This window comes from Nonomuraea insulae (assembly GCF_042656245.1).
Genome location: NZ_JBHSPA010000013.1, coordinates 57,270 through 114,940 on the forward strand (window position 1 = coordinate 57,270; position 57,671 = coordinate 114,940).

Below are 57,671 nucleotides of genomic sequence, written 5' to 3' on the forward strand. Positions count from 1 at the left end.
CACCGCCGGCAGGCCGGACAAGCCCCTCACCAAACGGTGGACAAGCGATGACAACACGTCGCGATGGTCGCCGTCTTGATCGTGCAGCAAATCCCAGTTCAGAGCACGAAACCGTGTTTCCGAGCGGACACGGCTCCGCTGATCGAGGACGTCGCGGTCGACCTGCTCATCGAGCAGTCCACTCGAAATGCGTATCTATCCAACTTCCAAAAGTTGAACCCCGAAAGGGACGTAGCCGTACCAGGCCAGAGAGAACCGAAAGGGTAATCATGAATATGCGCACCCTCGTTGTCCCCGGCCTCACCGTGGCCGCCGCACTGATCGCCATGTCACTCACCCCGATCTCCGCGCAGGCCAGTACCCCCATCTACCTGGCCGCGTCACTCAAGGGCGCGAACGAGGTGCCCGCTCAGGGGATGAAGGTCGGTGACGTGGATGGCAGCGCGCTCGCTGTGTTCCGGGTCCATGGTCACCGGGTGGACTACGCCGTCCGTTGGCAGAAGGTCGCCGCGCCCAGCGGGTTCCACATCCATCGGGGCCGTGCGGGCGAGAACGGCGACGTCAGGGTCCCGTTCTTCGGCGCGGCGGTGCCCGCCACGCTCCACGCCGTCAAGGGCACGGTCCTGGTCAAGGACCTCAACCTGCTCGGCCGGATCGTCAGCAACCCCGGCAACTGGTATGCCAACCTGCACAACGCGGAGTTCGGCGGCGGCGCCGTACGGGCTCAGCTGCACCGGGTCCGCCCGGTGGAACTGGAGTCGGTGCTGGCGCACGGGTTCGGCACCACGCTGACCACACAGGCCGACGGGCGACAGGAGGTGCCAGCGCCCGGCATGAAGGTCGGCGACCACAACGGGCGCGCAGGGTGGCTGGTGCAGCCGGAGGGCAACCGGGTCTGGTTCGCCGCCTCGTGGAAGGGGATCGGAGCGCCGGTCGGCGCGCACATCCACCGCGCTGTGAAGGGCAAGAACGGGCCGGTGGTCGTGCCCTTCTTCGCCGCCGAAAAGGGCCTGCCGGCCAGCATCAACGGCGTCGCCGGCAGCGCGACCACCTCTGCCGCGCTGGCCAGCCGCATCTGGAACAACCCGAAGAACTGGTACGTGAACCTGCACACCGCCCAGTTCCCTGGCGGTGCGGTACGCGGCCAGCTCTACAGGGGCGACTGGTAAGACGCCTGCCAGGCTCGGACCACGCGCCGTGCGAGCTCATGCTCGCACGGCGGGTGAGCCTCGTAGGGGCAACTCCGCACCTGGCGAAGACTCCGTCCATGCAGGTTGAGCGGCATGTGAGTATTCGTGGAGAACGCCGCCAAGCCGGTCTCGCCGACGCACATTGAGGTTGGCCAATCCGGCTGGATCGGCGATGGATCCGGGACAGCGTGTAGTGGAGCCGCCTGGGCCAGGCTTTGATGGGCTCCGTGCCAATCGGCCACTCGACCCAGGGATGCAGCAGCCTCACCAGCCGAGAACGCAACGGCCTTGGGGACAGGCAGGTGACGCGGCACCCCATCAACACCAACCAACCCGCGTACCGAACAAAAGATCAGATAGAGCAACCGCAGCGCCATGAACAACGATCATGCCCGCCAGAACGGGAACACCAAACCCCCAGGTCAACCCCAACGGCCGAGTTTCGGGCACCCACACGCTCAGTTTCCAGGGAGCGCGTGTGACTGGCGCCGTGCGCGGTGCCGCAGACCGCCCACGCTTGCCGGGATCGCCATGATGACGGCGGCCAGCGCGAGGAATCGCTCTGCGCATACCTACCTGCTGGCCCGGTGATGCTGCGCACAGCGCAGCATCACCGGCGGTGGCAGGCTTGATGTCAAGCGAGGCAGGTTCCAGGCTCGCGGGCATCGAGAGATCAATCCAGGCCGGCCACCGTCCGGGGCGCTCCGGCCCAGGCCGTTGACACATCCGCCCGTCCATATCCATACAGCCGCGAAAGACTGGGTATCCGTATGCGTTCCGATGTCACGTTGCGGCGGCTCGATGAGAGCCTGTTGCAGGATCTGCTCGATGCCGCAATCGCCGACGCGGATCCGCTTGAGGTGATGCCGCCGGTCGAGGGACCCGAGGGGTGGACGGCCATCCGGCGGGAGGCGTTCGTACGCTTCCACCGATCGAGGTCGCTGTCGGCCAACCCCGTGGGGATCACCTACGCCATCCTCGTGACCGACAAAGTGGTCGGAGCCGCCCGGCTCTTTCCCCTGACGGACGCGGCTGCCGGGCACACGGTCGAAACCGGCATCTGGATCGGACGCACACACCGCGCCAGCGGAGTCGGCAGTGCCGTTGTCCGGCAGCTCCTCGACCTCGCCCGCGCCGACGGCGCCCAGCATCTGCTCGCGAGCACCACCGCCGGCAACAGGGCCGCTCAGCGACTACTCACCACACTGGGTGCCGACCTCACACACGACGGCGACGCGGTCACGGCGCGACTGAACCTCCTTGACACCACGTAGCGGTCGAGAGGCGATACCGCAGGTCCCCACGTAAGATCTCGATGTCGAACCCGGCGGATCCCGCGAGCCAGGCTGGAAGCAGGCGGCTGAGCCCCCTCCACAGGCGCGTTAAGCCGCTGGAACCCTGTCAAAGAGCACTGCCCGTCACAGCTGGGCTGCCCCAGAGCCTCGTCCGCGCGCGTAAGGCCTGTCCAGAAAGTCTGGCTCCCCTCCCTTCCAGGGGAACGAGCACGAAGAGTGCCCCGGCCCCTCGCAGTCCCAAGGGGGCCGGGGGCACTCGGGATCCTCAAGCAGGCTGTGACGGCACGATGATGCAGATGGTGCACGAACTGCCCGGCACCACCTTCTCCAACCCGGCCGAGTGCGTCAGCTACGACAGCCAGGCCACGGCGATGCTGACCGTCACCGAGCTGAACAGGTGGCTGGCCCTGGCGGTGGCCGCCTACCACGGCCAGGTGCACGGCACTCTGGGCCAGACCCCGGCCGGACGGTGGGGCCGAAGGGCTCGCGGCCGGCGGCCGCCCCGCGACGATGACCAGCGAGCACCCCGCAACATGGCCGCCCTGCGCAACCTCGCCATCGGAGCTCTGCGCCTGACCGGCGCGACCAACCCCGCCCAAGCCGTCCGACACCTCTCCCGAGACGCCGTTGGCCCTCCTCGGCCTCCCATGATCAAGAGCCACTCAACCGACTTTGCCAGGGCCCTGGCCTGGGGTTGGTCAGTGCGGTCGCGTCACTCCCCGGTCGTGACCGAGATGGTGGCGTCGACGATGCGGTGGTCGGAGCAGGGCTTGTCGCGGTTGCCGCCGCAGACGTGCCCGATGGGGTGGGCATCCGCGCGGTAACCGGTCAGCCGGTCGGCGGGGACGAAGATCAGATCGACCTTTCCCGACTGGCCGCAGGCCCCCAGCTTGTTGCTCTCGGTGGTCTGCTCGCCCCAGCCGGGGCACACGGCCTCGCGATCGTCGAGCTCGTGGTAGCGGCCGGCGTTGCCTTGATTGGCGTCGGTGTCAACCGAGGCGTCGTACCAGGTGTTCAGCAGCGGTGAGTCCGGCTGCACGTTGAAGTCGCCCGCGATGATCGGGACGTCTCCCTGGGAACGGTATGCCTCCAGGACACTGTGCACGTGGCCGAGCTGGGCGGCCTTGTAGGCGGCGACGGTTGTCAGGTGGGTGGTGCAGAACCTGGTCGTGGGCTGCGCCGCGACGGGTGCGCAGAGGAGTTTGCGCTGCTTGTCCGACCCGTCGTAGGGCAGGGCCTGCCGTAGCGTGTCGCCCAGCGCGAAGCGGCTGAAGATCGCAATGCCGATGCCGTACCCGGCGCAGTAACCGGGATCGCCCGCCGCCGTCATCGGCTCGTAGCGGGCGAAGTTCGCGGGATTCTGCGGCCAGCCCATGCTCTGCAGGGCATCGATCACGGCGTCGTACTGGTTGCGGCAGATCTCGTTGATCGACACGAAGTCCGGCTGGCGATAGCTGATCGAGCCGGCTATCGCCTGGATGATGCCGTTCGTCGTCGAGCCCAGGTGCTGTTGATGCCCGGCCATGTTCCAGTGCCAGATCTTGTACGTCGCGGTCGCGGAGGAGGCCGCGGACGCGGGACCCGTCGGCAGGGCGGCGGTGGTGACGATGAGGACCGCCACCGCCGCCACCGTCAACAACCGGCGCACGAAATCCGGCACACTTGAGATCCGCATGAGAGCCGTCCCCTTCTCCGTGATCAGCTATCAGCGATCCTGTCCAAAGGGCGGTTCCGGTGCCAGGCATAATCGGACAGAGATCCGCTGCGGACCTCGGCCAGAGGCGATGTGAAGCGCCTGGTTCCCGTCAACGCTCTCACCGCCGCCCTTCTCGACATCTGGCTCGCACACCGCGGCCGCAGTCCCGGGCCGTTGTTTCCCCCTCAAGATCTTCGACTGAGCGCGTCTGGGCCAGGGCCAAGCGATAAAGTAGCGGCAGATCTCGGCAAGATGCCCTACGTTCGTACGGTTCCGATCGCACGGGGAAGCCGGGACTTCGCGGGTCACGGGCGGCGGATGCGGTAGCGCAGGTGCGTGACGTGCTGCGTGAGTTGCTCGACCTGCGGCGTGGTCAACCGGCGGACCAGGTCGAGTTCGATGTGCTCGGCCGGCAGGTCGTCGAACAGCCGGCGTCCCTGCCCGAGCAGGACCGGTACGACGTGTAGTTCCAGCTCGTCGAGCTGCCCTGCCCGCAGCAGCGCCTGCGCCGCCCCGGCACCGTGCACCATCACCTCGCCGTCCCCGGCCGCCGCGCGGGCCTGTGCGGCGCACTCGCGGACGTCGGTGACATAGCGGACGCTGCCCGGCGGCGGGTCCTCCGGGACGTCGTGGGTCAGAACGAAGACGGGGACACCGTCGTGATGGTCGCCCTGCCAGCGGTCGGCGTGCTCATAGGTGCGGCGGCCGGAGATGACGGCGCGGGTGGCCAGCACCTCGGTGTACACCTGTCCGCTGGGTCCCGGGGCGTTACGCCGGTCGAGCCAGTTGAAAAGCCGGAACCCGCCGATTCCCATCGGGGTGTCCTGGCTGTCCTGCGGCCCGGTGACGTAACCGTCAAGGGACATGGTCATGTACAGCCGGATGAGCGCCATCGTCTCAGCCCCCCGTCCTGACGCGGTAGCGCAGGTGCGTCACGCCCGGCCCGTCCGCGGCACGGAGCAGTTCGAGCTCGACGTGGTCGGGCGGCATGTCCCCGAAGAGCGGTTCACCCTGTCCGATCAGGACCGGGACCAGGTGAATCTGCAGCTCGTCGAGGACGCCGGCGGCAAGTGCCAGCTGAGCGGTGCGGGCTCCGTGGACCAGTACGTCCTTGTCGCCGGCCACGTCCTTGGCCATGTTCATCGCGGCCGTTACGTCGCTCACATAGGTGACCCCGGGCCATTGCAGCTCAGGATCGGGCTGATGGCGGCTCAGGACGAAGATCGGCACGCCATCGTGGTGGTCGCCGCCCCAGCCGCCGGCGAACTCGAACGTCCGCCGGCCGACGACGACCGCCCCGGTGGCCATGACCTCGTCCATGACCTCACGGTTCACGCCCGCCAGATGGCCGAGGTCTCTCCTGTGATCGGCGTCGGCATCCGGCAGAACCCACTCATGCAGCCGATGCCCTTTGTCGCCGAGCCCGTTGCCCGGCGCCGCGTTCGGCCCGGCGATGAACCCGTCCACCGACATCGACATGTACAACACGGTCTTACTCACGTCTCTGGTCCTTTCACTACGTCCAGCGGGGGTGCCACGATAGTCATCGCGGGTCCGATTCGGTGGTCGTGAACTCGATCTCGATGGTGATCTCGATGGTGTCGGCGACCACGACGTTGCCGGCGCCGAAGCCGAGCTGGATGTCGACGCCGAACGCGGCGCGGCTGATGGTGGTGGTCGCCGAGAACCCGGTTCGCTCCGCGCCGGACGGATCGTCGACGACACCGAGGAACTCGGCCTCCATCTCGACGGCCCTGGTGACGCCGTGCAGGGTCAACTCGCCCACCAGGATGAAGGTCTCGCCGTCGAAGCCGCGGACCTCGGTCGAGGTGAACTCGATCTGCGGGTACTTCTCCACGTCCAGGAAATCGGCCGACCGGATGTGCTGGTCGCGCTGTTCGTTGCCGGTGTGCACCGAGGCGGGGTCGATGAGGGCGGTCACCCGGCCACCACCCTCGCCGACGCTCAGCGCCGCCGAGACGAGCGCGAACTCCCCCCTGACCTTGCCGAGGCCCATGTGGCGGACCTTGAACGAGATGTCGGAATGAACGGGATCGCCGACCCAGGTGCCGGCGGCGAGGGTCCTATCGAAGGTGATCATGGCGTAGGGCTCCCCTTGTGCGGCCCGGCCTGCCCGGGCGATCTCCGATGAAGCCCACCTTGTCGCCGTGGCCGCCCCGGTGAACAGATACAGATGTCACCGCGCAGGCGATGAGTTCTGCCAGCAGGTCGGCGCCGTCGCGGTGGATCAGGACCTGAGTGGTGGTCGCGCGGGCATGGCGCAGTACGTTCGCACGATGCGGAACTCACCCGTTCAGGGGCCGGGACGCAGTGGGTGCGGGGACGTGCGACTGCTCGCGAGCGAGGAGCGCGCCGAGGGCGGCGAGGAGGGGAAGGCCGGCGACGACGGCCGCGATCGCCGGCCAGGGGGTCTCGAACGGCACCCGTACCGGTTCCTCATACGTGGTAGGCGCCGTCAGGGGCCACAGCAGCAACATCCCGGCGGGACAACCGGCGACCGCGCCAAGGACCGTTCCGCACAAGGCGCTCAGACCCGCGCGGCAGGCGCAGAACCAACGGAAGGCCGCGGCCGATCCGGTACCGGCCCGCCTCAGAATCCGGGCCTGGCGCGCGTTCGCGGCCTTGCCGAAGCCGGCGGCCAGCGCGCACGCGAGGGCGAGCAGGAGCGCCGCCGCCACGACGGGCAGCCACCCGGTCGAAGCCTCGAAGCCCCGCTCAACGTAAGTCTCCGCGAGCGCGTCGTCGAGCCGGTTGTCGAGGCGCTCCTGCTCCTGCACCGTGACGCGGCGGAGAGCGGGGTCGACGATCAGCTCCTCCGGTTGGAGCCGGTAGCCGAGGTCCCGGACGATCTTCGAGGGCACGAAGACCGTCTCCATGTGCGGATCGGCGGTCCTGGCGATGACCGCCCGGACGATCTTGGTCGTCGCCATCTCGTCGTTCTCGTTGATCTCGTAGAAGAGCTCGACCGAGTCGACCTTCACGTCGGCTGACGTGATCACCACGGCCGTGCCCTCGTCGTACGGCGTCGACTGATCGCCTGTGAGGTAGCGCAGCAGCTTCTCATCTCCGATGGCCTGATCCCAGTAGAGGGCCTCCTCCGGTAGCTCGACGTTCTCCGCCCTCGCGCTGAAGCGCCAAGATTCGCGTGAAGGGCGCTCGCTCTGGGCGATCGGCACCCCGGGTAATTCCCGCTCGATCGCCGCTCGTACGGTGCCCGCGTCCGCCGCCGGGAATCGGTCCGCGTACAGGGTGCCGGGCACGACCAATAGGGCGCCCGGCCGGGCACGGGGAGCGTATCCAGCTCTGCTCTGCGTCGTTTCGCCGACCGCGATGACCGTCAGCGCGATGCCGAAAGCCGTCGCCATCATCGCCAGCGTGATCGCGAGGGCCGCACGACCGCGACGGTGGCCCAGATCGCGGACCGCCAGGCGGAAGGGCAGCGGCGTCCGTTCCGCGTACGGGCCGGAGATCTGCAGCAGCCACGGAGGCAGCGGGCCAAGACCGGCGACAAGCAAACCCGCGCCGATGAGAGTGATCAACAGCATCCCAAGGTACGCGATGGCGCCGTAGCGCGAATCCGCACGCCCCAGCCACGCCCCGAGCCCCATCAGCCAGACGCCGGCGAACGACACGAACAGTCCCACGACGACGAATCGCCGGCTCATGAACTCGTGGCGGTTGGGTTGCGCGGAGAGCACCGCGGCGAGGATGGCCCCGGACGCGGGAACGCCCGCGAACGGAACGAAGACCATGGCCCTGAATGCGTAGTGCGCAAGATCGAAAGGCATGGCGGAATAGTAGTGAGCCGCAACGGCCGCGCGTGCGCGCTGTTGACGTACACGCACCCGCCACACTCGCCCCACTACGACGCTGACACGCCGCTCTGCACGGTCTGGTCACGCGTGGCAGAGCCCGTCATCATCGACGCGGCCTCGCAGAGAGGGCCAGGCAGCACATCCCTGGCAAGACATCCACCGGTTGACCGTCCCGCATCGTCAAACACGTTGAGCCGCCGGCGGGCTTGGACCGCTCAGCTCGGTACGCTCAGAACAAGCCCGTCTGCACCCCCGTCGGCATGACCGGTCGCTTGGCCGCGAACCCGCGCGAGGCGATCCAGGTCGTGCAGACGGCGCCAGTGACCGGCGCGCGCCCCGTCGGCCAGCAGACGCTCGAAGACCTGCGCCGTCGCCTCCACGATCAAGACCGGCAAGAACGCGGGCAACGCCCCCTCGGTCGCCCCGGGCATTCGCCGGGGCGACCGAGGAGGGCCAGCATGATGAGGCGGATACCACCGACCCACGGCGCCCGGATCACTCAACCGGGCAGCAGCGCTGATCCTCCTTCGCGAAGCGTGCCGTCACCGTCAGGTCCGCGCTCACCGTCAGTCTGAGTTCGGCCACACCGTTCTGTGCGGTGCCGTTCACCGTCCAGCCGGTGAAGCGGTAGCCGGCCGTCGGCCGCGTGGTGAACGTGACCGCGCTGCCCTTCTCGTACTTCCCCGGCTCGGTCTCGTAGCCGCCGATGGACACAGTGCCGCCCTCCGCCGGTTCGGCTGTGGCACGGACCGAATGCTGGGCCATGCTGATCGCCATGACGTTGATCAGCCGTGCCGGGCCGCGCAGTGTGGCGCCGTTGTAGCGCATCACGTTGACCACGGTGACCATCGCCGTCTCGCCCGCGTCGACGGTGTAGCCGTTGCCGAGGTTGTCCGTGCCGAGGTTGAACGCCGTGACCTCGCCGGAGGCGACGGCGAGCCCGTCGTGGAAGCCGTACCCGAACACGTTGAACAGGGTCAGGCCGCGGGCTCCGTCGACCGTGACGATCCGCGCCTGCATGCGCATCGGGTCGTCGATCACCTGCGCGAAGATGTCCTTCTCCTGCGCCCAGTCCGGCAGGGCGTAGCCGACGCGGGTCACGGCGTTGCCGTTGGACAGGACGCCCTCGATCCGGCCGCCCCGGCTCGTGCCGACCGTGATGCCGTGGCTGAAGTACGCGCCGGCGAGCTTGCGGACGGTGAAGCCGTCGTTGGGGTGGCCGGCCAGGTCGATGGCGTTCCACGCGTTGGGTAGGCCGACGTCCATCACGTACGTGCCGGTTCCGTCGCCACGGATCGTGTACGGGTAAGGCTTCAGCCCACCCTCCGCGGCGGGGTTGTTCTCGGGGTAGAAGGCGCGCAGTCCGCGTACGCCCGCCCGGTCGCCGTCGAGGGTGATGAGGGCGGTGGCGGTGTCGGGGGCGGCCGTGCCACGGCCCTCGTACGCCCAGAGGACCGTGCCCGCGCTGGCGCCGAGCAGGTCCCGGTTGGCCACGGCGGACGCACCGCGCAGCTCCACACCCTTGGGAACGGTGAGGTGGCCGTCGATCCGGTACCAGCCGGCGGGCAGGTAGACGATGCCGCCGCCGTCCCGGCTCGCCCGGTCGAGCACCCGCTGGACGGCGGCGGTCGCGTCCCGACGGGGCACGATGCCGTTGGTGCGCGGCGCCTGGTCGGCGACGTACAGCGCGGCGCGGGCGGGCCGGGGCAGTGGCTTGGGTTCGTAGCGTGGCGCCTTACCGGACAGCCGGTGGACGGTGCCCTCGACGGCTCCCTTCAGTTCGGTGTCGGTGACCTTGACGTATGCCTGCGACTTGTTCCTTACCGCGGCCTGGCTGCCTTCGAGGGTGCTGGAGGCGAACGACATCCCCCAGCGAGAGTCGAAGTCCTCCGTCTCGAGCGCCACATCGGTGCGGCGGACGTCCGCCTCGATGAAGGCGCCGGTGAACTGGGCGCGCTGGCCGGGCACGATGTGGATGCCGGTGCGGTAGTCGGCCAGGCTGATCCGGAAGAACTGGTCCCACTCCAGGTCACCCAGGACCAGTCCGGTGCCGTTCGCGCGGGTCCAGGCGTCCAGCGCGGCGCGCTGCGGCGGACGGTAGGCGGCGGGCGCGCCGGCCCAGTAGGCGTTGGAGAGCGTGATGTTCTCCCAGGTGCCGACGTCGGCTCCGTTGTAGGCACGGATGCCCTCGGCCAGCACGGTGCCCTTGATGCCGCGCAGCGTCGCCGACTCGTGGACCTGGCCCGAGCCCGCGCTCTCGCCGCGGTCGTTGCGGTAGGTGCTGATGCCGACGCCGCGATAGGAGTTGAGCATGGTGACGTCGGAGATCGTCGTCATCATGTAGTTCTCGTTGCCGATCCAGGCGCGGCCGGGGATCTGGAAGGTGTGGTTGTACCGCACCGGGTCGGTCGCGCTCTGCCGCGGGTAGTACGTGGTGAGCCCGATGACGCCGGCGCTGCCGCCGACGCGGATCAGCGCCGGCCCGTCGTCGCCGGACGGCAGGTCCGCCGAGATGACGGTGCCGTAGCCGCCCTTGCCGTGATCGGGGTCACGGCGGTCGCCGCGCAGGGTGCAGAAGGAGCGGACCTCCAGGGTGTCGGTCACCCGGTAGGTGCCCGCGGGCAGCCAGACCGTGCCGCCGCCGGCGTCGTAACAGTCGTACAGCGCTCGCTGGATCGCCTTGGTGGCGTCCTTGCGGCCCGTCCGGTCGGCGCCGTAGTCGCGGATGTCGAAGTCGGCCACCACCGGGGACTCGGTCGGATACTCCGTCTTCACCAGTTTGGGCTCGCCCTGTACGGCACGCTCGTCGCGTACCTCGAAGGAACCGACGGCGAACTGCTTGGCGCCCTCCGCGTAGCCGGTGAGCGAGAGCCGCACATAGCGCGCGGTCACCGTCTCGAAGCGGGTGCGCATCGGCTTGTTGTCGCCGCCGCCCGCCTGCGCGACGGTCGTGAAGTGCGCGCCGTCGCGGGAGACCTGGACGGCGTAGCGGGAGGCGTAGCGCGAGACCCAGTGGACGCGCACGTCGTTGACGGCCTTCGCCTGGCCGAGGTCGGCCTGCAGCCACTCGCCCTCGCCGCTCTCAGCGCTGGCCCAGATGGTCGCGGTGTCGCCGTCCGCGGCCAGCGCCGCGTCGTCGGGGGCGCTGCTGGCGGTGAGCTTGGCGCCGCGGGCGAGGTCGGTGACCACGGCGGTGGCGAGGAAGTCCCGCAGCGTGTCGTTCAGGCCGTGCAGAGCCTGCCGCAGTTGCTCCTCGGTGGCGTTCTCGTCCGCCGCCACCTGCTTGGCCGCGGCGACGGCCGCGGTCAGCCCGTCCTTGGCGCCGGCCGGGTACTGGCCGTCGCGGGTGCCCTCGCGGGCCGCGAACAGCTTCAGCGAGGCCGTGTCGATGAGGTTCTCCAGCCCCTGCGCGGGCTTGAGCTCGGTGGGGGCAAGCGCGACGCGTACGGCGGCGACCTTCAGCTCTGTGGCGCCCGCGTTGTGGATGCGGAAGTCGGAGCCGTTGGAGCGGTTGGTGAGGATCGCGTCGGACAGGGCGAAGGTGTAGGTCTTCCAGGTCCCCGTGTCGCCGAAGGAGACGACCTCGGAGTTCTTGAACTTCTGCGGGATCTCGGTGCCCGGCGAGTCGTAGTGCAGGCCGAACGTGCCGTTGCCCTCGTCCAGGTAGTCGACGCTGACGAACACCGTGTCGGTGGTGTCGTAGGCGTAGGTGTCGGCGACGTTCATGTAGAAGAAGTTGACGCCGGGCGGAGAGGCGCCGCGGTTCGTCTGCCAGTAGCCGCGGCCGTCCTTCTCACCGGTGACCAGGCCGGTGGAGGAGTCGCCGAAGCGCGGGGTGATGCCGGCGCTCTCCGGGGCGGCGCCGAGGGTGACGGAGGCGCCGGCCGAGCCGACGCGGATCGAGGCGACGGTGATGCTCCGCGCCGCGCCGCCGCTGCGACCGGACAGGCGCAGCACGTCGGCACCTCCGGTGAGGACGGCGTCGGTCAGCGCGAAAGCGCCGGTCTTCCAGGTGCCGGTGCCGGTGTAGGCCAGGGCGGAGTCCGTGCCGTCCGCGCCCTGGCGCAGGGTCAGCTCGCCCTCGCCGGTGTCGCGGTAGGTGACGCTGACCACCAGGTCGTCGGCGGGCAGCTGCCGCACGTACTCGTCGTCGAGGTCGAAGCTGAGGTAGGAGGTGCCCGCGGCGGGGTCGCTCTCCCAGTACGGTCTGCCGTCCACCTCGCCGGTGCGCAGGCCCGCCGGGTCCGCCCCGGCGGCGGCGCGTACACCCAGGGTTCTGGAGGTGGGGCCGAGGTCGGCGCCGACGCCGCTCGGGTACATCACCGGCTCTGGACCGGCCGCGGCGGCGATCGATCCGGGCGCCCAGAGTGTCACCGCGGCCAGCGCGGCCGACAGCACGACGACGGCGCGACGGGCTCGGCGCTGTGAGGGCGGATGGGGTAACACTGGCAACCTCCTGGTCTCGGGGCGTCAGGGCCCTGACGCGGGTCACACGGGGACGGCGGTGCCTGCTTGTCCGCGGCACGCCGGGGGTGGGTCAGGTGCGCCAGCTGCGGTTGGGGCGGAAGCCCAGCAGCTTCGCGCAGGCCGTGCTGTCGACCAGCGAGGTGTGGCCGGTGAGCTCGGTGTGCACCGAGACCCCGGGCAGGTGGCGGTCGAGCAGCTCCATCGTGGGCAGTGGCGCCGAGGTGTCCGGCGCGGCGACGTTGACCACGTGGCTGCCGCTCAGCTCGGCGGTCAGCGCGTGCCGTACCGCCGTCGCGGCGTCGCGGGTGTCCAGCCAGGCCCACAGGTCGTTGCGGTGCGCCTCGGGGTTCGCCGCGACCGCGGCCAGCTGCGCCTTCAGCCGGGTGTCGGTACCGGTGAACGGCAGGCGGAGCGAGACGACATCCGTACCCCAGCGCCGGTGGGTGGCGTGCGCGATCTCCTCCAGCACCAGCTTCGACAGCCCGTACGGGTCCTCCACCAGGATGGGGTGCTCCTCGTCCAGCGGCAGATAGCGAGGCTGGTGTGGATGAGGCGCCCAGGCCAGGCCCACGGCGGCCAGGCTGGAGGCGGCGACGACGCGCCGCACCCCGGCCCGGCCCGCCTCGTCCAGCACCCGGTGCGCGGTCAGGCAGTTGGTGGCGAACAGTTGGCTCGGGTCGTCCGACACGGGGTGCGGGATGGCGCCCAGATGGACGACGGCGTCGGCGCCGGCCATCGCGGAGCGCACCAGCTCCGGGTCTCGCAGATCGCCGACGTGCACCCTGTCGATATGGGGGGCTTCGACCGGCTCCACGTCGGTGGCGGTGATCACATGGTCGTGTTCGGCCAGTTCCCGGATCACGTACCGGGCGATATGACCGGCGGCTCCGGTGACGAGTACCCGCATCAGCCCTTCACCGCGCCCATCAGGCCGTTGACGAAGTAGCGCTGCAGGAAGAGGAGAAGCAGGATCACCGGGATGACCACGATGAGCGCGCCCGCCATCAGGTTGTTGTACTGCGGGACGTTCTCCGCCGCGAGCGTCTGCAGGCCGAGCGGCAGCGTGTAGGTCTCCGGGTCGTTGAGCGAGACGCGGGTGAGCAGGTACTCGTTCCACGTCGGGATCACCGTCAGCAACGCGACCGTGATCAGCGCGGGCTTGGCCAGCGGCAGATAGATGACGGTGAAGATCCGGAACTCCGAGGCGCCGTCGACGCGTGCGGACTCCCGCAGCTCGGCGGGGACGGCTCTGAACGCCGCGGTCATCAGCAGGATGGACAACGGTGCGCCCCCGTTGACGAAGGGCAGCACCAGACCCCAGTGAGTGCCGAGCAGGCCGAGCTGGTGCTCAAGGATCACGATCGGGAGCATCACGGTGACGCCGGGGACGAACAGCAGCGCCATGAACAGCCGTGACAGCGCGACGCGGCCCTTGAACCGCAGGACGGCGAAGGCGTAGCCGGCGGCGGCGTAGACCGCCAGCGTCAGCACCACCGTGTAGACGGTGACCAGCACACTGTTGAGGAAGTAGTCGAAGAAGTGGAGCTTGTTCCAGGTGCCGATGAGCGTGTCGAGGGTCGGGCTCTCGGGTATGAGGTTCCCGCCCCTGACCACTTCGATCTGGTTCTTGAAAGCGGCCGAGACCATCCACAGGAACGGGTACAGGCTGACCACCGCGTAGCCGATCAGCAGCAGGAGGACGATCGCGCGGGCGACGATCCGTCCCGCCACACGGGTGTCGGCGCTGCGGGGGGCCGCCAGGTCTGCGGCGGTCATACACGGCTCCTCAGGACTCGCAGGTTGATCAGGGCGAGCACGATCGCCACCGCGAACAGGATCCAGCCCAGGGCGCTGGCCAGGCCCAGGGTGGGGTTGAGGTTCTCCAGGAAGGCCAGCCGGTAGGCCTCGAGGCCCAGGACGTTGGTGTGGTCGGCGGGTCCGCCGTTGGTTATCACCAGGAAGGTCTGGAAGCCGTGCAGCGACTCGCGCACGTTGAGCAGCACGTTGATGCCGGTCAGCGGCATCAGCAGGGGCCAGATGACGGACAGGTTCGTGCGCCACCAGCCGGCGCCGTCGAGCTGCGCGGCCTCCAGCACGCTGGGGTTGATGCTCTGCAGTCCGGTCAGGTACAGCAGCATGGCGACCGGGACGTTGCCCCAGACGATGACGACGATGAGGGTGGCGAGCGCCGTGTCGGGATTGCCGAGCCAGCCCTGCGGTTCCTGCAGTGAGCCGAGCCCCAGCACCCCGAGCAGGAAGTTGATGGCGCCCTCCGGCTGCAGGATGTACCGCCAGGCGAAGTACACGGCGATGCCACTGGTCACGTACGGCACGAAGTAGATCGAGCGCAGCACGCCCTGCAGCCGCTTGACCTGGTTGAGCAGGACGGCCAGGGGGAACGACACGGCGACGGTGAGCAGCGGCACGAAGATCATCACCCAGAGGGTGTTGAGCGCCGCGGCATGCACCGGGGGCGCGAACACCGGGTCGCGCCAGAGCAGGTCGGCGTAGTTGGCGAGGCCGACCCACTTCCAGTTCGGGGTGAAGCCGTTCCACTGTGCGAAGCTGAGCACGAAGCCGTACCCGATGGTGTAGACGCCCATCACGGCGAAGAGGATCACCGCGGGGGCGACGAACAGATAGCCGGAGACGGCCTCGGTGCGGAAACGCCGACGGCGGGGCGGGGCCTCTGACGGGGTCCGGCGGCTCCCGCCGCCGGACCTGGCGGCTCCCGGCACCGCGGGACGGTGCGCGGTGGTCACTGGGATGTCGCCCAGAAGCTGTCGTTGAGCTCGGTGAGCTTCTGCGCGGTCTGCTCCGGCGTCGCCTTCTTCAGGGGGGTCATGTCGACGAGGATCGATCCGGCCTTGTCCTGCTGGTAGCCCGGCGGGAAGAACTCCCGGCGGCTCGGGTCGTACGTGTCCTCGGGCGTGCCCTTGAAGCTGTCGAGCAGCGAGGCGAGGGTGGGGCCGACGATCGAGGAGACCTCAGAACCCAGCTCCGTGGCGGGCAGATCGGTGGCCGCCTTGGAGAACTTCGCGGCGACCTCGGGCTGGGCGAGGTACTCCATCCACTTCTTGGCGTTCTCAGGCTGCTCGGACGTGGCCGAGAGGACGAGACTGGTCAGCGCCAGCGGACCCAGAGCCGGGTCGGGCACCGGACCCGACGCGTCTCCCGGCATGCCGAACGCGTAGACGTCGTCGGGCTTCATGCCGTTCTGTTCCAGGAAGGCCAGCGTGAAGGTGCCGCCCACCAGCCAGGCGGCCTTGCCCTGGGCGAATGCCTGGTCGGCCTCGTCGATGCCGAGGGTCTGGGTGCCGGGCATCCAGTACGGGGTGACCTGGTCGTAGGCCTGGAGCACCTTGACGCCGTTCGGGGAGGACCAGTTGGTGGCCTTGTCCTTGCCGAACAGGGCCTCATAGCCGCTCCGCCCGAGCATGGAGTAGGCCAGCGGCTGGGCGAGCCAGGTGATGCCGGTGTCCGGCACCTTCAGGCCGAGTGACAGGCCGCCGTTCTTGTTGTCCTTGGCATGCGTGGTCTTCAGCGCCTCGACGAACTCGGCCCAGGTGCCCGGGGGCTTGGTGATCCCGGCGTCGGAGAGCATCTTCTTGTTGGCGTAGACGATGCCGAAGGTGCCGATGGTGAACGGGACGCTGTGCCGGGCACCCTGCTTCACGCCGTGCATCTTGCTGCCCTCGTCCTGGGACTCCTTGAACTTCGCGGCGGTGACGTAGCCCGACTCCCGCACGGTGGCGGAGTAGCGCGCCAGCCAGGCGTCGTTCACCACCTTCGTGAGCTCGGCGGCGATCCCGCTGGCGCCGAAGCCCAGGTCCTCACCGTCGGAGTGGGTCTCCATCACGTCCGGCAGGTCGCCGGTCTTGGCCGAGCTCTGGATCTTGGTCACGAAGGCGTCGTCGGGCGTGTACGCCTCGACCTTGACCTTGATCCCGCTCGACTTCTCGAAGTCCGCCGCGGCGGTCTGAAGCCCGGCGAGATGGGACTGCTTGAAGGTCCACATCTCGACGGCGCCCGGGCTTCCTGAATCGTCGGAACCGCCGCCGCACGCGGTCAGGGCCGACAGGGACAGTGTGGTTGCGACGGCCACCGCCGCCAGTCTTGCGGTCCCGGAATGACGTATGCGCATCGGCATTACCTCGCTATGCTTCATTCAGGTAGACGAATATCGTTTGGTTACCTGAACATAGAGACGTAGTGATATAAGCGTCAAGAAGGCGACGAGAATCGGCTCTGGACGAGCGCCAATCAGCGCCGGCACGGAAGCGGAGGAACCGGTGGAATCGGTGACAGCAGAGGCACGCGAGCGCAAGCCCGAGGAGGTCAAGTCGGCAGCTCGGGTCCTCGAGGTCCTCGAACTGCTGGGCGCGGGTGGAGCCAGACTCTCGCTCGCCGAGCTGGCGAGCGCCATGCGGGTGCCGAAGAGCAGCCTGCACGCCGTCCTGCGCACCATGGAGGGGCGCGGCTGGGTGGACGCCGACGCGGCGGGCACCCGCTACAGCCTGGGCCTGAAAGCGCTGATGACCGGCACGGCCTATCTGGAGGGCGACGACGTCGTGAGCCTGGCGGGCCCGGTGCTGGACGCGCTGGCGGAGGAGACGGGCGAGGCGGTGCACCTGACCCGGCTGTCCGGCCCGGACGTGGTCTACCTCGCCAAGCGCGAGTCGCGGCACGCGTTGCGCATGTACTCGGCCGTGGGCCATCGGGTGCCCGCGCACGCCATCGCACCGGGCAAGGCGATGCTCGCGCAGTACGAGCCGGGCGAGGTCGACCGGCGGCTCGGGTGGCCGCTGGAGAAGCTCACCCCGGACACCGTCGTCGAACCCGCGCAGCTGGCCGCCCAACTGGCGGAGGTGCGGCTGCGAGGCTGGGCCCTGGACGACGGCGAGAACTCGCCCGGGGTGCGCTGCGTGGCGGTGGCCCTGGGCGCCGGACACGACGGCGGCGACGCCGTGAGCTGCTCGGCTCCCGGCAGCCGGATGGACGCCCGGCGCACCGAGGAGATCGCGCTCGCGGTGACCGAGGCGGCGCACTCGCTGCGCACCTTGCTCAAGCGGCTCGGCCAGCACTGAAGGCGATGTCCGCCGGCCGTTTGACAGGACCGGCGGGACTCCATACGTTCCGATATCCGTACACCATACGCTTATCTGTACGCAGGAGCTTTCATGTCATCAAACCCTGCCGTCACCCCGCCGCTCCTCGCCCCGGCCCCCTGGGTCGAGGAGCGTGGTGCGAAGATCCGCATCACGGCCGTCCGGACCTTCCTCACCGCGCCGCACGGCTGCCCGCACCTGATCGTGCGGGTCGAGACGAACGAGCCAGGACTGTACGGCCTCGGCTGCGCGAGCGACCCCCAGCGTACGCTCGCGGTGCGAACCGTGCTGGAGGAGTACCTGGGGCCGATGCTCGTCGGCCGTGACCCCGACGACATCGAGGACATCCACCGGCTGCTGCTGAACAGCGGATACTGGCGCGGCGGCTCCATCGAGTCCAACGCGCTCGGCGGTGTCGACGTGGCGCTGTGGGATCTGAAGGCCAAGCGCCTGGGCGCCCCGCTCCACTCGCTCTTCGGCGGCCGGGTGCGCCGCCGGGCCGCCGCGTACACGCATGTCGACGGCGCCGACGCGGCGGAGATCGCGGAACAGGTGGCCGCCGCCAGGGAGCGCGGTTTTCGCCATGTCCGGGTGCAGGTCGCCGTGCCCGGCGCCGACACCTACGGCGCCGCGCGCGGCGGCTCGATCGATGCCGCCGCGGCGCGTGAGCGCCGGGTGCCGTGGGACTCGGCCGCCTATCTGCGGACCGTGCCGAAGGCGCTGGCACGGGTGCGCGAGCTGGTCGGCGACGAGGTGGAGTTGCTGCACGACGTGCACGAGAGGCTCGATCCGCGGCAGGCCAGGGAATTCCTGCGCCGAGTCGAGGATACGGCGCTGTACTTCGTCGAGGACCTGCTCGCTCCCGAAGACGCGGCGCATTTCGCCCGGCTGCACGCCGCCTCTCCCGTGCCGCTGGCCGTGGGCGAGCTGTTCCACGACCCGAAGCAGTTCCTCGCCCTGCTCGACGGCCCCGACATCGACTTCGCCCGGCTGCGCATCCCGACCCTCGGCGGTCTCACCCCAGCCCGCAAGCTCGCCGCTCTGTGCGAGCTGCGCGGCGTGCGGCTCGCCCCGCACGGGCCGGCGGATGTCAGCCCCGTGGCCCAGGCCGCGACCCTCGCGATGACGATAGGCAGCCACGCCTTCGGGGTCCAGGAGGCGGCCGCCTTCAAGCCCGCGGTGCTGGAGGTCTTCCCCGGGACGATCGTTCCGGTCGACGGCGGCCTGGCGCCGCGCGAGAAGCCCGGCCACGGGGTGGACTTCGACGAGATCGCCGCCCGCCGCTACCCGGTGCCGGAGCCGCTGGAGCACGACCGGTGGGCGCTGCTGCGCGCCGTCGACGGCAGCGTCCATCGTCCGTAATGCCGCCGATATCGTCAGGGAATTATCTGACGCAATGGCGGAAGATTGTAAACTAATTTCCCTGACCGTTTACCTGGTTATTTGCCGAGGCGCAGGTAAAGGGAAGTCGATCTGGCCTTGACTTAATAACACACTTGGTTTTACATGGCCGACATCAGGTGGACAGGAAGGCCTAAACCCATGCATGCTCACCAGCAGGTCGGCGAGGAGCGCATAGCCAAGTTCCTCAAAGAGCGGCTGCGTTCCGCGCTGTACCCCCACCGTGTGCCCATGGACATCGTGGCCTGGACCGCGCCGGGCGAGCCGGTGGCGGCGTCGACGGCTTTGAAGGCCGACTTTCACCCGTTCACGATCGGCGGAGAATGGGGCGCGCCGTGGTCCACCACCTGGTTCCGGTTCACGACGGAGATTCCGCGGCGCTGGGCGGGCCGCCGGGTCGAGGCGATTTTCGACCTCGGCTTCGATCTCACCCGCGGGCCCGGCGGTCAGGCTGAGGGGTTCGTCCATGACGAGCGGGGCAAGCCGCTGCAGGGTCTGCACCCGTACAACCGCACTCTGTTGCTGAATCGGTGCGCTGCTGGAGGTGAACCGGTCCATCTGCTCGTGGAAGCCGCGGGGAATCCCCCCATTGTGGGCAGCGCGGGCGTCAATACCCAGTTCGGCGACCCCGTGACCGCCGGAAGCGCGCCCCTGTACCAGCTCCGCCGCGCCGACATCGTTGTCCGGGACGAGGACGTCTGGCACCTGATCCACGACGTGGAGGTGCTTTATGAGCTGATGCTGGCCTTGCCCGAGTCGCTGCCGCGCCGGCACGAGATCCGGGTCGCACTGGAGCGCGCCGTCGACGCCGTCGACCCGTACGAGGTGCCGGCCACCGCGGCTCGCGCCCGCGAGGTCCTCGCGCCTGTCCTGGCCCGACGCGCCCACGAGTCGGCGCACACCGCCGTCGCGGTGGGCCACGCGCATATCGACTCCGCCTGGTTGTGGCCGCTTCGCGAGACCGTGCGCAAGTGCGCCCGTACCTTCTCCAACATGGTCACGATGGCCGAGGAGTACCCGGAACTGGTCTTCGCCTGCTCTTCGGCCCAGCAGTACGCCTGGATCAAGGAGCACCAGCCGGAGGTCTTCGACCGGGTCCGCAAGGCCGTCGCCGCCGGCAACTGGGTGCCCGTGGGCGGCATGTGGGTGGAGGCCGACGGCAACCTTCCCGGCGGTGAGGCACTGGCCCGCCAACTCGTCATGGGCCGCCGCTTCTTCCGTGACGAGCTCGGCGTGCAGACCGACGGCGTGTGGCTGCCCGACTCCTTCGGATACACCGCGGCCTATCCGCAGATCGCGACGCTCGCCGGGGCCGAGTGGTTCCTCACCCAGAAGCTGTCATGGAACGAGACCAACCGGCTGCCGCACCACACGTTCTTCTGGGAGGGCATCGACGGTACCCGGATCTTCACGCACTTCCCGCCCGTCGACACCTACAACGCCGAGCTGACGGGCGCCGAGCTGGCCCATGCGGTCGCCAACTACGCCGACAAGGGCGGCGGGACCCGCTCCCTGGTTCCCTTCGGCCACGGCGACGGCGGCGGCGGCCCCACCGCCGGGATGATGGAGAAGGCACGGCGGCTGGCCGACCTGGAGGGCTCGCCGCGCGTTAAGATCATGGAGCCGTCGGCATTCTTCCAGCAGGCCCGCGAGGAGTACCAGGACACGGCCCCGGTCTGGCGGGGCGAGCTGTACCTGGAGACACACCGTGGCGTCTACGCCAGCCAGGCCCGCACCAAGCGCGGTAACCGGCGCAGCGAGGCGCTGCTGCGCGAGGCCGAGCTGTGGGCGGCGACCGCCGCCGTGCGGGAAAGCGCTTCATACCCTTACGGGGAACTGACCGAGATCTGGGAGCAGGTGCTGCTGCACCAGTTCCACGACATCCTGCCCGGCTCCTCCATCGCCTGGGTGCACCAGGAGGCCGAGCAGACCTACGCCCGCGTCCACCGCCGGCTGGAGCGCCTGATCGAGCGCGCCACCGGTGCGCGCGGCGACGGCGACGCGCCGACCGTGCTCAACGCCGCGCCGCACGACCGCCGCGAGGTCGTGATCCTCGACGACCGCCCCGCCACCACCGAATGTCAACACCTCGCGGACGACCGCTGGGCGGTTCTCGCCGAGGCTCCCGCTCTCGGCCGCGGTCCGGCCGACCTGCCGCTGGGCGACACCGCCGCGGTCACGGCCGTCGAGGACGACGGTTTCGTCCTCGACAACGGCCTGATCCGGATTCGCATCGACGGGGACGGGCTCGTACGCTCCGCCGTCGACCTCGCCTCCGGCAGGGACGCGATCGCACCCGGCGGGGCGGGCAATCTGCTGCAGCTGCATCCCGACGACCCGGTGCGCTGGAGCGCCTGGAACATCGACCCGACCTACCGCAGCGTCCACCGCGACCTCACCGAGGCGCTCTCGGTCGAACTGCTCGATCGGGGCCCGCTGCGGGCGAGCGTACGCGTCACCCGCTCCACCGGCCGCTCCACCATCGTGCAGGACCTGCTCCTCACGGCCGGCAGTCACGCCCTCGTCGTCGACTCCGACATCGACTGGCGGGAGCGCGACATGCTGCTGAAGGCCGCGTGGCCGCTGGACGTGCACGCGGAGAGCGCCCGCGCCGAGATCCAGTACGGCCACGTCGAGCGCCCCACGCACGAGAACACCAGCTGGGACGCGGCCCGTTTCGAGCTGTGGGCGCACCGTTGGATCCACGTCGGCGAGCACCGGTGGGGCGTGGCGCTGGCCACGGACTCCACCTACGGCCACGACATCAGCCGCAGCACCCGCGCGGCCGGAGGCACCACGACCACCGTGCGGCTGTCGCTGCTGCGCTCCCCGCACAGCCCCGACCCGTACGCCGACCGCGGCGGGCACCGCTTCCGGTATGCGCTGCGCCCCGGCGCGGATGTCGGCGCGGCGATCGAGGCCGGCTACGAACTGAACCTGCCGCTGCGTCCCGCCCCCGGCGCGGAGGAAACCGGCCGGCCACTGCTGACGGTGGACAACCCGGACGTGGTGGTGGAGGCCGTCAAGCTCGCCGACGACCAGTCGGGAGATGTGATCGTCCGTCTCTACGAATCCCGCGGCGGGCAGGCCCGGACCACGCTCACCGCGCACTTCCCGGTGACTCACGTACGGGAGACGGACCTGCTGGAGGACCCGTTCCCGAGTTCGCACGCCCGCGGGGGCAGGAGCCGTCCCCTCCCCGAGCACATCGACGATGGCGGCGAGGTGCCCCTGTCACTGCGTCCCTTCGAGATCGTCACGCTGCGCCTCACCCGTCCGCTGCGGGACGCCGATGTCTGAGATCCAGCCGGCCGACGAGGCCGCGCTCCGCAAGTGGGCCGCCCAGGGCGGGCAGCTCGCCCTGCGCGCCCGGATCGTCCTGCTCGCCTCCCGTGGGATGCGTGACGCCGACATCGCCCGGCAACTCGGTGTCTCCCGTCAGACCGTCGGCACCTGGCGGCACCGCTGGACGGAGTCCGGCATGGACGGGCTGGGGGTCCAGGCCAGGCCCGGCCGTCCCGTGACCGTCGACGAGGCCGATGTCATCGCGCGCATGCTCCTCGGCCCCGGCAGCGGCGCCGCGTCCAGGGCCATCGCCCGCGACCTCGGCCTGTCGCACGCCACGGTCGCGTCGGTGCGCCGCCGCTGGTCCGCCGGGCCGCCCGCGGACCCGCCGCTGCCGAGCCCGGACCTGTGGGTCATCGGCCTGTACGCCGACGCAGAACGCACCGTGCTGCTCACCGGCACCCGTCACCAGTCGGCCGGGGGCCCGCCGGAGGGCAGCGGGGTCGGCGCGGACGTACTGTCGGAGCTGGACCGGGCCTGCGAGGCACTCGCGGCCGTCGCTCTGCCGAGCGACTCCAGCCGGCCGGGAAGTCTGGCCGGTTTCCTGGCCAGAACCCGCCGCCGGCATCCGCACGTCGCGCTGCACGCCCTCGTGCTGCGGGGAACACCTGACATCGCGGGCGGCGACGTCGATGTCACGTTCCACCGCGTCCTCGGCTCCTCGCACTGGCGCGGCTATCTGCGCGCTCTGATCACCCTGGACAGCACCCGGCATCCGGAGTCCTCCCGCCGCGTCTACCTCGACCTCGCGGGCGCGATCGGCCGCTACGCGGCGGAACCGCCCGGCGAGCCGCTTCAGTGGCTGCGCGAGAGCATCGCGAGCCACGTGCCGTCCGGCGAGGAGCCGGACGCCGCGCTGCGCCGCGAGACGTCGGGCGGGGCCAACCACATCGACCTGGGCTCGTTCAACGAGTGCGTCGTCATCGAGGTCGTCCGGCTCTCGGGCACGATCACCCGTGGCGAGATAGCCCACCGCACCGGCCTGACACAGCAGTCGGTGTCCAGGATCTCCCGGTCGCTGCTCGCCCGCGGCATCCTCGTCGAGGACGCCCAGCGGCACGCCACCACGGGCAAGCCCCGTACCCCGGTGCGGCTGCGCGGCGACGCGGCGCACGCGGTGGGCATCCACATCGACCCGGAGGTCATCACCGCCGTCGTCATCGACCTCGACGGCACGCTCATCGCCGTACGCGCTCAGCCCGTGCACCGGACCGCCGATCCGGAGGTGCTGGTCAAGCAGGTGGTACAGCTGGGCAGCGATGTGCTGGCCGATGCCCGCGGCGCGGTGCGCGCGGACGGCTTCCTCGGCATCGGCGTCGCGGTTCCAGGACCGGTGGACATCGCCTCGGGCACCGTGCTCGATCCGCCGCTGATGTCGGTGTGGACCGATCTGCCGCTGCTGTATCTGCTCAAGGACCACTTTCAGTGTCCGCTGATCATGGAGAAGGACGCCGCCGCGGCCGCCGCGGGCGAGCGATGGATCGGACGCGACCGCCGGGCGCGCGACTTCGCCTACCTCTATCTCGGCACCGGTGTGGGCTCCGGGCTGTATCTGAACGGCGACCTGTATCGGGGCACCAGCGCCAATGCCGGTGAGTTCGGCCAGCTCTGTGCTGTGGCCCTGGGCCGTACGGAGCCCGGCGGCAGGCCGGAGATCCTCCCCGAGTGCAATCCACCGGTCGGCCTTTCGCAACTGGCCGCCCGCCACGGCTGCGCCGCCGGCACGGATCAGCCGGGCAGCACCGCGGCGTACCATGTGATCACCGAGGCGGCCGCCGGCGGCGATCCTGCCGCCGGCGCGGCTGTGCGGGACCTGGCGCGGGCCATCGGGCAGGGCGCCATCGGTCTGGTCGATCTGCTGGACATCGATCTGGTGGTTCTGGGCGGCCCCTTCTTCACCGATGAGGCGGCCCCGCTGTACCTCGGCCACATCGGGGCGATGGTCAACGACTTCCCCACCGCGCGGCGGCTGCGGCACGTCGATGTCGAGGCGTCGGTGCTAGGCCCGGAGGCGGCGGCGGTCGGCGCGGCCTCCACCATCTTCCACGCCACGTTCACCCCGCGGCTGGGCAGCAACACCCTGTGGCGGGCCTCGCAGGCCGCCGGCCGGTTCGTGTGACGGGCCGCCCCTGAGGTGTCAGCCGAGCGGCGGCGACCGAGGCTGGGCGGACAGCGCCTGGTCGAGAACCAGGCAGGCGTGCTCGCCGTCACCCTCGTCTCCGTCACTCCTCCCAGGGGCAGGAGCCGGCCTCGGGCTGGGGCAGCCGGATCGTGTCCCCTTCACCGTCGGGCCACGTCACGTCCGCGAGAAGGGTGGTGCCTTCGGCGCGGGAGGTGACCCGCGGCAGCGCGGCGGGGTCGGTGCCGCCGAGGTGGACGAGCGCGACGAACAACGTGCCGTGGGCGATCGGTCCGTCGCTCTCCACGACGGGGGTGGCGGACGCGGCGCCGAGCGCGTTGCTGTCCGAGCCCACCACCACGGCGGCCTTGGGCAGTCCCCGCGTCCCGACGACGACGGAGACCAGCCCCGCCGCGTTCTCGACCCGCGCGGTGGCGCCGTCGGTGCGGCCGGGTGACGACCGCGGATCGGCGGCCAGAGCCCAGCCGCCGATGCGCAGGATGTGTGCCGATGCTCCGGCGCCCGGCGCGGGGTCGATGCGCGCGGCCCGTACCTCGACCGATCCGCGCAGTGCGGAGCCGACCGTGATCCAGGGGCCCAGGACGTACCGGGTGTCCGGCCCGCCGAACGGATCCCAGGTCGCGTCTTGTGGCCAGTGCGCCCGCGAGCGGGAAACCGCGACCGCACCGTCAACGCGGACCCTGGTCGCCGGACGCCGGTGCGAGGCACGCCCCGCGGCGTCCAGCAGCACGACCGCGTTGTCCACCGGGTCGGCGCCCGCACAGGCGCCGGGACCCGCCGTCGGGTCGCCCGGGGTTTCGGGTGCCGTGTGCGTGGAGTAGGCGAAACGCGCGTAACAGGGGTCGTCGGCGTGCGGGCGGGCCGGGTCGGCGTGGTCGCCGCCGTGGCTGACCACGCGTACGACACCGTCGGCGGCGGTGCCGGAGACGAGCCAGCCGGGGGCCCGGAGACTTCGCGTGAAGTCGCCCTGCTCGACGGCGAGCGGGGCGGCCTCCTCGGTCCACACCGGATGGTCCGGGGGCAGGGCGAGGCCGATGAAACCCTTGCCGGCCCAGTACGGCGACGCGGGCCCCGAGTACACCTGCAGCACGCCACGGTAGGGCTGGTGCCAGCCGAGCGTCAGCAGCCCCTTCGCGTCGACGGCTCCGCCCTCGGTGAAGTGGCCGAGCATCCGGCTCGCGATCGCCCGGGTCTCCCCTGGCGCCAGCGGTGTGGCGTCGAACAGCGCGCCCGTCCAGAGCGGCGCCAGCGCGGCGTGCCGGTAGGTGAGCGAGCGGCCCTGGATCAGCGGTGAACCGTTGGCGCCGACCAGCAGTCGCTGGTCTTGGAGGAAGCGCCGCAGCCGGTCCCGGTAGCGGTCGAGGAGCCCGGCGGGTGCCTCATCGCCCAGGATGCGGCAGAACCACAGCGGGTACAGGTGCATCGCCCAGCCGTTGTAGTGGTCGAAGTTGCGCCGCTCGCCGCCGGTGAGCCCGTCGGAGTACCAGCCGCCGCCCGCGTACCAGCCGTCGGTCAGCGCGATGATCCGGTCGAGATCCTGCTGACTCCATCGGCCTCCGGCACTGCGGGCGAACGCCTCGGTGACACCTTGGAACCAGATCCAGTTGTTGCCGGGCATCGGATCGCCGACCATAGGGGCGAGCCAGTCCAGCACCCGCTGTCTGACCCGGTCGTCGAGGCGGTCCCAGATCAGCGGCCGCGTCTCGTGCAGCGCCAGCACGATCGAGGCGGCCTCGACCTTGGCCTGGGCGCACTCGGTGAACGTGGGCCAGCGCCGCGGATTGTCCGGGTCGGTGCCGGCGGCCAGTCCGGCCGCGTACCACCCGGCGAAGTCATGCGGGTCCTCGCCCCCCGCGCCCGCCAGGCGGAAGCCCGCCAGCAGGAAGGTGCGGGCGAAGCCCTCGAGCCCATCGCTGAGCACACCGTTGATGCTCGGAGGACCGGGGAGCTGAATCAGCGAATGCCCATCGGTGGCGAAGGGCCGTACGGCGAGCAGCAGTTCGTCCGCCGTCCGCTCCCAGTGGGCGCGGTCCTCTGCGGGGGTGCGGTTCATGAACGGCTGGCCTCCCATGCCTCTTCGTCCTCGGCAGCAGCCGGTAAACCGGCATCGGACGCTATGAGCCGCTGAAGGAGTTTGTCAACATCACCTGGCTGTAGACGCCTGCCAACCGGCGCTCGGCCCGCCTGACGACCGGCGTGCCGAAAATTCTTCGAAGAAGTCCGGGAGGGGGTGTCGGATCGGGGCGGTTGTGTTCGTAGCAGGGGTGAGGCCGACCGCAAGGGGCGGCGCGTAGGTGAAGGAACCTCGATCATGAAGCTGACGACCGTGACTCGGGCCACCATCGATGGAGTGATGCGGGGAAACGGCGGTGCGTCGGATGAGGACCGCAGGAACGGATTCGAGCGTGGCGGCCATCAGTGAGCTGAAGGCCAAGCCCGGGGGTGAGCTGCAGGTGCACGGAAGTGGCATCCTGACCCGGTGGCTGCTGGAGAACGACCTGGTCGAGGAGATGATTCCGATCGTGATCCTCGGCCAGGGCGCGAGACCGGTCCGGATCTTGCGCTCAACCAGGTCGAGTCGCGGGTCGGCTCGAAGGGCGTGACGATCCAGGTCTACCGGCCGGCCGGACGCCCGCGGTATGCGAGGCCCTGAAGCCCCTGACCACAGAACCACGCTGACTTGACACCACAGGAGATGATCTTCAAATGCGATATCTGGTTTCCGTGATCGATGACAAGAGCAATCCCGGCAGCACGGACAGGCGACCTGCCATCAGCGTGTTCAACGAACGACTGATCGCCGAAGGCTACTGGGTCTTCTCAGGCGGACTCGCGGACACCGACGCGGCCACGGTCATCGACAACCGGGGCGAGCAGGCGGTGTTCAGCGACGGGCCTTTCGTGGAGTCGAAGGAGTACCTCGCCGGCGTCTGGGTGTGGGAGGCCCCCGATCTGGATGTGGCGCTCAAGCTCGCCGCCGAGGCCTCGAAGGTCTGCGATCGGAAGATCGAGGTGCGGCCGTTCCTGTGAGCGACGTCGAGGAGGCGATCACCCGGGTCCACCACGACGAGTGGGCGCGGGTAGTGGCCGCTCTGACCAGGCGTTTCGGTGACCTCGACATCGCCGAGGAGGCGGCTGCCGAGGCGTTCGCGACCGCCGTGGAGCGGTGGCCGGCCGACGGCCTGCCCCCCAATCCCGGCGCCTGGCTGACCACCACCGCCAACCGCAAGGCCATCGACCGGATCCGGCGCGAGAACAAACGCGACGACAAGCACAAGGAGGCTCAGATGCTGCACGACAACACCCCACCCGAGCCGCTGGGCGCCATCGACGACGACCGGCTCCGGCTGATCTTCACCTGCTGTCACCCGGCGCTGGCGATGGAAGCGCGCGTGGCGTTGACGCTGCGCATGATCGGCGGTCTGACCGTGCCCGAGATCGCCCGGGCCTTCCTGGTGCAGGGGACCACCATGGAGCAGCGCATCACCCGCGCGAAGGCCAAGATCAAGGTGGCTCGCATCCCCTATCGGATGCCGTCCGCCGACGATCTGCCGGCTCGTGTCTCCGGCGTCCTGGCCGTCCTGTTCCTCGTCTTCAACGAGGGCTACCTGGCCAGCGGCCCCGGCGCCGATCCCGTACGACACGACCTGACCACCGAGGCGATCCGGCTCACCCGCCTGATCCGCGCGCTCCTGCCGCAGGACGGAGAAGTGGCCGGCCTGCTGGCGCTGATGCTGCTGATCGAGGCCCGTCGCACCGCCCGGGTCTCGGCCGGCGGCGAACTGGTCCCCCTGGCCGAGCAGGACCGCGGGGCCTGGGACGCGGCGCTGATCGCCGAGGGGCATCGGCTGGTGCGTGAGCGCCTGGCCGCTGCCGCCGCCGGGATGGCTCCGGGCCGCTACCAGATTCTGGCGGCGATCAACGCGGTGCACACCTCCGCCCGCGACATCCGCGACACCGACTGGTCGCAGGTCCTCGCCCTCTACGACCAGCTCGTCCGCCTCGACCCCTCGCCGATCATCGCCCTCAACCGCGCCATCGCCGTGGCCGAGCTCGACGGACCGGAGGTGGCGCTGGCCATCGTTGACCCCCTCGCCGAGGCGTTGGCCGGCTATCACGCCTACCACGCCACCCGCGCCGACCTGCTGCGCAGGCTGGGCCGGAGTCAGCAGTCACGCGCGGCCTACGACCGGGCCATCGAGCTGGCCGGCAACACCGGCGAGACCGCCTACCTCACCCGCCGCCGCGCCCAACTGCAGTAGCGAGCCCGGAGCCGATCCAGGCGCGCAGTCGCTCCAGATGCCGGCTGATCTTCGCGCTCACCTCGGCCGAGCGCACCGCGAGGTCCAGGTAGCGCTCGATCCACGCCCCAAGATCGTCATCGGCCGGTCGAGCTCCTGCGGCAGCATCAGCGTCTTCCGGCCTTGTGACCGCATCGGCGATCAGACGGCCCGGTCGATGAGAGCCCGCATGAGCTCGCCGGCGAAATCGGCGGGTTGGCTCATGCAGCCGACGTGGCCGCCGGGAAAGTCGATCACCTGTCGGCCGAGTTGCTTGCCCAGTTCGATGGTGGCTTCGCGGCACGGGTAGCCGTGCGAGTCCCGGCCGGCCGCCAGGACGATCCGGTCAGCGTAGGTGCGCAGCGGATCCAGCTTGAGGATGGTCGTCGGGTATTGACGCAGTTCGTGCTCGAACCAGTAGGCGAGATTGGCGAGCATCTGGTCGCCGGCGTTGAGGTCCATCGCGCGGGCCATGGCGGCCCGGTCGGAGACGGCGAAGGTCTTTTCGCGGAACTGCTGGAGCGCCGGCTCCACCCCGCTCCGGTGGTAGAGATCGTAGACCTCGTGGAAGAAGTCCACCCATGTGTGTCCGTCGGATAGCAGTCGTACGGTCGGCGGCTCGAAGGCCACGAGCGTACCGACCACGGCGGGATGGCGGATGAGGACTTCCAGCACCACTATCGCGCCAGAGCTGACGCCGAAGAGCGTGGCTGGTTCATCGCTTAGGCACTCGACCAGGCGCCGCAGGTCGTCGGCGTCGGTTTCGAGACGGCGGCCGAAGTCCTGCGGCCCCTCCAGGCGGCTGCGGGAAAAGCCGCGCCGATCGTAGACGGCGACGGTGTAGGACGCCGCCAGGTACTTCGCCGCCCTGCGAAAACCCTCTGCCGTTCCGCTGGCACCGGGGGCCATCACCATGACAGGCCCGCTCCCGAGGGTCTCGTAGTAGAGGTGAGCGCCAGGAACCTTGAGAATGCTCACGCGTCTGCCTTCTTCCGCGTGCCGGCGGGCGTTCTGGCGGCTTTGCGGCGCAGGAAGCCGAAGCGGGCCAGGGCGATGAGCGCGACCTTCAATACGACGAGTGCGATGACGACGTTGGCGGCCACGCCGGTCCACGCCGATTCCGCCACGACGGTGCCGGCCAGTCCGACATGCAGGCCGATGATCAGCACCACGGCCAGCCCGAGGAGGATCGTCTTGAGGTTGGAGCGCAGAAAGCTTCGGCGGCGGATGGGCGTCGCCGCGGCGGTCTCTGGAAAGGCTGCGGCGTCGGAGGTTTCGGACTGTTGCCAGGTCATGGTCACCGGGTCGCGGCGGCTGAAGCGCTCGAAGTCCCGGGTGATGAGGTCCCGTATCTGGCGCAGGCCGTCCTCGTCGGCGGCGTCGATGAGCAGCGTCAAGGTGCCGGGGTCGGCGGTGAGCGTGCACTGCCCCCATGGGGTGAAGGTGACGGTCCCGTTGGTGTCGGACCATTCGGCGGCCACCTGTACCTCGCGGCGGGCCATCATGCCGTGCAGGTGCATGCGGGATGTATGACCGCCGTCGCCCATGGCGGCGGCGTGCTTGCAGAACTGGACGAGGTACCGGCTCGCCCGTTCGGTCTCGATCTGAGCTTTCAGGATCGGCATCGCATTCCTTCTGGTCGTCTTTGTGGAGGGAACCGCCCCGGCTGCGCGCAGGTGCCCGGTCAGGGTGGCGGGGTCAGGGTGGCGGGGTCAGGGCGGCGGGGTCAGGTCCGGGTGAGGGCGACGAGCCAGGCCGCGACGCCGTCCTCGTCGGTCAGCGTCGTCGATGAGGTGGACCAGCAGCCCGCAGTCGAGCACGGTGTCGAAAACTCCTCGAGCTCGCCCAGCCGCCTGACGTCGTGGTGCAGGAATCGCGCGGTCAGTGCCCGCTCGGCCGCCTTCTGCTCGGCGGCCCTGATCGCGGAGGCGGCGACGTCGACGCCGGTGGCCTCCAGGCCGATACCGGCGCACATGAGCACGTGCTCGCCGGTGCCGCAGCCGACGTCCAGCACCCGGCCGCCGATGGAGCCGGCCTCGGCCAGGGCCAGGAACGCCGGTTGCGGGCGACCGATGTCCCACCGCGGCCGGTCGGCGTACACCTCTTCCCACTTCGGCGGGCCGGCGTGCAGATCATGTGGCCCGTGCGCGGCGTGGTGGTGTTGGTGAAGGGATGAGTTCCGCATGCGATTGTCCCGTTCTTGACGACGGAGAGGTTGCGCTCGGTCGGCCATGGGTCGTCATGGCCGGGGCGTTCTGTCGACACCAGATTTATCGAGACATCATGTCTCTGTCAATGTCACTATGTTTCGCGTTTGAACGAGGTGTATGGTCGATGTCGTGCCCAAGTTGTGGAACGAGACGATCGACAAGCATCGCGCCGCGGTGCGGGACGCGGCCTTGGACGCCATGGCCAAGCTGGTGGCCGAGCACGGGCTGGTCGCGTTGACGATGTCGCAGATCGCCGAGCAGGCCGGTATCGGGCGGGCGACTCTGTACAAGTACTTCCCCGACGCCCACACCGTTCTCACCGCCTGGCACGAACGCGAGATCACCGCGCACCTCGACCAACTCGCCGCCGTCGTCGATCCCGCCGATCCGGCCGTCGTACGCCTGCAAGCCGTTCTGCAGACCTACGCGCACATCCAGCGCCACCGGGCGGGGCACCACGGCAGTGAGCTCGCCACGCTGCTCCATCGCGGCGAACACGTCGAGCGTGCGCAGCGACGACTACGCGACTTCATCCAACACCTGCTTGCCGAGGCCGCCCAGGCCGGTGACCTGCGCGACGACGTGCCTGCCGACGAACTGGCCGGCTACTGCCTGCACGCCCTCACCGCGGCCAGTACCGTCACCGGTCAGGAAGCGGTCCACCGCCTGGTCGCTGTCACCCTGGACGGGCTACGTCCGGCACCACCTGCTCACCAGCAGAGGTGAATCACCCAGTACTGTCAGCGTTGACCTCCTCGGCTCTCGCCCGTAGTTCCGGCGTCATCGCAGGTACTGCCATCAGATCCGGCCGCCCACCGCGACCTACGGGCCGTTCCATGCCGGAGATCCCCGGAAAGCCGCAAGCCAACGCCAATGCAGACGCCCTCCCGGCCGGCTGTTCCGGTGCGGCGTCGTCCTTGTGCACCGCACCCGGATCCGTCCTTGCGGTAGGAGCCGTGCGTCGAGCCGCCCGGCCGCGACAGACCTTCGTCCGGGTCGCAACTCGCGCTGACCACGGTCTCGTTCGCGCTTGCTCCGAGCCACACGACTGCATCGGCCAGGCTCCTGATCGCGGGTGGTCATGTACCGGCAGCGGCGATCGTCATACCGGGCCTGACGTGGGCGATCCGGAGAGAGCGCCGCGTGCCGCACGCGGCTGAGAAGCCTGCCTAGGTGCCTCCACACCACCGTGGTCGGTTCGCCAACGACACACGCGCCGGAAGATCTCGACGAAATCTTTTGTGGGCGGTGTCGGATCGGGTCGGGTGTGTTCGTAGCAGGGGTGAGAGGCCGCCCAGGAGGGCGCCCCGACGGAACCGAGAAGGACGTTCCTCATGACTACCTTGACGGAGCCGGGCACAGTCACCACACGCCGCTCCAGCCGCCTGATGTGGGCGATCCTGGGGCTGGTGCTGCTTGCCGACGCGCTCGACGTGATCGATGCAACCGTCACGAACATCGCCGCCCCCACCATCGCCGGCGAGCTCAACGGCGGTGAGAGTCTGATCAAGTGGCTGGGACCGGCGTACATGCTCGCCATGGGTGTCCTGCTCGTGGTCGGCGGGCGGCTGGGTGACAAGTTCGGCCAACGCCGGCTTTTCCTGATCGGCATGGGCGGGTTCACCCTGGCCTCGGCGATCGCCGGGTTCTCACCCGATCCGGCCCTGCTCATCGCCGCCCGGGTCGCTCAGGGAGCGTTCGGGGCTCTGCTCATCCCGCAAGGCATGGCGATCATGACGAAAGCGTTCGACCGCGCCATGCTCGCCAAGGCATTCGGGCTGTTCGGCGTGGTTCTCAGTCTCTCCAGTGTCGCCGGCCCGGTCCTGGCCGGTTTCCTCATCAGCGCCGACGTGTTCGGTCTGTCCTGGCGCCCGATCTTCCTCATCAACATCATCCTCGGCGTCATAGGGCTGATCATGGCCGTCAAGATCCTGCCGCGAGACGACGACGCCGACCGCTCCACTGTCGTCGACGTCTGGGCCTCCGGCCTGCTCGGGGTCAGCATGCTCGGGCTGCTGTACGGCCTGATCGAGGGCTCGACCAACGGCTGGGGCGTCATCCCGATCGTCTCGATCGCCGTCGGCGTCCTGTCCTTCGCCGCCTTCGCCCACCGTCAGCGCACCGCGACCCACCCGCTCATCAAGCCCTCGCTTTTGCGGAACCGGGGTTTCACTTCCGGATTGCTCGTGTGCCTGGTCGCCGTCGCCGCCGGCACCGGCCTGCTCTTCGTGCTGTCCCTGTTCCTGCAGGTGGGGCTGCACGCCAGCGCGAGGGACACCTCGCTCGGCCTGGTACCGCTCACCCTGGGGCTCGTCGCCGCCGGGTTCGCCGCCATGGGTGGCCTGGTCGCCAAGCTCGGTCGCCGGCTCGTCGTCATCGGCCTCACCGTCGACCTCGTCGGCTGCGGTTGGGTCCTGGCCCTCGTCGCTTACTCCGGGACGAACGTCAGCCTCTGGGCGCTGGCCCCGGCATTCTTCGTCATCGGCGTCGGCATTGGCCTCAGCTTCGCCACGATCCCCGTCGTCGCTCTCGGCGACGCGAAACCTGACGAAGCCGGCAGTGCCAGCGGCTCGTTCAGCTCGATCCAGCAACTCGCATCAGCGATCGGCTCGGCCGCGGTCACCTCGATCTTCTTCCAGGCCGCAACCTCCGGACTGGACCACGCCATGAAAGTCAGCCTCATCGTCGTTCTGGGCGTCACCGCCCTCAGCCTCCCGATCGTCGCCCTGATGCCCCGCAAGGCGCCATCAGAACCCCAGCAGTGAGCAACCGGCCAAACGTGGCGAGGATGGCCGGCCGACGGGGGCCTCCCACCCCGCATCGCCGGGTGCGGGGCGGGACAGTCAGAAGTAGTTGGGGGTGAGGTCCGTGGTGGGCCAGGTCGTCACGGCGCCGGTCGCCTGGCCGAGGATGGGATCAATGGTGTCGAAGTCGGGCGTGGCCGTCTCCTCCCGCCGGTTGAAGATCGCGCAATAGCTGACGCCGTTCTGGATCCGCGCGAAGAAGCTGAACGTGCCGGGCATCGACCCGTTGTGCCAGGTGTTCAGCGTGCCGGCGTTGTTGTTGCGGACCTGCCAGCCCAGGCCGTACCACCAGCCGCCCGGCTGCACGCCGATCTCCGGCTGGGCGAACACCTTCGAGATCGACGCCGCGTTGAGCACCGGTCCGGCCCCGTCGAACACGAAGCCCCACTTCAACATGTCGACCGCGGAGGCGAGCCAGCCGCCGTTGGCCCCCTGGTTCGGCATGCTGAAGCCGCCGTAGGGAGAGGGCACGGTCGCGCCCGAGTCGTCCACGACGCTCTTGGAGGTGTACTGCGACTCGTACGGCACCTCGGTGGCGTCCGCCTGCGAGCGCAGGCTCTTGCCGAGGCGCGGCCGGGTGATCCCGACGGGGTCGAGCAGCCTCTTATGTACGTAGGCCTGGTACGTCATGCCGGAGATCTCCTCCAGCACCCGGGCGGCCAGCAGGTAGCCGTAGTTGCTGTAGACGTACTTGGTGCCCGGCGCGAAGTCCAGCTTCCTGCCGGTCACGTACTTCATGATGTCCTCGCGGTCGATCGGCAGGGACGTGCCCAGGGAGGCCGCGATCGTGGCGTCGTGGAAGAGCGGGTCATAGGTCGTCGTACGGTCCCAGCCGCCGATGTGCTGGAGCAGCCGCACTAACGTGACGTCGGCGAGCCGCGGGTCGGCGGTGGTGGACAGCCCGAGCATGGGCGCCACCTTGTCGTTCAGGTCGACGTTCTCGTCCTGGGCCAGCCTGGTCAGCGCGGCGGCTGTCAGGCTCTTGCTGAGGCTGGCGATCCGGAACAGCGAGGTCGGCTGAACGGCAACGGTCACACCATTACGGACGTACGAGCCGTAGCCGCGGGCGAGCAGGATCTTGCCGTTCTTGGCCACCGCGAGCTGGGCGCACGAGATGTTACGCTCGGTGATGTACGTCTTCATGGCGGTGTCGAAGCCCGCCAGCTGGGCCGGCACGACCCCGGTCACCGGGATCGCCGCCGCCTGCGCCGTCGCGGGCCGGGCGCCGAGTGCGAGCGCGGGCACCATACCGGCCCCGACCTGAAGTACCCGCCGCCTGCTGATCACCGTCACGAGTTCCCCTTTGATCACATTTGCCGCAGAGGGATCTTTACTATCACAGTGAACTTAAGGTCTCCACGGCTGAAAAGGGCTTTGCGTCGGGTCCGGAGCCGGTGACGCTGGGTGATCACCTCTCGGGCGTACGGGTGGTGCGAGGACGGCCGGTTCCGATGTTCCTCACCCCCTGTCCGCGGCCGGCGTGAAGACCTTCTCCACGAAGGCTCAAGCGCGTCGCCGTCGAGCTTGCCGTCCAGCTGCCCAGCGTTTGCGGCGCTCCGGGTCTTCCTGTCATTGCGTCGTTCTGCGGTCGGCCGTCTGGAAGGCGCCGGCCGATCGGCTACGTCGCCGGTACTCGGTGGGTGTCAGCCCGACCAGAGCCCGGAAGCGGCGGGCGAAGTAGGTCGGGTCGTCCCAGCCGACGGCGGCGCCGACGCGGGCGGCCGGCAGGGTCGAGTGTGCCAGTAACGTGGCGGCGCGCTCGGCTCGCACTCGGGCCAGGAAGCCCAGCGGTGTCAACCCCACGTACCGTCTGAACAGCCGGCCGAGATAGTCGGGATCCAGGCTCACCGCCTGGGCGAGATCGTCCAGGCGCCACGGATGGGCCGGCGCCGCCTCGAGCCGGGCGACGGTGGCGGCGACCGCGGGGTGGACGGCGGGCCCGGCGGTGTTCGGTCCGGGGTCGCGGCCGTCGGACAGGACGCCGAGCACGGTGATCAGCCGGCCCAGCATCCGGCCCGGCCGGCGCCGGCCGGCCGCGAGATCTCCTTCGAGCAGGCTGATCTCCGCGATGGCCTCCTCGGCGGCGGCCGGATCGACGGCCGTCACCGCCACGCCGTGCGCGCCGGATGCCACCGGATCGGTCCACAACATCCGGCGCAGCATCGGCAGGTCGTACAGCGCCGCCAGTTCGGCCCGTAGCGCCTGGGCGGACAGGCAGCAGTTGGCGACGACCAGGCCGGCGCAGTCGCGGAACCCGTGCCAGGCGCCAGGACGGAGCACGATGACCTGTCCGCGCCGCAGCGGATGCTCGCCCTGGCTGGTCACGTGCCGGCCGCGACCGGTTCCGATCACCGCGATCTCGAGGAAGTCGTGCGCGTGCGACTCGATGTCGGCGTCCACGTGGTGGACGCCTGCCAGGACCGGGCCTCCGGCGAACAGCGCGTGCTCGTGCAGCGTGGCAGGCATGTCGGGATCGTACGACTGCTTGCCGGGATCGGCCTAGCCCTGAGCGGCACGCCTCGACGAGGCTTGTAGCATCCCAGCGGCACGAACCTTGGAGGTCAAGGATGGCGACGACCACGACCCAACAGTCCGGCGGCGACGTCGGCGCCGGTGGCCGGATATCGGATGAGCTGGTGGCGGCGTATCGCGAATACGGTTTCGTCCGGGTACGAGGTGTGCTCGGGCCCGGCCAGGTCGAGCGCTTCCGGGCGAGCGCCGAGGCGTTCCTGGAGGCGCATCGCGCGCAGAGCCTGGAGAAGCAGGGCGTCTTCAGTCAGCTCGTCAACGTCTGGCAACGCGACCGGACGCTGCGGGAGCTGACGTTCGACCAGCGGCTCGGCCGGATCGCCGAGCAGCTCGCCGGGTTCCCGCTGCGGCTCTGGCACGACCAGATGCTGGTCAAGGAGCCGCACAACGACGCCGCGACGGAGTTCCACCAGGACCGCCCGTACTGGCCGCACGCGGGCGACCGGCTGCCGCTGTCGGCGTGGATCGCGCTGGTCGACGTTCCGCCGGAGCGGGGCTGCATGACTTTCCTGCCCGGCACCCAGGATCGCACCGGCCTGCGCCCGCAGGACCTCCACCACGAGGAGGAGCTGTTCACCATGGACCCGTCCCTGCGCTGGGTCCCCCGGGTCACCGTGCCGCTCCGCGCCGGCGACTGCACCTTCCACAGCGGCTACACCGGCCACATGGCGCTGCCCAACCGCACCGGCCAGGCCCGGTTCGCGCACGTCACGATCTACATGGACGAGGCGACCCGCTACAGCGGGACCGAGCACATCGTGACCGATCCGCTCGGACTCGCCGCGGGCGATCGGCTGGACGGGGACGCCTTCCCCCGCCCCTGGGCTTAGCCGGCCGACGTCAGGCGGGCCTCGGCGGACGCGCCCCCGTGTTCGCGCAGTGCCCGCTCGGATGCCGAGCCCGGCTCGGCGGCGCGCGGGAGCCGCCGGGCACCGCTGTCCCGAAGGACGGCCACCGACGGCAAACGGCTACGCCCCTGTTCACGATCAGCCCGTTAGGGTCCTGAACGTGAACCGGATTCTCGCAGCGGCCTCGGCAGCCCTCGGTGAAAGCCTCGGCCGGCCGGTCGACCTGGGCGGCAGCGCCCGGAGTCAGGTGCTGCGCTGCGGAACGACCGGTGGCGGCACGGTCGTCGTCAAGGCGTACCAGGACGCGTCCGGCTTCGCCGCCGAAGCGGCCGGGCTGGCGATCGCCGCCGGTTCGGGCCCCGACCTGCTGGCCGTGGACCACTCCTTCCCGCTGATCGTCATGTCCGACCTCGGCGCCGCCCCGAGCCTGGCCGACCTGCTTCTGAGCGACTCGCCGCGGGCCGCCACCGAGGGCCTGTTCACGTGGGCGCGCGCGTACGGTCGCATCGCCGTGGCCGGTGCCGGTCGTCGCCCAGAGTGGGAACGCGCGTATACCGCTCACGCCCGGCCCGGCCCGCGGCGCGGCTTCTCACCTGATCTCAGCGATCTCGGAGAGATCCTGCCCGAACCGCCACCGGGCCTCGACGCCGACCTGGCGGCGCTGGGTGCCAATGCCGAGCGCTACCGGGTCTTCTCCCCCGGAGACATCTGCCCCGACAACAACCTCCTGACGCCGGCCGGGATGCGCGTCCTCGACTTCGAGAGCGCCGGCTACCACTCGGCCTTTCTGGAGGCCGCCTACATGCGTATGCCGTTCTCCACGTGCTGGTGCGTGTTCCGGCTGCCACCAGGGATGTCCGCGCGCCTCGAAGACGTCTACCGGCAGGAGGTGATCTCCATCCACCCCGATCTGTCGGACGACGTGCTCTGGGAGACCGGCGTACGCCGCGCCACAGCCACCTGGATCGTCTTCATGACGTGGGTCCTGCTGGCCCGCGCCCGCCAACGAGACCGCCCGATGCACCCCGCCCGCACCCCGGTACCGACCGAACGGCAACTGCTGCGCCACCTGTGGAACAGCCTGCTGCGCGAACTCGACCGCTCCGGCGACGATCTGCCGGCCGTACGCGAGGCAGTGCGGACGTGGCTGGACGAGACCAGCGACTGGAACGTCCCCGATTTGCCTGGGAGGGTGGTAGAGGTCTGGGTTTATGATCGGCAGGCTTTGTCAACCATGGAAATTGTCGTGCAATACCGTTGACTTGCGAGGCAGGCGCTCATGCCAGGCGAACGACTCTTGCGTCCAACGCATCTCATCGCGCAGGACGTATCGATCCAGGAGACGCGCGATAGTGCCGGCCAGAGCAGGCCCTCCGGCGACGCGCCGTCATCGCCAGCACGACCGCCCTCACCGTCCCGCGCTTATCTGCAACCTGGGCTGACCCGACAACACATCCGGACGTCTCCTGGCCCTGCACTGACGAGATGTCCGCGCGCCCGTCCGCCTGGAAAGGCAGGAGAATGATCGCGTAGGCTCGCTGCCGGCCCGACAGCGAGCAGGGAAAGATGCGATGAGTTCCAGCTTCGCGGCAGGCGAGGACCAGTGGCGAGCTCGTCTGGGGACGCTCCGGCAGGTCGTCCGCCAAGAGCTGGTAGCCCGGCAGTTGACGGCTCACCTGCCCGATGCGGTGCCTCAGCGTGTCCTGGATGTAGGGTGCGGCCAGGGAACACAGATGTTGCGGCTGGCGCGACGCGGACACGACGTGACAGGGCTGGACTCCTCGGCTGCACTTCTTGATGATCTTCAGCATGCCTCGGCAGACGAGGCGGAAGAGGTCCGGGGTCGAGTGCGGACAGACGTTCGCCAGCCGTTGATGGTCAGGTCGGGGTCGGTGGCCGCGTTCAGCAGCCGCCGGCCCCAACCGTAGGTCATCGGTAGCCAGTTGAAGTCGTGATCCGGTCCGACGATGTCGGCCAGCTCGATCAGCTTCATCATCTCCACCACCGCGGCGAGCGGCTTGGCCACGCGCCATGCGTCCCGCATCCGTTCTGGAGCGAGAGCGTCGGCCCAGGCGCAGAAGTAGGCGTCGAGGTAGGTCGCGGCGTCCGGCTCGGACGCGTCGTGCAGCCATGAGGCCAGGTCGAACAACGGGTTGGTGACGGTGGCGAAGCTCCAGTCGTGCAACGGGGTCGTAGTGCCTGTGCGGATATCCGCGCAGCTCGACGAGTTCGGGTCGCTGGACTTGATGCCCAGCAAGGGCAATGAGGCAAGCCTGAACCGATCAACCCGGCCAGGGCTGCCTGATCAGTAAACGCCGACGCTGTCTTCGAGCCGACAATCCCTTCACTCCTGCCGGGTGGGCTGCATAGCCCGGCTTTGTGTCAGTACGCGAGTGGTGCTGCCGTCGCCTTCGGCTATGTCTCGGACGTGCTCGAAGCCGATCCTGCTCAACACGGTCAGCGAGGCACCGTTGGACTCCACCACGGTGGCGTGCACCTCCGTGAGCCCCAGGGTGTCGAAGCCGTAGGCGACGATCGCCTCGGCCAGTTCTCTTCCCAGGCCCGCTCCCCACACATCAGGGGTCAACGCGTAGATGATCTCGTAGCCTTGGGTCACGTCGGTCGGTTTGATCTCAGCGTGTCCGATATAGAGACCGTTCCGGCGAACGGCCCAGACATCGAACAAATCCTGGGCATAGACCTTTGTGAAGATCCGTCCGAACAGGGCACGGTCCTCCGCCTCGGTAGCAGGGCCGTCGCCCATCCACTGCGAAACCCTCCGGTCCTGGAACAGGGTGACGAAGTCTTCCTGGTCTGCGGGGACGTACTGGTCCAACAGCAGGCGATCAGTACGCAGAGTCGGGGTCATAGACGGCGAAACTAGCCGGACGCCGCCCTCCCGACAAATCATTTTCTCAGCGAAGCTCGACGCAGACGCTCTCGCAACCACCGAAGCCATTACCTGGCAACCATCTGAGACGAGCCACTAGCTCGGGGGGACCGGCAAACCGGCCGCGGCCTGGCAGGTGATGAACGAGCCCTTGGTATCGGAGCGGGCGGAGTGCGATCTCGACACACCCCTGCTCCCGCAGCAGGGCGATGGCGGCCCGAACCATCGCATGGCCCCCACCTTGTGACGGGCGCCGGGTTCGACCTCCGACGGCAACCGGTCGCCTGGCTTGAGCCCTCCCCCGGTCGGTGTCGGCCGCGATGCTCGCCGCGATCTTCGCGTATCCAGCGTCAAGCTGCCCGGCTGTCTTGAGCGGGGGCGCCCGTCACGAAGGTGCCGCACCTGAACGAGGCCCTCCCCACGCAGCTGCGCGATGGCCGGCCGTACGGTGGAGCGGCCCACGTTATGCGTGACGGCGAAGTCCTTCTCCGGCGGAGAGCATACTTCCGCGGCGCCGCTGAGCCAGGCGGACGACAACGAACCACAAGATCACTACGACCACGAGCACGTTGACGACGATTGGTCGCTCCGCGGACAGCTGGTCGCCAGGGCTCAGGCGCCGAAGAGCCAGTGGTTGCCGTCAGGGTCGCGCAGTTCGCAGTCGCGAGTGCCGTGCGGAGTGGTATGCGGTTCGCGCACTACCCCGGCGCCTGCGGCGACGGCGCGAGCGAACAGGGCGTCGGCATCAGGCTCGACCACGTAGCAGCGTACGGGCGCCGACGGTAGCGCGTGCTGGTCGTGCTGGGCGAGTTCCGCGCTGAGCAGGTCGTGGTGCAGGCCCAGCATGACGCCGCCGCCGCGAGGGCCCGCCAGTTGAGCGTGGATGATGCGCCCCTCCTGGTCGGGGATGGCGTGGACCTCGGTGAAGCCGAAGGCGGCGACGTAGAAGTCGATCAGTGTGCGCAGGTCCGCGGAGCGGAGCGTGGGATAGATCATGGTAACATTTAATCGCTAATTAAGTTAGTTAGCAATTTGTGTAGTAGCCTTGGGGTCATGACGAACGCGATCATGGAGGGCCTGCAGCTGATCGGGCTGCTGACCCGCCAGGTGGAGCAGCGCCTGAGCCAAGCCCTGGGCATCAACTCCACCGACCTGTCGGCCATCGAGCACCTGATGACCGACGGCCCGCTCACCGCCAAGGACCTGGCCGACCGGCTGCAGGTGTCGACGGCGGCGAGCACGCACATCGTCGACCGCCTGGAGCGGGCCGGGCACGTCACCAGACAGCCGCACGCCACCGATCGCCGCAAGGTCCTCGTCCTGCTCGCCGACACCTCGAAGGCCAAGCTCACGGAGCACCTCGCCCCTCTGCTCGGGGGGCTGGACGAGCACGTCGGCAAGCTCGACCCCGCCGAGCGCGAGGTCGTCGAACACTTCCTGGCAGACGTCGTCGAGACCTACACCGCCGCCGCCGAGAGCATCACCGCCTAACCCTCCAACGCTCCATCCCCGGTCGCCGACCGGTCTTCACCCATGCCCTTCTACGGAGAACTCCCATGTCCAACACCCGCAAATGGCTAGGCCTCATAGCCATTGCGCTGGGCGTCGCGCTGATCGTCGTGGACACCACGATCGTCAACGTGATCGTTCCGCCGATCATCGAGGACCTGGGCGTCAACGCCACCCAGGCGCAGTGGATCCAGGAGTCCTACGCGATCATCTTCGCCGCGCTCCTCCTGCTGACCGGCCGCTACTCCGACATCCTCGGCGCCCGGCGGGTCTTCCTGACCGGCGTCGCCGTCTTCGGCGCGACCAGCCTGCTGGCCGGGCTCGCGCCGGGCGGCGGCCTGCTCATCATGGCCAGGTTCCTGCAAGGCGTGGGCGCCGCGATGATCCTGCCCACCTCGCTGGCACTGCTCAACGCCACCTTCACCGGCAAGGCCCGCGGCCAGGCGTTCGCCGTGTGGGGCTCCACCATCGGCGCCGCCGCCGCGTTCGGCCCCGCACTGGGCGGCTGGCTGTCGGAGCACACCTCCTGGCGCTGGGCCTTCGGCATCAACATCCCGCTGTCGCTGCTGATCCTGATCGGCGGCATGGTGTTCCTGGACCGCTCACCCAAGAAGCCCGCCCGCGTCGACGCCGCCGGCGCCGCCCTGTCGACCATTGGTCTCGGACTGCTCGCGTTCGCGCTGGTCGAAGGCCGTACATACGGCTGGCTGATCAGCATCGAGCCGTTCGACGTGCTCGGCTTCACCTGGGACGGCGGCCCCTCCCCCGTCCTGGCGGCGCTGATCCTCTCCGCGCTGGCCCTCACCGGTTTCGTACGCAGGCAGAAAGCCCTCGATCCCGGCAGGGCGCTGATGGACGTCCGGCTCTTCTCGATCTCCTCCTTCCGCAACGGCAACATCGCCACCACGATCATCGGGCTCGGCGAGTACGGCATCATCGGCGTGCTGCCGCTGTGGCTGCAGTTCACCCTCGGCTACAGCGCGGTCCAGGCGGGCCTGTCCCTGCTGGCCGTGGCCGTGGGCAGCTTCGCGGCCAGCGGCGCCAGCTTCGGGCTGGCCACCAAGATCTCCGCACTCGGGCTGGTCCGCGCCGGGCTGGCACTGGAGGCGGCGGGGCTGGTCGTGCTCGGGCTGATCGCCGCGACCGACAGCCCGTGGTGGACCATCGCCGGAGCCCTTTGCCTGTACGGCGTGGGCGTCGGGTTCGCCACGGCCCAGGTCACCAACGTCGTGCTGGCCGACGTGCCGGAGACGAGCTCCGGACAGGGCTCCGGCGTGCAGAGCGCGTTCAGGCAGCTTGGGTCGGCACTCGGCATCGCCGTACTCTTCACGGTCTTCTTCACCGCGTTCGGCGCAAACCTGCAGAACAAGCTGACAGAAGCGGGCATGCCCACCGCACAAGCCGCGCACCTGGCGCATGCCGTCACCGACAGCGCGGGCGCGGCGATCGCGCCGCTGGCCGCCGACCCCAGCACGGCCGCCGTGGCAGAGTCCGCGCGCCAGGCGATGACCGACGGGCTGGCGCTCGGCGGTTACCTCGGCGCGGGCTTCCTGCTTCTGGCCCTGCTCGCCACCGCCACGATTCCCGCCGTCCGCCTGGTGCACCAGTGAAGGAGAGCACAATGTCCAGCCGTACCGTCGTCATCTCAGGAGCGAGCATCGCCGGCCCCGCCCTGGCCTTCTGGCTGCACCGCCGCGGCATGCGCCCGGTCGTCGTCGAACGAGCCCCGCAGCTACGGCCCGGTGGCCAGACCGTGGACATCCGCGGCGCCGGCGAGACCGTGGCCCGGCTGATGGGCATCGAGGACGCGATCCGCGCGGGCTCGACCGGCGAGGAAGGCCTCCGGTTCCTCGACACCGCCGAGCGCACCAAGGCCGTCTTCCCCTCGTCCGTCTTCAGCGGCAAGGGGTTCGTCACCGAGCTGGAGATCCTGCGCGGCGAGCTGTCCGCCCTGCTGTACGAGCGCACCCGCGACCACGCCGAATACGTCTTCGGCGATGAGATCAGCGGCGTGACCGAGGACGGCGAGCGGCTCCGGCTGACCTTCACATCCGGCGCGGAACGCGAGGCGGACCTGCTGGTCGCGGCCGACGGGATCCGCTCGCGGACGCGTGACCTGATCTTCGGCGACTCCACGCGGATCCGGTCGCGAGGGCTCTACACCGCCTACTTCACCATCCCCCGCCACCCCTCCGACGGCAGCTGGGCGCGCTGGTACAACTTCCCCGGCGGCAAGACAGCGATGCTGCGGCCCGACAATCTGGGCACCACCAGGGCGCTGATGTCGTTTCTGTCGCCGCCCTACGGCTACGACCGCCTGCACCAGGAGGAGCAGAAAGAGCTCATCCGCCACACCTTCGCGGGCGAGGGCGGTCCTGTACCCAGGATGCTGCGGGAGATGCGCGACTGCGGCGACTTCTACCTGGAGGGCGTGGCCCAGGTGCACATGCCCCAGTGGTGGCGTGGACGGGTGGCGGCCGTCGGCGACGCCGCCTACTGCGCCTCCCCCCTCAGCGGCATGGGCACCAACCTCGCCCTGGTCGGCGCCTACATCCTGGCAGGGGAACTGGCCACGCACGACGACCACCACCACGCCTTCACCGCCTACGAAAACGCGATGCGCCCCTACGTCACCCAGGCACAGGACCTGCCACCCGGCACCCCGCGCCTCGCGATGCCCCGCACCCAACTAGGCATCAAGGCACTGCACACCGTCCTGCGCACCGCTTCCACACCCCTGGCCGGCCGGGTCATGCGCCGCTTCCTCGTCCCCGCCGCCTACGACTTCGTCCTGCCCGCCTACCCGACACGCTGAGACCCACTGGGCTCGTACTCGCGAAGAACAAAGATCCATCAGATTTTCGGGGTCGGCCGCAACGTCCTTCCTGGGTGACCCCGCCTGGCGGCCCCGCGAAAAGCACTCCACAGCGTGTTGATCGTGGCCTCAGGTCTCCCAGCGCGGGTAAGTTGCCCCAACCTTGGCGCATCCGCCCTCAAACGGAAGCACGTAGGCTGACGGGATGATCTACGCCAAGACGCCCCTTACCCGTGAGATCCGCGAAGCCGCGGCCCTGACCTGGGGCGTCACGGGAGAGAGCGAGAGGTTGCACGGCGGAGAGGAATCCGCCGCCTACCGCCTCGACGGGCATGTCATCCGCGTCGGCCCGGCATGGCGCGCCGCCGCCGAGTCAGAATGGTGCCACGCGATCGCCCGGCACGCCGCCGCCAGCCTCCCCGAGGCTGTCGCCCCGCTGCCGACTGCCGAAGGGACGACCGTCATCGTCGTAGGCGGCCACCCGATCTCTTGCTGGCCGTACGTCGAGGGCGCCTGGCCGGACTCCGACATCCCGGCCCAACGCGAAGCCGGCGCCCGTTTGCTGGCCAGGCTGCACAGGTCCCTGGCCAACTTCTGCCCCGGCCCACGCCCGGTGCCCGCCTTCCAGGAGTCCGGTCTGGACGGCGATCCACCCCAGGACGCCGCCGACCTGGACGACCCCAACCTGGACCGCTGGCTGGCCGCCTTCCACACCAAGCACCCCCTTCGTCACCCCCTCCACGGCGACTACTACACCGGCAACACCCTGGCCAGGAACGGCCAGATAGTGGCGATCCTCGATTGGGACGAGACCTTCGTCGGCGCCCCCGAGCTGGAACTGGCCGCCGCCGCCCTCGAATGGGGCGACGACCTGGCAGGACCGAGCAAGGAGTTCATAACCGCCTACCACGAGGCCGGCGGTACAGCAGCCCGCCTGGACGAGGAGTCGCTTGCTCAGCTCGTCAGGCACAAGCTACGCAGGGAGTATGCCTACTTCCACAAGGCCGTCCGCTCGGGGGTGACGCACGACGAGGAGAACCTCGAATACCATCGTGCCCGCGTAGAGCTGTTCCACCGGCTGCGCCCCTGACCGCGGATCACTGCTCCCCCGTAGTGCAAGGCCAGGCGCCCGTCCACGCAATAGGCGACACCCTCGCCATCTCCCACGGGAACGAACGCAAGCGCCAGTTGTTCCGGCAAGGGCACCTGGGCGGTCCTCACGGCGGCTCCCCCGCTCGCGGAATGTCCTTGACACGAGGAAGGTTGAGACGCGTATGAAGAAGATCGGTTTCCTGAGCTTCGGGCATTGGTCGTCGTCGCCGCATTCGAAGGCGCGTAGCGCGTCCGACACTCTGCTCCAGTCAATCGAGCTGGCAGTGGCCGCCGAAGAGCTGGGTGCCGACGGTGCCTACTTCCGCGTCCACCACTTCGCCCAGCAACTCGCCAGCCCGTTCCCGCTGCTGGCAGCAGTCGGCGCGCGGACAAGCCGGATCGAGATCGGCACGGGCGTGATCGACATGCGGTACGAGAACCCCCTCTACATGGCCGAGGACGCCGGCGCGGCCGACCTCATCGCGGGCGGGCGGCTCCAGCTCGGCATCAGCCGCGGATCACCCGAGCAGGTGATCGATGGCTGGCGCTACTTCGGCTACGAGCCGGCCGAAGGCAAGACCGAAGCGGACATGGCGCGCAGTCACGCGGAGGTCTTCCTCAAGGTATTGGAGGGCGAGGGGTTCGCCCAGCCGAACCCGCGTCCGATGTTCCCCAACCCGCCCGGGCTGCTGCGCCTCGAACCGCATTCGGAAGGGCTGCGGCAGCGAATCTGGTGGGGTTCCAGCTCGAACGCCACCGCGAAGTGGGCCGCCGGGCTGGGCATGCACCTGATGAGCTCCACGCTCAAGGATGACGAGAACGGCAAGCCGTTCCACGTGCAGCAGGCCGAACAGATCGCTGCCTACCGGGAGGCGTGGCAGGAGGCCGGTCACGAGGGCGAGCCACGCGTGTCGGTGAGCCGTTCGATCATGCCGATCATCAACGAGACGGACCGCGCGTACTTCGGTCACGAGCGCGCCGATTCCGACCAGATCGGCTTCATCGACGCCACCACCAGGGCCATCTTCGGGCGTACATACGCCGCCGAGCCCGACGTGCTCATCAAGGAGCTGGCCACCGACGAGGCGATCGCCGCAGCCGACACTCTCTTGCTGACCGTGCCCAGCCAGCTCGGCGTGGACTACAACGCCCATCTGCTCTCATCGGTTCTGACCCACGTCGCCCCCGCACTCGGCTGGCGATGACGGCTCAGCCGCGCCCTCACTTGGACCCCGACAAGCCGGACTACTCAGCGCAGTACGGCCGTCAGCAGGTCAGCCCCAAGCGCCGTCAGATCAGGGAGATTGAGGGAGTAACGGACGTAACGACCGTGCCGCCGGGCCGTGAGCAAGCCCGCGCGGCGCAGGACAGCGAGGTGGCGGGAAACCTCCGGGGGTGAAAGTTCCCACGCGTGGGCCAGCTCACCGGTGGTGTGCGGGCCGCGGGCGAGGGTGCGCAGCAGCCGCAGCCGTACCGGATGCGCCAATGCCTCCAGCCGTAGCGTCACCGTTTCCAGCGATACCGGCTCCGATGGACTCGCCTCGGCCACGGGGTACTGCACCACCGGCTGCCACCCGGGCGCGTGGACCACCACCAGGTGCGGGCGGCCGAAGACGCTGGGGAGGAAGGTGACCCCGGTATCGTGGGCGGCGGTCGCATTGTCCTGCAGCTTGTCCACGATGATGCGGTTGCCGTCCGGCGCCAGGGTGACGGCGCCGGAGACCGACGCGAGTGCCGCCCCGAGGCCCTGGCGCTTCAGCAGGTCGTTCTTCAGGCGCAGGTCGGTGGCGAGTTGCACGGCGACGCCCGTCCAGGCGGCGTCGAAGAAGGCCTCGGCGCACTGTTCGAGGGTGTGACGCACCCGCGCCCGTACGACGGCCGGGTCCGCGAGCAGCCGTTCCGCGAAGGCCTCCTGAAGCGCGCCACGGGCCTGGGCCAGGTCCAGGGCCCGCTCGCGCGCCGTCGCGTCGGCGAGCGGCGACGGCGCGGCGAAGTGGACCCGGTTGCTGCCGCACGTGGTGACGAGCGCGGCGGTCACATAGGTTTCATCGTCGATCCGGTCCACATCGTCCAGCTCCTCGGCGAGGGCCGGCCGAGGATGAGCGGGGACCAGAAAGTCGGCTCGTGAGGAACGCCAGAGGAACTCCGCCTCCCGCAACCGCTCGGCCAGCTCTGGCCGCAGCCCGGCCCAGACGTCCCCGGCCCAGCCGGCGAGCTGCGGATGATGCGCGGGTTCGGCCAGCACGTGCAGCATCGCGGTCAGCTCGGCCAGCGGGGAGGCAGCGAACCGCAGTCGCCCGGACGGCATGCCGCCGATGTCGATCCTCAACGTCATCCCCTCATCATCGCTGGTCGGATGGCCGGCGACCGCGTCGATTGACGGTGTCCGTCAACTGACACAGTCGGCCCGGCGGCCGAACGCATCGTTGACGCCATGGCAACCACCACCAAGATCCAGCCGCGCGCCCTCGTCCGTGCCTCCGGAGGCCCCCGCTATGCCGTCGCCCTGGCCGTGGACGCGCTCGGCACCGGCATGCTGCGGCCCTTTCTGCTGCTCTACGGGGTGACGGTGCTGAGGCTGTCCGCGCCGGTCACCGGCATCGCCATGACGGTCGGCGTCGTCGTGGGTCTGGTGTGCATGCCCGCGGTCGGCCGATGGCTGGACCGGGGCGCACGCAGCACGGTCGTGGCGGCGTCGATGCTGGTGCGGGTGCTGGGCGTGGCGCTGCTGCTGGCCACCCCGGCGGGGCACGTCTGGCTGTTCGCGACGGCGGCACTCTTCCTCGGCATCGGCAACCAGGCATGGCCGGCCGCCCATGCGGCTCTCGTGTCCACGGTCGCCCACGGCCGGGAACGCGACGCCGCTCTCGCGGGAGGCCGCGCCCTGCGCAACGCCGGCCTGGGCGCGGGCGCCCTCCTCGCCACCGCATGCCTGGCGGGCGGCACCACCGCATTGCACGCGCTGGCAGCCGTCACCGGACTCGCCTATCTCGCCGCGGCGGCCTTGGCATGGTCGGTCCACCTGCGCGCGCATCCGGCCGCTCCCCCGGCCAAGGACAGCGCCGGCGAGCCCGCACCCCGGATGGGCGCGCTACTGGCCGCCAACGTGGTCTACGCCTTCTGCCTCAACCTCCCCGAAATCGCACTCCCTCTGATCCTGGTGACGCAGTTGCAAGCGTCCCCGGTGTGGTCGGCAGCCATCTTCGTGACCAACACGGTGCTGGTGGTCACCCTGCAGATCCCGGTCACCGTCCTGATGTCCCGCTTCTCCCGGCGGACCGTGCTGGCTCTCGCCGGCGTGGTACTCGCCGCGTCCTACCTCGGCTTCCTCGCGGCCACCTCACTGGGACACGGCTGGGGTGCCCCGGCGGTCGCCGCGGTGTCCGTGGTCTGCACCATCGGCGAGATCATCTATGCCGGCAGCGCCACCGCGCTCGTCGCCGCCCTCGCCCCGGTCCATCTCCTGGGACGCGCCCTCGCCCGCTTCCAGCTCTCCACGGGCTTCGGCCTCGCCGTCTCCCCTGCGGTCATCACCGGCCTCGCCTCCCACGGCTCGGCCGCCCTCTGGGGCAGCCTCGCCACTGCGACGCTCCTCTCCGCCTCCGCCGTCGCCACCGAGAAGGATCAAGGTACGCGGCTCAGCGGTTTTCGCCGCCGGGCGCGAGCAGGCTCGTGAGCTCGGCGATCGCCTCGGGAACGGCTAGGCCGGTGGCCGTAGTTATGGCGCATCGCTAGCCGGGCGTCCCGTCGCGCTCGCTTCTTCGGGCGAGGCGCTGGGCCTGCCCGTCGTGCACATCGCTTACCCACTCCCAGCCGGGCTTGGCCGATGGGCCGACCCGCGGGTCACTGGGAACATGGCCCTCACGCAACGCGAGCACGTACGCCCGATCCCGCTCGATCCGGGCGTGTACCTGATCAGCTCCGCCGACTGACCCATGGCCGGGGACGACGACATCGACGTCGCCCGCCACGCCCTCCAGCAGCCGCAGCGCTGCGAGGTAGTCCTCGATCGGGTCGGCGGTGCCGTCCAAGTCGAGCATCGGAATCAAGACATCAGAGAGCATGTCACCGGCGACGAGAACCCCGCGTTCTTCGATGAACAGCGCCGCATGGCCCGGTGCATGCGCTTGATGCTCGATGATCCGGACTTCAGGGCCGTCCCATGGAATCTGCGTCGTCTCGGCGGGCAGGGCGGTGATGAGGCCGAGCAGGTCCAGCGGGACCTGCCCGGCGATTTCCGTCTCGAGCAGGTGGGCGGCGATGCGGTCCTTCGCGTCCGGCTCGGACAGCTGATCCCGTACGGTGGCCGCGCAGCGGGCCGTGCCGTAACGAGGGGCCGCGCCGAGCTGGGCGTGCCAGAGTAGGTGATCCCAATCCGGATGCGTCGAGAAGCCTGCCACAACGGTCTGGCCCGAATCGGACAGATCGTTCGCGAGGCAGGCCATTTCGTGGCCCTGCACCCCGGGGTCGATGAGCAACACGCCGGCCTGGCCGTGCACGACAACGGCGTTGCTCTGGCAGAACTCGCTCTCGTGGACCAGCACACCCTCCGCGACCTGCCTCAGCACGAGCCCGCCTCCTTTGCATCCCGGATGGCGTAACGATGCATCGTGACCCCCTGCTCAAACGATCGCTGCTCGAGCAGGTCGAGCTCGATCGGCACGTCGTAGTCGTCGAACAGCGGCCTGCCGAAGCCGAGGATCGCGGGATGGGTCCAGAGCATCAACTCGTCGAGGAGCCCCGCCCGGAGCAGCTGCGTCGCGAGCGCCGCGCCGCCCACACTGATGCTGCCGTCGGTTCCGGCCCGCAGGGCGGCGAGCTGCTCGATCGCGTCGTCTCCGCCGATGATCCGGGTGTTGTGATCGGCGCTGAGGCGGGTGCGGGAGACGAGCACCTTGGGCTTGGCGGTCCAGATCTCGGCGTACTCACGCATGTAGTCCGGCAGCGACGCGTCCTCGCGCGCCCGTGGCCAGTACTCCTCCATGACCTCGTGGATGACCCGGCCCTGGACCATGAGCGCGAGCGCCTGCGTCCGCGCGTTGCACTCGCGGTGCAGTTCCTCGTGGATACGCAGCCACTCGCCAGCGCCGTTGTCTCCAGGAACTTGCTCGATCCGCAGGTCGAGGGACACCTGCATCGAATAAACGAAGCGGCCCATCATCGCCTCTTCCAAAGAGTGATTGTACTATGCAACCACTATAAGTAGGGCGAAGTACCTGTCAAGGAGGAATCGTGGAACCACGGTCCGGGTGTCCGATCAACGCCGCCGTCGAGGTGCTCGGAGATCGCTGGTCGTTGCTCGTGCTCCGCGACGTCATCTTCGGCGACCGCCGCTACTTTCGGGCGCTGCTCACCGGGTCGATCGAGGGCATCGCTTCGAACATCCTCGCCGACCGCCTCGTGCGGTTCGTCGAGGCAGGGATCCTCACCCGCGGCACCGCCGCGCGGGGGCAGCGCGCGCGCTACAGCCTCACTGAAGCTGGTATCCAGATACTTCCGATCATCTACGCCCTCGGCAACTGGGGCCTCGACTGGCGCCCGGGCAGCGACGAGCTCCGGAGCCGGCAGCAGCTCATGCGCGATGAGGGTCCGGCGTTCATCGAGGAGCTCATGGACGAGCTTCGCGTCCGCCACCTCGGCGCCCCGCCGAAGCCGCACGAAGGTCCAGGCCCGTTCGAGCGCCTCGACGCCGCCTACGCCGCGGCCGCCGAGCAAGAACACGTCGATTAACGGTGGCGGGCCCCGCACTGACCTTCTCGGGCTCCGGTAGCTTGCCGTCACCGCGCACAAGACGTCACCGCCATGGGACTGACGGCCGGCGCACCTTTCGAGCGCGGGATCAAGCGGACGGCGTGACCGGGGACCGCAGGCCGAGCCACTGCTCGGCATCCCAGGCCTCGAACCGCTCCACCTCGGCGAACCCCAGCTTTGCCGCGAGGCGCATCGAGCCGACGTTGGCGCTCTGGGTGGTGAGCACCACCGGCTCGCCGGGAAGGACGCCGTCGAACCAGTCGAGTGCCGCCGCGCATGCCTCGGTGGCGTACCCGAATCCCCACGCCCGCGGCAGGAACAGGTAGCCGAGATCGACCTTCCCCGCGGCAGCCGGGCGACGGTGCCCCGTTGCTCTCCTGAGCAGGATCTGGCCGATCATCGCCCCGTCGAGATCAACGACGAAACTCCCGGGCCACCCCTCGGGCACCCCGGGCATCTCGCGCTCAAGCTCGTCACGCGGGCGGGGGCCGCCGAGGTAGGTGTGCACCTCTGGCGACGCCAGCAACTCGATGAACGCTGCACGATCCCGGGCCTCGGGCTCGCGGAGCACCAGCCGCTCGGTCTTGATCGGGACAGGCGGCCAGGTGACGGACCCTAGTTCAGTCATGACGGGCAACCTATCGCGCGCCCCCACAACGCCGGTGCCCACGCCGAGATGGAGGTCTTGGCGCCGGACGGTTCCTGGCGGGCCGATGCGCTGGCCACCGACCGGGCGGTTCGTGGGCGATGGCGCTGGGCGGCCCAGCTCTCAAGCGCAAGGCATTCGCCCGGCCCAGGCCACGAAACCGCCTGGGCCGGGGCGCGGGTGATCTGGGTAGCTACTTGGTTCGGAGCGTGTGGGCGAAGCCCATGCCTTTTGGGGTGTGGTGGAAAATATCCATACCGAGTGCCTTTACGTTGTAGATTTTTACGGACAACTGCGCTGGCCAAACCGGGGGTCATGACGTAGTACGCGCGGCCGTTTCGGCCAGGCGCTCGCTCGTCCGGCGCAACGCCGCGTACAGTTCGGCGCCGCCGGGCGCCGGTCGGGGCCGGCCGCCCGCGCGCAGGGCGCCGAGTTCCTTTCTGGCCTGGCCGATCAGTGCCGCCACGTCGGGCTCCGGACGTCCGCTCGGTGAGGCTTCGACGTGTTCGGCGATCTCGCGCAGAGACCTGGCGCTGTCCCGGAGGGTGTCGAAGACGTCGGCGTGTCGCCGGCCGTCGGCCCACCATCTGCCCAGCAGTCGCCGTCGGGCTTCGAAGGGCGCGGCGATTTCCTCCACTCGGCCGACGGCCTGCTCGAAGCGCTCGCGGTGCTCGGGCATCGATTCGCCGGTGCGGCCGGCGACCTGCTCCTGCAGGCTCTGCAGGAAGGGAGCCAGCACACGTACGGACTCGGCCACCCGCAGCTGGGCCACGGCCGTACTGCGCACCGGCAGCACGTACCACGAGACCGCGACTGCGATCGCACCGCCGATCAGGATGCTCACCAGGCGCCCTCCCAGCAGCGATGGGACGCTCTGCCCGAAGTAGGCGTAGGCGAAGGCCAGCGCCGCGGTGATGCTCGCGGCCCAGTACGCGTAGCTGAACGACCGCAACCACACGCCGGCCACCAAGACGGCGGCGACGGCGGCGACGTGGGCCGCCGAACTGCCCGCGAGCAGCGGTAGCAGCAACGTCGCGCCGCCCGTGCCCGCCACCGCGCCCGCGACCCGTGAAACTCCCTTGTGCACGACGTCCGCCCGCCCTCTGTTGCCGCTGCACACAAGGAAGGTCGTCAGCACCACCCACTGCCAGTGCTCGCCCAGGACGAGCCGGCCGCAGAGGAAGGCGAGCGCCAGTGCTGCGCCGAGCTGGATCGCCATCTTGGTGCTCGCCGGCAGCCGCCCCCGGGGCGGGGGGTCCGCGCGCCGTCCCGGCGGGGGCCCGGTCAGCAGGTGGATCCCCAGCACCACGCCGCACGTCACCATGGCGATCAGCGCTGTCCATCCGATGTCCGGCAGACCGACCGGCGCCATGAGCACCACGACGAGTAGCGGCATGGACGCCTGGGCCCCGGCGGCGGTGGCGCGCCCGCCCCAACGCCTCACCCAGACGGTGACGCTCATGGCGAGGACGAACAACGCCGCGCCGAGCACGGCGTAGGGCCCAGCCAGCAGCGCGTGTGTCACGACGGCCGCGGCCGCGACGACCGGCAGCACGGTGAGGGCGATGACGCGGTCCGGCCAGTCCGTGTCCCGGCGCGTCCGGCCCAGCGACAGACCCAGCGCGGCGGCCACGACAAGGAGAGCGGCGGGCAGGCGCGCGACATGAATGACGGCCGCCGCGACACCGACGCTGGCGATCGTGGCCGCCGTGGTGACCGCGGCGTCCTTCATCCGAGAAGTCATCTGCCAATAGTAAGCATTGCGTAGCAATTTGCCCGTATATATCCGGATAAAACTCCAAAGAAGTACGTGATAACGTATCAATATGAGAGCTGATCAAGCCGAGACGCGACGTCAGGTGGCGGCGGAGACCCGCCGGGCGATCACGAGCCTGGCCCGCCGGTTGCGCACCGAGCGCCCGCCCGACGCGCTCAGCAGCAACAAGGTGAGCGTGCTCGGGCACCTGTACCGCCACGGCTCCAGCACCCCGACGCAGATCGCCGTCGCCGAGCACCAGCAGCCGCAGTCGCTGACCCGCGTGTTCGCCGAACTGGAGGACGAGGGCCTGATCGCCCGTACGCCGAGCCCGCTCGACCGGCGCGCGTCAGTGCTGGACCTCACGCCCGCGGGCCGCGAGCTGCTGACCCGCGACATGGCCGCCCGCGATCGTTGGCTCTCCACCGCGATGGATGGGCTGAACGAGACCGAGGTCCAGGTGATCGGCCTGGCGGCCGCCCTGCTGACGGAGCTGGCCGACCCCGGAAGCGGCAGCCCGCACCCGTACGCGCCGACCGGTGGAGCCGTCCGATGACCGACGTGAGCGCGTTCCCGATGCCGCGTACGTGCCCGCTGGATCCGCCCGAACAACTCGGCCGGCTGCGCGCCGAACAGCCGATCACGCGGGTGCGGCTCTGGGACGGGACCACGCCGTGGCTCGTCACCCGATACGACGACGTGCGCGCCGTCCTGGCCGACCCGCGCTTCAGCGCCGACCCCGCCCGCCCTGGCTATCCCGCCCGCGGCCCGGCCGGCAAGCGGCGCGCGGGCAGCGTGTCGTTCCTGATCGGGCGGCTGATCGAGCAGCGCGTGCGCACGGGCGAGCTGACCACGCGGCAGGTGGCGGCCATGGCCGTGCTGCTCCTGGTGGCGGGCCACGAGACCACCGCGAACATGATCGCCCTCGGCACGCTCAGCCTGCTGACCCTCACCCACACCGGCCGCCGCCGCGTCGCCGTCGAAGACGCCTACCCGGCGCTGCTCCGGCGCTTCCCCGGTCTGAGGCTCGCGACCGACGCCGGACGGCTCCGCTTCCGCGATGAGATGCCCCTGTACGGCGTGGACACCCTCCCGGTCACATGGTGATCGCGGCAGGGGCGGGGCCCTCCTGGCTGGACCATTCGATCTGGTGGCACGTCTACCCGTTGGGCTTCACCGGCGCCGAGGCTGCGGCCCTGCCTTCCGGCACGCCGCGCCGCCACCGTCTGCGACGGCTGGCGAAGTGGCTCGACTACGCCGTTGACCTGGGCGTTTCCGGCCTTCAGCTCGGCCCGATCTTCACGTCGGAAACGCACGGTTACGACACGACCGACTACTTCACCATCGATCCCCGGCTCGGCGACGACCGTGATTTCGACGAGTTGATCCTTGCCGCTCACGAACGCGGGCTCCGCGTCGTGCTCGACGGGGTGTTCAACCATGTCGGCAGGAGTTTCCCGAGGTTCGGCGATCCCGGTTCCGCGCACTGGTTCCGCCCCACGGCCGACGGCCACGAGACCTTCGAGGGTCACCACTCGCTGGTGCGGCTCAACCACGACGCTCCCGACGTGCTCGACCACGTTGTCCGGGTCATGGACCACTGGCTCGATCGCGGCGCCTCGGGCTGGCGGCTCGACGCCGCCTACGCCGTGCCGCCCGCCTTCTGGCGTCAGGCGCTCGACCGGGTGCGCCCGCTGCACCCGTCCGCGTGTTTCGCGGGCGAGGTGATCCACGGCGACTACGCGGGCTACGCGACGGCGAGCGGCCTCGACTCCATCACGCAGTACGAGCTGTGGAAGGCCATCTGGAGCTCGCTCAATGAGCGTAATCTGTTCGAGCTGGCCTGGGCGCTCGACCGGCACAACGGCTTCCTGGAGTCCTTCCTCCCGCTCACCTTCGTCGGCAACCACGACGTGACCAGGCTGGCCAGCCGGCTCGACGACGAGCGCCATCTGGGCCACGCGCTGGCCGTGCTGTTCACCGTGGGTGGCCTGCCCGTCATCTACTACGGCGATGAGCAGGCCTTCCACGGCGTGAAGGAGGAGCGCGCAGGCGGTGACGAGGCGATACGCCCGAGCTTCCCCGACCACCGGGACGACCTGGCACCGTACGGCTGGCACACCTACCGGCTGCACCAGCGCCTGGCCGGCCTGCGCCGCCGTCACCCGTGGCTGGTCCGCGCTCGCACCGCCGTACGCCACCTGAGCAACACGGCGGCGGCGCTGGAGATGACCGACGGCGCGGGCCACCGGCTCGTGACCCTGCTCAACCTCAGCGACCACCCTCACCGTTTCCCGCTCGACGACACCGGCCTCGCGGTGGCCGACGCCTCAGCAAGGACAGCGGAGCCGTGCCTGGTCCCCGAGCACGGCTGGGCCGTACTCCACCAGGTCACACACGCGGGGGTTCGGTGATGTCGCCGGTCTTCGTCCACCCGCTGTAGAACCGTGGTGAACGTGGACTCGTAGGTGCCACTGCCGCTCTCGAGATCAGGCGGACGTTGGCGGCGATGGCCGTTTCGGTACGCCATCAGGACTGCCTCCACCCGTTCGGAACATCACCTGGGAACTCTGAGGCGCCCAACGGATAAAGACGGTCGTGACAACAACCTCAGAACGGGAGCTCGTCTTGACGGACCCTCCACCTCCGAGTGGCCATCAGCCATCGACAGGCGGACAAGCAACGCTGGTGGATTGCCGGGACGACTCCTCCATCATCGAAGCATCGTTGCGCACACCGGAGTGCTTCGCGACGCTCTTCGATCGTCATGCCGCCGTGTTGCACCGCTACGCCGTGCGGCGTATTGGGCCCGACCATGCCGAGGACGTGGTGGCCGAGGCGTTCACCAGGGCTTTCGAGACGCGCCACCGGTACGAGTTCGGCTTCAAGGAGGCGTTGCCCTGGCTGTACGGCATCACCACGAACGTCATCGGCCTGCACCGGCGTGCCGAAATGCGCGGTTACCGGGCCATGGCCCGCACAGGCGAGGACCCGGTGGTCGCGGCGTTCGACGAGCAGGTGGCAGCCCGGGTCTCCGCATCGGCCACCCGGCAACGCCTGGCCGCCGCGCTGGCGAAACTCGGGCGCGGTGAGCGTGACGTGCTGCTGCTGATCGCCTGGGGCGATCTGACGTACGAGGAGACGGCCCAGGCGCTGCGGGTGCCCATCGGCACGGTCCGCTCGCGCCTGTCCCGCGCCCGAGGCAAGGTCGCGCGCGCTATGGGCGGCGCCAATCCCGTCGAGATGAGAGAGGAAGAGCATGAATGACCTTGAGCTGATCAAGCGTCTGCGCTCTGAGGTGGCGGAAACCGCCCCGGACGCCTTGACCGGCGCGCGGGGGCGGCTGCTGACCGTGATGGCCCGTACGTCGGCTCCTCGGCGCTCCCGGCGGCCGCTGACCATGCGGGTCGCGGGCCTTGCCGCCGCGGTCGCGGCGGCCACCGCCGTCGTGATCGCCACCGGTCAGGCCGCCGCGCCCGTCAAGCCACCGTCCTCCGCCGGTGAGGTCCTGCCGCTGACCTCAGCCAAGAACATCCTGCTCGTGGCCGCCGCCAGCGCGGAGCGTACACCTCTGGGTTCCGGGACCTACTGGCACGTCAGGCGGGAGAGCGAGGACGGCAGGCCCAGGGGCGAGACCTGGACCACGCGCGACGGCCGGCGGTGGAGCAGGTATGTGCCGGGCAACCGCGACGGCGTGGTCAAAGAGCCCTCGGCCGACTTCTGGCTCGGTCCCGGGAGCACCAAGGTCGGTTTCGAGGACCTCGAGGCGTTGCCGACCGATCCCGAGGAGCTGAAGCAGCGGGTCGTCGGGGCGCAACAGGGCGCCACCGGCGAGCTGGACATCGCCTTGCTCCCGCTGATTTCGCTGATCGCGGAGTTGCCCGCGCCCGCGGAGGTCCGCTCCGCGGCGTTCAAGGCGCTCGCCACGCTGCCGGGCGTGCAGCGACTGGGCCCGGTCGAGGGCGGGGAGGAGCTGATGATCCCCGACGGCGAGTGGGAGATCAAGCTGGTCGTCGACCCCAGGACCTCCCGGGTGATCCGTTCCAACCTGCTCCCCACCGCG

General features: G+C 69.6%; 49 protein-coding genes and 1 pseudogene (1 of these 50 only partly in view). 26 read left to right on the forward strand and 24 right to left on the reverse strand.

Annotated features, from left to right (window positions below; translation table 11 throughout):
• Positions 1-275 precede the first annotated feature (275 nt).
• Complete coding sequence (locus ACFPZ3_RS09795; protein ID WP_379513671.1) at positions 276-1,169, forward strand: CHRD domain-containing protein; 894 nt, start codon at positions 276-278, stop codon at positions 1,167-1,169.
• A gap of 791 nt (positions 1,170-1,960) precedes the next feature.
• Positions 1,961-2,464, forward strand: coding sequence for a GNAT family N-acetyltransferase (locus tag ACFPZ3_RS09800; protein ID WP_379513672.1), 504 nt, complete (start codon positions 1,961-1,963; stop codon positions 2,462-2,464).
• A 733-nt stretch (positions 2,465-3,197) separates the two neighbouring features.
• Here the strand turns inward: ACFPZ3_RS09800 and ACFPZ3_RS09805 are convergent.
• From ACFPZ3_RS09805 to ACFPZ3_RS09850, 10 genes are all read right to left on the reverse strand, one after another.
• Positions 3,198-4,160 carry an endonuclease/exonuclease/phosphatase family protein gene (locus tag ACFPZ3_RS09805; protein WP_379513673.1) on the reverse strand — a complete coding sequence of 321 codons (963 nt, stop codon included), beginning with the start codon at positions 4,158-4,160 and terminating at the stop codon, positions 3,198-3,200.
• A 326-nt stretch (positions 4,161-4,486) separates the two neighbouring features.
• A complete protein-coding gene (locus ACFPZ3_RS09810) occupies positions 4,487-5,053 on the reverse strand; it encodes a dihydrofolate reductase family protein (RefSeq protein WP_379513674.1) in 567 nt (188 codons plus the stop codon).
• A gap of 25 nt (positions 5,054-5,078) precedes the next feature.
• On the reverse strand, positions 5,079-5,681 hold the full coding sequence (locus ACFPZ3_RS09815; RefSeq protein ID WP_379513675.1) for a dihydrofolate reductase family protein: 603 nt from the start codon (positions 5,679-5,681) through the stop codon (positions 5,079-5,081).
• Between the two features lie 43 nt (positions 5,682-5,724).
• Positions 5,725-6,282 (reverse strand): YceI family protein, encoded by a 558-nt coding sequence (locus ACFPZ3_RS09820; RefSeq protein ID WP_379513676.1) that lies wholly within the window; start codon positions 6,280-6,282, stop codon positions 5,725-5,727.
• 205 nt (positions 6,283-6,487) lie between these two features.
• Positions 6,488-8,056 (reverse strand): hypothetical protein, encoded by a 1,569-nt coding sequence (locus ACFPZ3_RS09825; protein ID WP_379513677.1) that lies wholly within the window; start codon positions 8,054-8,056, stop codon positions 6,488-6,490.
• Between the two features lie 456 nt (positions 8,057-8,512).
• Positions 8,513-12,463, reverse strand: coding sequence for a discoidin domain-containing protein (locus ACFPZ3_RS09830; RefSeq protein WP_379513678.1), 3,951 nt, complete (start codon positions 12,461-12,463; stop codon positions 8,513-8,515).
• A 91-nt stretch (positions 12,464-12,554) separates the two neighbouring features.
• Positions 12,555-13,391, reverse strand: coding sequence for an NAD-dependent epimerase/dehydratase family protein (locus ACFPZ3_RS09835; RefSeq protein WP_379513679.1), 837 nt, complete (start codon positions 13,389-13,391; stop codon positions 12,555-12,557).
• A complete protein-coding gene (locus tag ACFPZ3_RS09840; protein ID WP_379513680.1) occupies positions 13,391-14,260 on the reverse strand; it encodes a carbohydrate ABC transporter permease in 870 nt (289 codons plus the stop codon). Before ACFPZ3_RS09840 ends, ACFPZ3_RS09835 begins: the two co-directional genes overlap by 1 nt.
• A complete protein-coding gene (locus ACFPZ3_RS09845) occupies positions 14,257-15,246 on the reverse strand; it encodes a carbohydrate ABC transporter permease (RefSeq protein ID WP_379513681.1) in 990 nt (329 codons plus the stop codon). The genes ACFPZ3_RS09840 and ACFPZ3_RS09845 overlap by 4 nt, the downstream gene beginning before the upstream one ends.
• Positions 15,243-16,589 carry an ABC transporter substrate-binding protein gene (locus ACFPZ3_RS09850; protein ID WP_379513682.1) on the reverse strand — a complete coding sequence of 449 codons (1,347 nt, stop codon included), beginning with the start codon at positions 16,587-16,589 and terminating at the stop codon, positions 15,243-15,245. Before ACFPZ3_RS09850 ends, ACFPZ3_RS09845 begins: the two co-directional genes overlap by 4 nt.
• 196 nt (positions 16,590-16,785) lie before the next feature.
• On the opposite strand from ACFPZ3_RS09850, the gene ACFPZ3_RS09855 reads away from it, so the two are divergent.
• The 4 genes from ACFPZ3_RS09855 to ACFPZ3_RS09870 all read left to right on the forward strand — a co-directional run bounded on the left by ACFPZ3_RS09855 (position 16,786) and on the right by ACFPZ3_RS09870 (position 24,457).
• Positions 16,786-17,571: an IclR family transcriptional regulator gene (locus ACFPZ3_RS09855; RefSeq protein ID WP_379513683.1), complete on the forward strand. Its 786-nt coding sequence runs from the start codon at positions 16,786-16,788 to the stop codon at positions 17,569-17,571.
• Between the two features lie 93 nt (positions 17,572-17,664).
• Entirely contained in the window at positions 17,665-18,954 is a 1,290-nt protein-coding gene (locus ACFPZ3_RS09860) for an enolase C-terminal domain-like protein (protein ID WP_379513684.1), read from the forward strand.
• 180 nt (positions 18,955-19,134) lie between these two features.
• Positions 19,135-22,293, forward strand: coding sequence for an alpha-mannosidase (locus ACFPZ3_RS09865; protein ID WP_379513685.1), 3,159 nt, complete (start codon positions 19,135-19,137; stop codon positions 22,291-22,293).
• The gene (locus tag ACFPZ3_RS09870) at positions 22,286-24,457 is read left to right on the forward strand and encodes an ROK family protein (protein ID WP_379513686.1); all 2,172 of its coding nucleotides are present in this window, start codon (positions 22,286-22,288) and stop codon (positions 24,455-24,457) included. Before ACFPZ3_RS09865 ends, ACFPZ3_RS09870 begins: the two co-directional genes overlap by 8 nt.
• Positions 24,458-24,560: 103 nt before the next feature.
• Here ACFPZ3_RS09870 and ACFPZ3_RS09875 read toward each other — a convergent pair whose 3' ends face one another.
• Positions 24,561-26,531: a DUF2264 domain-containing protein gene (locus ACFPZ3_RS09875; RefSeq protein ID WP_379513687.1), complete on the reverse strand. Its 1,971-nt coding sequence runs from the start codon at positions 26,529-26,531 to the stop codon at positions 24,561-24,563.
• Between the two features lie 352 nt (positions 26,532-26,883).
• Here ACFPZ3_RS09875 and ACFPZ3_RS09880 point away from each other — a divergent pair, with 352 nt between their 5' ends.
• From ACFPZ3_RS09880 to ACFPZ3_RS09890, 3 genes are all read left to right on the forward strand, one after another.
• Positions 26,884-27,081, forward strand: a complete 198-nt coding sequence (locus ACFPZ3_RS09880) for a hypothetical protein (RefSeq protein ID WP_379513688.1) — start codon at positions 26,884-26,886, stop codon at positions 27,079-27,081.
• 103 nt (positions 27,082-27,184) lie between these two features.
• Entirely contained in the window at positions 27,185-27,508 is a 324-nt protein-coding gene (locus ACFPZ3_RS09885) for a YciI family protein (RefSeq protein ID WP_379513689.1), read from the forward strand.
• Complete coding sequence (locus ACFPZ3_RS09890; RefSeq protein WP_379513690.1) at positions 27,505-28,740, forward strand: RNA polymerase sigma factor; 1,236 nt, start codon at positions 27,505-27,507, stop codon at positions 28,738-28,740. The genes ACFPZ3_RS09885 and ACFPZ3_RS09890 overlap by 4 nt, the downstream gene beginning before the upstream one ends.
• A gap of 180 nt (positions 28,741-28,920) precedes the next feature.
• Here the strand turns inward: ACFPZ3_RS09890 and ACFPZ3_RS09895 are convergent, their stop codons facing one another.
• The 3 genes from ACFPZ3_RS09895 to ACFPZ3_RS09905 form a co-directional block, all read right to left on the reverse strand.
• The gene (locus ACFPZ3_RS09895; protein WP_379513691.1) at positions 28,921-29,736 is read right to left on the reverse strand and encodes an alpha/beta fold hydrolase; all 816 of its coding nucleotides are present in this window, start codon (positions 29,734-29,736) and stop codon (positions 28,921-28,923) included.
• Positions 29,733-30,383: a DUF2218 domain-containing protein gene (locus tag ACFPZ3_RS09900; RefSeq protein ID WP_379513692.1), complete on the reverse strand. Its 651-nt coding sequence runs from the start codon at positions 30,381-30,383 to the stop codon at positions 29,733-29,735. Before ACFPZ3_RS09900 ends, ACFPZ3_RS09895 begins: the two co-directional genes overlap by 4 nt.
• 101 nt (positions 30,384-30,484) lie before the next feature.
• Complete coding sequence (locus tag ACFPZ3_RS09905; protein ID WP_379513693.1) at positions 30,485-30,943, reverse strand: class I SAM-dependent methyltransferase; 459 nt, start codon at positions 30,941-30,943, stop codon at positions 30,485-30,487.
• Between the two features lie 154 nt (positions 30,944-31,097).
• Between ACFPZ3_RS09905 and ACFPZ3_RS09910 the strand changes: the two genes are divergently transcribed.
• On the forward strand, positions 31,098-31,694 hold the full coding sequence (locus ACFPZ3_RS09910) for a TetR/AcrR family transcriptional regulator (RefSeq protein WP_379513694.1): 597 nt from the start codon (positions 31,098-31,100) through the stop codon (positions 31,692-31,694).
• A 608-nt stretch (positions 31,695-32,302) separates the two neighbouring features.
• Positions 32,303-33,733 (forward strand): MFS transporter, encoded by a 1,431-nt coding sequence (locus tag ACFPZ3_RS09915; protein WP_379513695.1) that lies wholly within the window; start codon positions 32,303-32,305, stop codon positions 33,731-33,733.
• Between the two features lie 78 nt (positions 33,734-33,811).
• Here ACFPZ3_RS09915 and ACFPZ3_RS09920 read toward each other — a convergent pair whose 3' ends face one another.
• Positions 33,812-35,065, reverse strand: coding sequence for a serine hydrolase domain-containing protein (locus ACFPZ3_RS09920; protein WP_379513696.1), 1,254 nt, complete (start codon positions 35,063-35,065; stop codon positions 33,812-33,814).
• Positions 35,066-35,341: 276 nt separating this feature from the next.
• Positions 35,342-36,238, reverse strand: coding sequence for a helix-turn-helix domain-containing protein (locus tag ACFPZ3_RS09925; protein ID WP_379513697.1), 897 nt, complete (start codon positions 36,236-36,238; stop codon positions 35,342-35,344).
• 101 nt (positions 36,239-36,339) lie between these two features.
• Here ACFPZ3_RS09925 and ACFPZ3_RS09930 point away from each other — a divergent pair, with 101 nt between their 5' ends.
• The 3 genes and pseudogenes from ACFPZ3_RS09930 to ACFPZ3_RS09940 form a co-directional block, all read left to right on the forward strand.
• Positions 36,340-37,131: a phytanoyl-CoA dioxygenase family protein gene (locus ACFPZ3_RS09930; protein WP_379513698.1), complete on the forward strand. Its 792-nt coding sequence runs from the start codon at positions 36,340-36,342 to the stop codon at positions 37,129-37,131.
• A gap of 178 nt (positions 37,132-37,309) precedes the next feature.
• Positions 37,310-38,410 carry a hypothetical protein gene (locus ACFPZ3_RS09935; protein WP_379513699.1) on the forward strand — a complete coding sequence of 367 codons (1,101 nt, stop codon included), beginning with the start codon at positions 37,310-37,312 and terminating at the stop codon, positions 38,408-38,410.
• A 310-nt stretch (positions 38,411-38,720) separates the two neighbouring features.
• Positions 38,721-38,942, forward strand: a pseudogene (locus ACFPZ3_RS09940) (class I SAM-dependent methyltransferase); the annotation flags it as partial.
• A gap of 11 nt (positions 38,943-38,953) precedes the next feature.
• Here the strand turns inward: ACFPZ3_RS09940 and ACFPZ3_RS09945 are convergent.
• From ACFPZ3_RS09945 to ACFPZ3_RS09955, 3 genes are all read right to left on the reverse strand, one after another.
• On the reverse strand, positions 38,954-39,406 hold the full coding sequence (locus ACFPZ3_RS09945; protein WP_379513771.1) for a hypothetical protein: 453 nt from the start codon (positions 39,404-39,406) through the stop codon (positions 38,954-38,956).
• A gap of 87 nt (positions 39,407-39,493) precedes the next feature.
• Complete coding sequence (locus ACFPZ3_RS09950; protein WP_379513700.1) at positions 39,494-40,018, reverse strand: GNAT family N-acetyltransferase; 525 nt, start codon at positions 40,016-40,018, stop codon at positions 39,494-39,496.
• Between the two features lie 633 nt (positions 40,019-40,651).
• On the reverse strand, positions 40,652-41,035 hold the full coding sequence (locus ACFPZ3_RS09955; RefSeq protein ID WP_379513701.1) for a VOC family protein: 384 nt from the start codon (positions 41,033-41,035) through the stop codon (positions 40,652-40,654).
• Positions 41,036-41,092: 57 nt separating this feature from the next.
• Here ACFPZ3_RS09955 and ACFPZ3_RS09960 point away from each other — a divergent pair, with 57 nt between their 5' ends.
• The 5 genes from ACFPZ3_RS09960 (at position 41,093) to ACFPZ3_RS09980 (ending at position 46,660) form a co-directional block, all read left to right on the forward strand.
• On the forward strand, positions 41,093-41,530 hold the full coding sequence (locus ACFPZ3_RS09960; protein WP_379513702.1) for a MarR family winged helix-turn-helix transcriptional regulator: 438 nt from the start codon (positions 41,093-41,095) through the stop codon (positions 41,528-41,530).
• A gap of 65 nt (positions 41,531-41,595) precedes the next feature.
• Positions 41,596-43,158, forward strand: coding sequence for an MFS transporter (locus tag ACFPZ3_RS09965; RefSeq protein ID WP_379513703.1), 1,563 nt, complete (start codon positions 41,596-41,598; stop codon positions 43,156-43,158).
• An 11-nt stretch (positions 43,159-43,169) separates the two neighbouring features.
• Entirely contained in the window at positions 43,170-44,363 is a 1,194-nt protein-coding gene (locus ACFPZ3_RS09970) for an FAD-dependent monooxygenase (RefSeq protein WP_379513704.1), read from the forward strand.
• Positions 44,364-44,568: 205 nt separating this feature from the next.
• A complete protein-coding gene (locus ACFPZ3_RS09975; RefSeq protein ID WP_379513705.1) occupies positions 44,569-45,453 on the forward strand; it encodes a phosphotransferase enzyme family protein in 885 nt (294 codons plus the stop codon).
• A gap of 184 nt (positions 45,454-45,637) precedes the next feature.
• The gene (locus tag ACFPZ3_RS09980) at positions 45,638-46,660 is read left to right on the forward strand and encodes an LLM class flavin-dependent oxidoreductase (protein WP_379513706.1); all 1,023 of its coding nucleotides are present in this window, start codon (positions 45,638-45,640) and stop codon (positions 46,658-46,660) included.
• A 44-nt stretch (positions 46,661-46,704) separates the two neighbouring features.
• Here ACFPZ3_RS09980 and ACFPZ3_RS09985 read toward each other — a convergent pair whose 3' ends face one another.
• Positions 46,705-47,790, reverse strand: a complete 1,086-nt coding sequence (locus ACFPZ3_RS09985; protein WP_379513707.1) for a DUF5937 family protein — start codon at positions 47,788-47,790, stop codon at positions 46,705-46,707.
• 99 nt (positions 47,791-47,889) lie between these two features.
• On the opposite strand from ACFPZ3_RS09985, the gene ACFPZ3_RS09990 reads away from it, so the two are divergent.
• Positions 47,890-49,131, forward strand: a complete 1,242-nt coding sequence (locus ACFPZ3_RS09990) for an MFS transporter (protein ID WP_379513708.1) — start codon at positions 47,890-47,892, stop codon at positions 49,129-49,131.
• Positions 49,132-49,186: 55 nt separating this feature from the next.
• Here ACFPZ3_RS09990 and ACFPZ3_RS09995 read toward each other — a convergent pair whose 3' ends face one another.
• Together ACFPZ3_RS09995 and ACFPZ3_RS10000 are read right to left on the reverse strand one after the other, a co-directional pair.
• A complete protein-coding gene (locus tag ACFPZ3_RS09995) occupies positions 49,187-50,023 on the reverse strand; it encodes an MBL fold metallo-hydrolase (RefSeq protein ID WP_379513709.1) in 837 nt (278 codons plus the stop codon).
• Positions 50,017-50,628, reverse strand: coding sequence for a dihydrofolate reductase family protein (locus ACFPZ3_RS10000; protein WP_379513710.1), 612 nt, complete (start codon positions 50,626-50,628; stop codon positions 50,017-50,019). The genes ACFPZ3_RS09995 and ACFPZ3_RS10000 overlap by 7 nt, the downstream gene beginning before the upstream one ends.
• Positions 50,629-50,687: 59 nt before the next feature.
• Here ACFPZ3_RS10000 and ACFPZ3_RS10005 point away from each other — a divergent pair, with 59 nt between their 5' ends.
• Positions 50,688-51,185, forward strand: coding sequence for a winged helix-turn-helix transcriptional regulator (locus tag ACFPZ3_RS10005; RefSeq protein ID WP_379513711.1), 498 nt, complete (start codon positions 50,688-50,690; stop codon positions 51,183-51,185).
• 109 nt (positions 51,186-51,294) lie between these two features.
• Here ACFPZ3_RS10005 and ACFPZ3_RS10010 read toward each other — a convergent pair whose 3' ends face one another.
• Both ACFPZ3_RS10010 and ACFPZ3_RS10015 read right to left on the reverse strand, forming a co-directional pair.
• Complete coding sequence (locus ACFPZ3_RS10010; protein WP_379513712.1) at positions 51,295-51,834, reverse strand: GNAT family N-acetyltransferase; 540 nt, start codon at positions 51,832-51,834, stop codon at positions 51,295-51,297.
• 331 nt (positions 51,835-52,165) lie between these two features.
• A complete protein-coding gene (locus ACFPZ3_RS10015; RefSeq protein ID WP_379513713.1) occupies positions 52,166-53,596 on the reverse strand; it encodes an FUSC family protein in 1,431 nt (476 codons plus the stop codon).
• Between the two features lie 82 nt (positions 53,597-53,678).
• Between ACFPZ3_RS10015 and ACFPZ3_RS10020 the strand changes: the two genes are divergently transcribed.
• The 5 genes from ACFPZ3_RS10020 to ACFPZ3_RS10040 all read left to right on the forward strand — a co-directional run.
• On the forward strand, positions 53,679-54,164 hold the full coding sequence (locus ACFPZ3_RS10020) for a MarR family winged helix-turn-helix transcriptional regulator (RefSeq protein ID WP_379513714.1): 486 nt from the start codon (positions 53,679-53,681) through the stop codon (positions 54,162-54,164).
• Entirely contained in the window at positions 54,161-54,715 is a 555-nt protein-coding gene (locus ACFPZ3_RS10025) for a cytochrome P450 family protein (RefSeq protein ID WP_379513715.1), read from the forward strand. The genes ACFPZ3_RS10020 and ACFPZ3_RS10025 overlap by 4 nt, the downstream gene beginning before the upstream one ends.
• Positions 54,709-56,022, forward strand: coding sequence for an alpha-amylase family protein (locus tag ACFPZ3_RS10030; protein ID WP_379513716.1), 1,314 nt, complete (start codon positions 54,709-54,711; stop codon positions 56,020-56,022). The genes ACFPZ3_RS10025 and ACFPZ3_RS10030 overlap by 7 nt, the downstream gene beginning before the upstream one ends.
• A 313-nt stretch (positions 56,023-56,335) precedes the next feature.
• Positions 56,336-56,875: an RNA polymerase sigma factor gene (locus ACFPZ3_RS10035; protein ID WP_379513717.1), complete on the forward strand. Its 540-nt coding sequence runs from the start codon at positions 56,336-56,338 to the stop codon at positions 56,873-56,875.
• Positions 56,868-57,671, forward strand: the 5' portion of a protein-coding gene (locus ACFPZ3_RS10040) for a CU044_5270 family protein (RefSeq protein ID WP_379513718.1). Its footprint extends 75 nt past the window's final position; the window shows 804 of its 879 coding nt (coding positions 1-804); its start codon is at positions 56,868-56,870; its stop codon lies beyond the right edge, outside the window. Before ACFPZ3_RS10035 ends, ACFPZ3_RS10040 begins: the two co-directional genes overlap by 8 nt.

Bases quoted from the DNA above. Each gene is read 5' to 3' on its own strand.
- ACFPZ3_RS09865 (WP_379513685.1), top strand. From the start codon at position 19,135: ATGCATGCTCACCAGCAGGTCGGCGAGGAGCGCATAGCCAAGTTCCTC.
- ACFPZ3_RS09870 (WP_379513686.1), top strand. From the start codon at position 22,286: ATGTCTGAGATCCAGCCGGCCGACGAGGCCGCGCTCCGCAAGTGGGCC.
- ACFPZ3_RS09820 (WP_379513676.1), bottom strand. From the start codon at position 6,282: ATGATCACCTTCGATAGGACCCTCGCCGCCGGCACCTGGGTCGGCGAT.
- ACFPZ3_RS09835 (WP_379513679.1), bottom strand. From the start codon at position 13,391: ATGCGGGTACTCGTCACCGGAGCCGCCGGTCATATCGCCCGGTACGTG.
- ACFPZ3_RS09840 (WP_379513680.1), bottom strand. From the start codon at position 14,260: ATGACCGCCGCAGACCTGGCGGCCCCCCGCAGCGCCGACACCCGTGTG.
- ACFPZ3_RS09905 (WP_379513693.1), bottom strand. From the start codon at position 30,943: ATGCGGAACTCATCCCTTCACCAACACCACCACGCCGCGCACGGGCCA.
- ACFPZ3_RS09980 (WP_379513706.1), top strand. From the start codon at position 45,638: ATGAAGAAGATCGGTTTCCTGAGCTTCGGGCATTGGTCGTCGTCGCCG.
- ACFPZ3_RS09860 (WP_379513684.1), top strand. From the start codon at position 17,665: ATGTCATCAAACCCTGCCGTCACCCCGCCGCTCCTCGCCCCGGCCCCC.
- ACFPZ3_RS09970 (WP_379513704.1), top strand. From the start codon at position 43,170: ATGTCCAGCCGTACCGTCGTCATCTCAGGAGCGAGCATCGCCGGCCCC.
- ACFPZ3_RS10015 (WP_379513713.1), bottom strand. From the start codon at position 53,596: ATGACTTCTCGGATGAAGGACGCCGCGGTCACCACGGCGGCCACGATC.
- ACFPZ3_RS09805 (WP_379513673.1), bottom strand. From the start codon at position 4,160: ATGCGGATCTCAAGTGTGCCGGATTTCGTGCGCCGGTTGTTGACGGTG.
- ACFPZ3_RS10010 (WP_379513712.1), bottom strand. From the start codon at position 51,834: ATGACTGAACTAGGGTCCGTCACCTGGCCGCCTGTCCCGATCAAGACC.
- ACFPZ3_RS09960 (WP_379513702.1), top strand. From the start codon at position 41,093: ATGACGAACGCGATCATGGAGGGCCTGCAGCTGATCGGGCTGCTGACC.
- ACFPZ3_RS09990 (WP_379513708.1), top strand. From the start codon at position 47,890: ATGGCAACCACCACCAAGATCCAGCCGCGCGCCCTCGTCCGTGCCTCC.
- ACFPZ3_RS09900 (WP_379513692.1), bottom strand. From the start codon at position 30,383: ATGCCGATCCTGAAAGCTCAGATCGAGACCGAACGGGCGAGCCGGTAC.
- ACFPZ3_RS10030 (WP_379513716.1), top strand. From the start codon at position 54,709: ATGGTGATCGCGGCAGGGGCGGGGCCCTCCTGGCTGGACCATTCGATC.
- ACFPZ3_RS09875 (WP_379513687.1), bottom strand. From the start codon at position 26,531: ATGAACCGCACCCCCGCAGAGGACCGCGCCCACTGGGAGCGGACGGCG.
- ACFPZ3_RS09950 (WP_379513700.1), bottom strand. From the start codon at position 40,018: ATGACCCCGACTCTGCGTACTGATCGCCTGCTGTTGGACCAGTACGTC.
- ACFPZ3_RS09985 (WP_379513707.1), bottom strand. From the start codon at position 47,790: ATGACGTTGAGGATCGACATCGGCGGCATGCCGTCCGGGCGACTGCGG.
- ACFPZ3_RS09965 (WP_379513703.1), top strand. From the start codon at position 41,596: ATGTCCAACACCCGCAAATGGCTAGGCCTCATAGCCATTGCGCTGGGC.
- ACFPZ3_RS09810 (WP_379513674.1), bottom strand. From the start codon at position 5,053: ATGACCATGTCCCTTGACGGTTACGTCACCGGGCCGCAGGACAGCCAG.
- ACFPZ3_RS09975 (WP_379513705.1), top strand. From the start codon at position 44,569: ATGATCTACGCCAAGACGCCCCTTACCCGTGAGATCCGCGAAGCCGCG.
- ACFPZ3_RS10025 (WP_379513715.1), top strand. From the start codon at position 54,161: ATGACCGACGTGAGCGCGTTCCCGATGCCGCGTACGTGCCCGCTGGAT.
- ACFPZ3_RS09915 (WP_379513695.1), top strand. From the start codon at position 32,303: ATGACTACCTTGACGGAGCCGGGCACAGTCACCACACGCCGCTCCAGC.
- ACFPZ3_RS10020 (WP_379513714.1), top strand. From the start codon at position 53,679: ATGAGAGCTGATCAAGCCGAGACGCGACGTCAGGTGGCGGCGGAGACC.
- ACFPZ3_RS09795 (WP_379513671.1), top strand. From the start codon at position 276: ATGCGCACCCTCGTTGTCCCCGGCCTCACCGTGGCCGCCGCACTGATC.
- ACFPZ3_RS09955 (WP_379513701.1), bottom strand. From the start codon at position 41,035: ATGATCTATCCCACGCTCCGCTCCGCGGACCTGCGCACACTGATCGAC.
- ACFPZ3_RS09800 (WP_379513672.1), top strand. From the start codon at position 1,961: ATGCGTTCCGATGTCACGTTGCGGCGGCTCGATGAGAGCCTGTTGCAG.
- ACFPZ3_RS09885 (WP_379513689.1), top strand. From the start codon at position 27,185: ATGCGATATCTGGTTTCCGTGATCGATGACAAGAGCAATCCCGGCAGC.
- ACFPZ3_RS09925 (WP_379513697.1), bottom strand. From the start codon at position 36,238: ATGCCTGCCACGCTGCACGAGCACGCGCTGTTCGCCGGAGGCCCGGTC.
- ACFPZ3_RS09930 (WP_379513698.1), top strand. From the start codon at position 36,340: ATGGCGACGACCACGACCCAACAGTCCGGCGGCGACGTCGGCGCCGGT.